Here is a 46,167-nt window from a genome sequence, read left to right as displayed (position 1 = left end):
TGGATGCTTTTTAAATTCAGAGTTCGCGGCGAAAAAGGATCTCCAGTTCCGATCTAATCCTCTTAAAACTTGCTGCGATACTTTCGCGGGTAAGGCTTTGTATTGTTCGGTCTCTTTCATCAAGGAAGCCATCTGATTATACGTCAAATACCCATGACCATAAATCCAGTTTTGACGGATGAGATAATTGGCTGAGTTGTAAAGATTTTTAGACTGCCAAGACAAGCGATTTATCGACCTCCAAAGACGATGCCCTTTTTTGATTATATGTCTTTGGGCTAGTAGCATTATTGTCCGTGAGATTTTAACTCGGCTATAATCTTATCGTACCAGACGGCAATTGATGACCGATCAAGTTTCCTTGTTTCCACCACCTCCAGGCAGTTCGATAACTGATTCCTACTTTTTTGGCATAGTCTGAGAGTTTCATGTCTATATATTACCCAACATGACTACATCTGACTATATTCTTATTGAAACTTTACAATACTTACCAATGCAGTTGACTCAAAATATATCGCAAACGGTCATAATCATCCTTGAGTAAAACACTTAAGGTTCGCCCTGCTTGAACTAACCAGTCGCGATCGCCCTTACGGATTTGATAGATTTCTCGGATCGCTGCCGCTGTTAGCGCTTCCACTGGCGCTCCAGTCACTAAGAGAAGAGTTCGTAAAAAATCCAACTGTTCACTAAAGTAAATAATCTCGTCTGGTTGACATTGATAGACAGCTTGATGAATTTGCGGCGGACGAGGAGGTAAATATTGATAGGCTCGTCCTCTAGAGGGTTGGTCACCATTATGTCCCTCACTAGGCGGTATAAACCCAACAATCGCTGCCCGAAACTCCGTTTTCAGCATGGCAAAAATTTGCGGTTGTTGCTCTCGCAATTCTGCCAGTGACAATCCCAACGCGACAGCCCGGTGAACTGAATCAATTGGGCTAGTTGTGGCATAGTAAACGACTGCCATAACCTGATTTCCCGATTCTTCATCAACGGATTTGACCCAACTGCCAAAAGGTGGCATAACAGGAAAACTCAAGTCTTCTGGCTCTAGGCATTGTGCCAGAAATTCTGTAGTTGCCGTTTCTATTACTTCCGCAATGTGATTATCAGGCCGTTCTCCAGCCGTAAACTGGGGTAAAGGAAGACGCATAGTTTAGTCCTTTGTCATTCGTCCTTTGTCCTTTGTCCTTTGTTGTGTTTTTTTGTTTTGTAGGGTGCGTTAGCGAAGCGTAACGCACCTTTTTTAACAAGCATCTATTCTTGTTCACGAATCATTGATCAAACATCACAGCTTCTTCTTACTTCTTCCCTTTAGGTTTGACCTCTTCGAGTTCCGATAAATTGAATGTGACAATTTTATCCCAGTTACCACCTTCAAACAGTACACCGGCTTTTCCATCACCAATGCGCTGGACTATCCCTTCAAATTTATAGTAAGTATCATCGCCGTTAATGACGCGCACAATTGAACCAGGAAAAATCATCGATGTTTACCCCTAAATCTCTATCTCTTAAGCTTACTATAATGTGCTGCCGGCTCATTTAGCTAATTTGTCCTCAAACCTTACCCAGCCATACCCTATATATTGGTCAAGGTGCGTTACGCTACGCTCTCCCCACGATGGCGGCGTGGCACACCTTAATTGGTGGATTAGCATTGTAGGGGCGCAAGGCTTGCGCCCGGTTTAACCCTGAGCGAAGTCGAAGGGTTAAACGTCAAATCTATTCTACAATTTTAGCTGTGTCAGTCCACTACATATAGAGCATTTGCCAAAGTCCTATCCTTACATAAGGACAAATGACCAATAACCAATGACGAATAACTAAAACTTCAATCGGTGTCGGTGATTGGCAACCGATTCCACTAATCCAATCGCTAAAAAATTTGCCAGTAATGCCGATCGCCCATAACTTAACAACGGTAGTGGAATCCCGGTAATGGGGGCTAAACCAATATTCATGCCGATGTTGATCACCGTTTGAAACACAATCATCGATAGGACACCAATTGCCAATAGTGAGCCAAAGTTATCCTTAGCATTTTGGGCAATAATCACTAACCGTAAACACAATAGCCAAAAGGTAAATAGGACGAACAAGCAGCCAATAAATCCGAGTTCTTCACCAATGGCAGAAAAGATAAAGTCGGTGTGCTGTTCCGGAATAAAGTGGAGTTGGGTTTGCGTCCCCTGATGCAGTCCTCTTCCCGTGAGTTGACCTGCGCCAATGGCAATTCGAGACTGAATCAAGTGATATCCTCCGCCTAAGGGATCTTTATCCGGATCTAAGAAAAGAAGCAATCGGTCTTTTTGATAATCTTGAAGCAATCCCCACAACAAGTTTCCTAATCCCCCCGAAATCACATTGGCAACCAATGCTCCAATCCCACCAAAGAAGGACCACGGTAAAGTCCGCCAACCAATCAGCATCATCGCTCCTACCCAGACAAACCATCCGGGCAAAAATACATTGAACATGATCGCGGAAACGATGGGAGACACGAATAAAATTAACCATCCGGGATTAGCATTTCCCCAATAGAGCATTCCCATCGTAATCGCCCCAAACACCAATGAAGTTCCCAAGTTTGGCTCTAAAAATACAAATAGCCACGGAACTGCCGCAATCGCTAAGACGCGAAATACCGCATTTAATGTTGAAGCCGGTTGCCAGTGGATAATCGCGGCGAGGGTGATAATCAAGCCAATTTTGGCAAATTCCGACGGTTGAACGTGAAAACCTAGGATATTCAGCCACCGTTGTGCGCCATTTGCCGTCGTCCCCATAATCATCACCGCAAACAACGCCATATTAGTGGCTGCATAAATCATCCAATGCCATTGGAGTAGGATTTCGTAGCGCGATCGCGCGATGAGTAGACACAGCGTTAAACCAATACCCCCAATGATCCAGTGCCACCACCAATCGGTTAGCCCCTCATTTATTTCGGCGCTGCGAATCATTACCCCACCGAGGAAGGTGAGACTTATGGTAACAAATAATAGCTGCCAGTCTAGTTCCTGCCATCGGCTCAGGAACATAAGCCAGCGCATTTGGGTACGGGACAATGACTTTTGGAACATAATCGTTGGGGAATGCGATTGACGTTTTTAGCAATTAGCGCTCTGAAGATGCCCTGTTCAGGAATTTTTCCAAACTATTTTGGATAATCCCTGATCAAATCCTAGGCTAGTTGAAAATAAGGATGGATAGGGAAGAATGCATTATATTCTAACCCTATAATTCCTTTTTCCCCTTCTTCTCTTACTGTTTCTAATCAGCATTTAATGACGGCTTAGGGCAGCAACAGACACTTTTGCCGCAATCGCCTTGGCGATCGCGATCAGCGCTTGAGCTGATGCCGATTCCGGTTCAGCCACGACAATGGGTAAGCCGCGATCGCCCCCTTGCCGCAGGTTAATTTCTAGGGGAATACATCCCAGCAAAGGTATGTCTAATTCCTGAGCGGTTTTTTCACCGCCACCCGACCCAAACAGATCATACTGGCGATCAGGCAGATCCGGTGGAATAAAATAACTCATGTTTTCAACAATGCCCAATACCGGAACCCCCAATTGCTGGAACATCTTCAAACCGCGCCGGGAATCCAAGAGAGCTACATTTTGCGGCGTTGTCACAATGATCGCCCCAGCCATAGGTACAGCTTGGGCTAAGGTCAACTGAGCATCCCCGGTTCCCGGCGGCATATCCACAATCAAATAATCCAATTCTCCCCAATTCACCTGGTACAGAAACTGGCGAATAATACCATTTAACATCGGTCCCCGCCAAATCACTGGCTGATCGGGATCAATCAGAAATGCCATCGACACCAATTTAATGCCATGGTTAAAAGCGGGTTCAAGTACCTCTCCTTGAGGACTCTGTTGCACCATCACCTTGGCATCGGCTAATCCCAGCATCGCGGCGGTATTCGGTCCATAAATATCGGCATCAATCAGACCCACCTTTGCTCCCGTCTGAGCGAGGGCAACTGCCACATTCACCGCCACGGTACTTTTGCCCACACCGCCCTTCCCACTGGAAATCGCGACTAGATTTTTCACGCCATCAATCCCTTGGCGATCGGGTAACGATTGCTGCTGCGGTGTCTCTGCTGTCACATCCACCACAACCTCTTCCACATCCGGAAGCTGCTTCACCGCCTTTTGGCAATCCTCCACAATAAACTCTCGCAACGGACAGGCAGGTGTAGTTAACACCAGCGTAAAGCTAACCGTCCCGCCGTCGATTTTCACGTTGCGGATCATATTCAATTCCACCAAACTCTTTTGGAGTTCAGGGTCTTGCACGGGGCGTAGTACGTCTAAAACTGAATGGGTATCAACCATAATCAGGACAAGTTCCTAGGGTGACAATGTGCTGGGACAAACATCTTCATCAATCTTAATAGGTTACGGCTGATTGCTCATTCGTCATTCGTCATTCGTCATTTGTTTGCTTCCCATCACTGTTAGTTAACCCCATCACCCTATCACCCCATCACTCCATCACCCCAGCTTCCTCTAAACAACCACTCCCTGTTCTGCCGCTTGAGCTAATTCAGCCGCGACACGGGCAGCATAGGGGCGAATAAACCACCATAGTAAGGGAGATAGCCATCCCCGCATTGTCACCGAAAAGGATACATACGTCCCGCACAAGCCTGACTCCACCCGATATGTCACTCGATTTTCCACCCCCGGAATTGCCAGCATCCGGACGCTAATTAATTCACCCGGCAATACCCGTTCGACAAACACTCGCACCGGAATGGGAATCAGGCGCGTTACCACCTGGTAAATCAAGCCAGGTTTCGGGATTAAGCCTCTTGGTGCATTTGTACTACAGAGCAAAGGATTCCAAGAGACATCTGCCAAATTGATTAATTTTTGCCACAGAACATCCACCGGAGCATTACTGAGGGCGCGATAAGTCCGAAAGAGGGAAAATTTGCACCAAAGCCCCTCTTGACCTGCGATTAGCTTAAAGGAAAAATTTAGAATCACAACACGCCTCCTATCGCGACGCTTCAGCATTGTTTATCTTACATTCGGCAAGACACTGTATTGCTAAGTACCTGGATATAAATTCTGTCGGCTGTCCTAAGAAATGTTAACTAGCCTCAAATCCTTGCTGTTCCCTATTGCCCGTTCCCTTTTCCCTTTTCCCCACCGCCCGACTTTAATGAAAGTCCGACTACTTAGCAATTAGTTGGCATAGTTGACACCATAAACCTTTAAAATAGACCCTGGAACCCTTAAAATGCCTAACCATAGCCTTCAGGTTTAGGTAATACTGTATTTACTATTGAAATTATGACCGCAGCTCAGACACCGACCACAAATCCTAATCGTTCCTTACCTGCCACTGACTCTAGGGATAGAGTGAAGCAGTTCATGCAACAGATCCAAGACACTATTTGTGACTCCTTGGCAGAACTTGATGGTGCGGGTCAGTTCCAGGAAGATTCTTGGCAGCGGGAAGAAGGAGGCGGGGGTCGTTCTCGTGTAATCCGGGATGGCGCTGTCTTTGAACAAGGGGGTGTTAATTTTTCTGAAGTATGGGGAACTCAACTTCCGCCCTCGATTTTAACCCAACGTCCAGAAGCCGCAGGTCATGGCTTCTATGCCACGGGTACATCTATGGTGCTACATCCGCGCAGTCCTTATATTCCCACGGTTCACTTAAATTATCGTTACTTTGAGGCGGGACCGGTTTGGTGGTTTGGTGGAGGAGCCGATTTAACGCCATACTACCCCTTTGCCGAAGATGCGGCTCATTTCCATAAAACCCTAAAAACCGCTTGTGACAATCATCACTCCGAGTACTATCCCGTATTCAAGCGCTGGTGTGATGAATATTTCTATCTCAAACACCGTCAAGAAACACGAGGCGTTGGCGGACTGTTTTTTGACTATCAAGACGGAACCGGGGAATTGTATAAAGGACCCCACCCAGAAAAAGCAGCAGCCCTCTACAGCAAGGAACTGGGGGCGGTAGAACCCCGAACCTGGGAACAACTGTTTGCCTGGGTGCAGGAGTGCGGTCATTCGTTTTTACTAGCTTATGTGCCAATTGTCGAGCGGCGGCGAGATATGAACTATGGCGATCGCGAACGCAATTTCCAGCTTTATCGCCGGGGTCGGTATGTCGAGTTTAACTTGGTGTATGACCGAGGAACGATCTTTGGCTTGCAAACGAACGGACGTACCGAATCGATTCTCATGTCTCTCCCTCCCTTAGTTCGTTGGGAATACGGCTACCAACCCGAACCGAATACACCAGAGGCTGAACTGTACGAAACGTTCCTCAAACCTCAAGATTGGACAAACTGGACTCCTTCAACCTAAGCCGAATGGTAGTGACGTACTCCTACAGTCAATCATTGATAGTCATCTTTACCAAAATTTGGCACAAAAATAGCGTTCACTTTGTCTTGACCTAACTTGGGAGTATGTACAATACAGAAGAGATTGCTAACGCAAAAACCACCATGGCAATCTTTCTAGGGTGAGTTACACCCGATGTTAAGCCTGTGGACTAGTTGACCCTTCGACTTGCCTCGACTTCGCTCGGTACAAGTCGCTCAGGTTCAACACCGAATTTCGACAGGCTCAATTGCCACGTAGCGCTCGCTGAAGTCTGAGCGCTCGCCGAACGTCCGAAGTCTGAGGTGTTGAGTGCCATCACTGCTAGGATGAAGCAGGAACCGTAGGAGCTTGGTAACCAAGCCCGTACTCCCAAGGATATCCAGTTTTGGGGAACTTTGGGTAAGTCTTCTGTAATGGATAAGTAGCGTAGGTAGCCCGATTAAGTTACTTGTTGAAACAACAATTCACCCAACGCCTAAGTAACGGAATTGATACCCAAACCCTGTATGGCTCCTCTTGTGATGTCAAGGGGAGCTACTGCTGCTCAAGGAGGTCTTTATATGATTCATATTGATCAAAAAACACACACGACGAAAGATGGTACAACAGTTATTGTTTTGGCACCAATTGGACGCCTGGACATTACCACAGCTTGGCAATTTCGCCTGAAATTACAAGAATGCATTTCCAAACTCAGCCGCCATGTGGTGGTTAATCTCAGTCAGGTTAACTTCATTGACAGTTCTGGTTTAACCTCTCTAGTCGCGGGTATGCGCGATGCGGATAAGGTCAAAGGTAGCTTTCGCATCTGTAATGTCCATCCCGAAGCCAAACTGGTGTTTGAAGTGACGATGATGGATTCCGTGTTTGAAATTTTTGAAACGGAGCAAGAAGCTTTGGAAGGTGTACCCCGAAGTATGGCAACCTGAGGCAAGGGATTCATACCCAAGTTTTGATGTAGGTCGTTCACTCCCAAACAACCTGTACAGGAGAACAGTCCCGATCAAGTCAGCAACTTGACCGATTATAGTGGCAGTTCCCTAGCGAAGTCTTGGCGTTTGGTAAATCGAAATGGACCGAGTAAGGCTCCCCAAGTGGCTTTTCCGGTACTAGGGTCGATGCCTTTATCGTAGCTGCGAAATTCATCGGCTGTTACTTCAAAGCCAAGAGAGACTTGATAGTTATTGCCCTGATAACTAAAGCGACAAGGGCGATCGCTGGCTGAAGTGGTCGTAAATTCATAATTATTCAAACCAATTTGCTGCATCTGCACGTTCAGACGGCAATCGGGTAAACCTATAATATCGTCGCGGGTAAGCTGCTGCAACAATTCGGGGTGGCAACCTGCACCGCGAACGGCGTCTGGGTTTTTGATCTGATAATACTGTACCTGTAACCCCGTCGAGGATTGGTCACTTTGACACAGCCGCAGAATCCGTTGACGGTAGGGGCGATCGAGGTTAGTAATCGGTGCTTGTTCGGCAAAGAGGGTGAGGCTATCGTCGCTAAATAAAGGAATGGGTCTTTGCCAGAGGTGTAAGTGAACATACCAGACGGGTTCAGCCAACGCCTGTTGTTGGTTGTCAAATTGACCAGCCATATAGCTTGCCAGGGTAATCAGTTCTGGCGGTAGAGTCATGAGTCGAGGATTAACATAAACAGACTAAATTGAGTTAGATCAAGCCAAGAAACATTATACTAATTGGGCTGGTGGAAATAAACTGGTAAGATGGAAGGAATGACTCGATTGAGACTCTATCCCCTAGGGTGAAACTCAAGCGAGACAATGGTAAAAAATATCCTTTATATTTTGCTCTGTGAGTAACGTTCGCACCGTCTCGGATACGAAACGAGATTTTTATAACTATCACACCCGTCCAATTAACTCGATTTACCGACGGGTGGTAGAAGAATTGATGGTCGAGATGCATTTGCTGGCGGTCAATGTGGATTTTAAGTATGATCCCATCTATGTCTTAGGTGTGGTCGCCTCCTTTAACCGCTTCATGCAAGGCTATCGACCGGAACGGGATAAAGAATCCATTTTTAACGCCCTTTGTCAGGCGGTGGGAGGTAATCCGCAACAGTATCAGGATGATGCTGAAAAACTGAAAGCCGCAGTCGGGCGTTTATCGGGGCAAGAACTGGTTGACTGGTTTAGTTCACCAACACCTTTAGAGGGTGCTGAGGATATTCATACCACGGTTGCCGCGATCGCAGATAATCCTAAGTTTAAATACTCTCGTCTGTTTGCCATTGGCTTGTATACCCTTCTGGAACAGGCAGAACCGGAGCTAGTTCAAGACGCGAAAAAGTCGATGGAAATGCTCCAGCAAATCGGTCAAACTTTGCATCTTCCCCAAGAGAAATTACAGAAAGACTTGGAGTTGTATCGCAGCAACCTGGAAAAAATGGCTCAAGCCCAGATTGTCCTTGAAGACGCGATTAAAGCCGATCGCAAAAAACGAGAACAACGGGAACAGGAGAAAAAGAATAAAGCCACGACTCCGCCCAGTGATTCCCCAGAATCGACGACAGCATCCTGAAGTTGATCAAGGGATATTGATACCAAGTTCCGCCTGGGTAGAGACGTTCCGGCGGAACGTCTCTGTGGTTGTTTAAAGTAAAGGTTTTAGTCGTTCCATAAGTTGCTTGTCGGAGACAACCCCCTCAATCCGTTCCACCGCTTTGCCATCCTTAAAGAGTATCAGGGTGGGCAGGGCTTCAATATGATGCTCAGAGGCAATCTGGGGGTATTTGTCTGTATCAATTTTGACCACTTGTAGCTTACCTTTGAGCTGAACACCAACTTGCTCTAGGGTCGGTGCTATCATCTGACATGGACCACACCAGGTCGCGTAAAAATCGACCAATACGGGTACATCCGATCCAGAGAGGAGTTCCTGAAAACTGGCAAACTGTTTTTTAACTGCCATAACAAAACATCACGGTTATTAGTTGTTTGGCTCGATTCTAGTGCAAAATGCTAAGAGCTGACTTCAGCGAATAGATAGAGGTATTGTTTATGGAAGCATCACAGACATCTACCCAACTCCGCGATCGCGTGGCGATTGTCACTGGGGCGTCACGGGGAATTGGTCGCGCTGTGGCATTGGCATTAGCCGCAGAGGGCGCGAAGGTGGTGGTTAACTACGCCAGTTCCAGTGGCGCGGCTGACGAAGTTGTCGCCAAAATTACCGAAGCCGGAGGAGATGCGATCGCACTTCAAGCAGATGTCTCGAAACTGGAAGAGGTTGAGACTCTCGTCAAGGAAACCAAAGACAAATTTGGTCGCTTAGACGTACTGGTGAATAATGCTGGGATTACCCGCGACACCCTCTTGATGCGGATGAAACCCGACGATTGGCAGGCGGTGATTGACCTGAATCTGACAGGTGTCTTTTTCTGCACGCGGGCAGCCAGTAAAATCATGCTCAAGCAAAAATCGGGTCGAATTATTAATATTGCCTCCGTTGCCGGACAAATGGGCAATCCAGGTCAGGCAAATTATAGTGCAGCCAAAGCCGGAGTGATTGGATTTACCAAAACCGTGGCGAAGGAAGTCGCGCCTCGCGGGATTACCGTGAATGCTGTGGCACCCGGATTTATTGAAACCGATATGACCAAAGATATTAAATCTGAGGATATCATCAAATATATTCCCCTAGGTCGCTATGGCAAGCCAGAGGAAATTGCAGGCATGGTGAGGTTTTTAGCTGCTGATCCAGCCGCTGCTTATATTACCGGGCAGGTGTTCAACGTCGATGGTGGTATGGTTATGGCGTGAGCGGCTATAGGTTCCTAGAAGGGCGGGTTCAGTTCAGTGATCAGTTAGTGCCAAAACATTATTGGTATAGCGCTACGCGCCAGGCAATGGGCAATAGGCAACACCTCGGCTTACCTCGGTAACACGCTCGGTGTGTAATAGGCTTTCTTTGAAGAAAAACGCTTACCTGACAAGGGATTGAGCGATTTGAATTTTTCTTTTATGTTCTAATCTTAGTGCGTAGTGCTATAAAACCCGCCCCTACAGTTTTGCTCCCCCGGTTTGGCTGATTATTTCCACCGAATGCTGGAATACTGAACGGAAACTTCTGATGATTCCCAACCCTTAAATACAGATTGATGCAATAACTTTGAGTATTCTTGTGCAATCAAATCAGGGGTAAAATTGGATTGTAAAAAACGACGACCGGCTTCACCCATACGCTTAACTAATGGTTCATCCGTAGACAAGCATCGAATAAACTCTGCCAAACCCGCTGCATCGCCGTTACTGAACGCTGCACCGCATTGCGCCTCAGTCACAATCCCTTGTAAATAAGACTGGGGTTCACAAATCGCGGCGATTGGACGCCCTGCGGCTAGGGCGGCGTAAAGTTTGCTGGGGGCGACTAAGCCTTCCATCCCTGGACTGATACTGACTAACGATAAGTCTCCTGCGGTGAGTGAATAGGGTAGGTTTTGTTTATCTTGATAGGGTAAAAAGCGGCAATTTGTTAAGCCAAGCTGATGAATTTGGGCTTCAAAGGCTTCGCGTTTAGCGCCATTGCCAATAAAAACAAATAGAATTGGATCATCTTGTAACAATTTAGCGGTTTCTAGAATAGTCTCCATATCATGACAGCGACCCATGTTTCCGGAATAAAGTACGGTAAACCGATCAACTAGATTAAAGTTTTGGGCAAACCAGTTATCCTGTTTAGCAATTGGTACAATCCAATTGGCATCTGCCCAATTATGAATAACAGTAATTTTATTCTTAAGTTGGGGACATTTGCCAACGACTCGATTCTTCATCGAAGGACTCAAAACAATAATTTGTTGGGCTTGTTTCCATATATGGCAGTTCACTGTATTCCAAAGTCGAACTAACCAGTGGCGATGGGGCACAACGTTAAGTTCGACAGCAACATCTGGATATAAATCGTAGACTAAACAAACATAGGGGAGTCCAAATAACTTTTTGGCTAAGTATCCGAGAATGGGTAAAAAAGGAGGAGCAGTAGTTAACAGCAGTATGTCTCCATGACTACTGGTTTTAAGTAAATGAAGTCCAGCCCGCAGACAAAAGAGTAGCCCATTGAGGGCTTTGCCGCGAATACGCTTCGACCAAATCCGAGTCGCTCGCGATCGCTGAATTATCAGTCGCTGGAAATACTCCCTCGCTGGTGCTGACTGGCTGTGAAATGCATAACCAGGTTGTCCAGTAAACACTCGCACCAACAAACCTTGTTTTCCCAATTCAACAGCAAGTTCTTCAATAAGCTGTCCGGTTGCGGCATAATCAGGGGGATAAAACTGAGTCACAATCGACAATCGCAGGGGTTTACTATGCCGTGGGAGAGTCTCATTATTGCTCATGTTACTGTGTTACTGACTGGGGATCTCAGACGGATATCGGACTACGCTCGAATTTACACATTCATTTGCCTATATCCGGATTTTATTGGATCTAAAGATTAAAAATTAATTCCAGGCTAATTGCTGATAATAATTAAAAGCTATTTATAATGATTTTAATTGTTATCAGCATAAATTTCAATTTTATCACTTAGCATCAATTTCGTTGAGATCAAAGTTAGTCACTAGTCGTTAATCTCAACTAGGTAATCGTGGTCATTGGAGCATAAACACATTTTGACGCAAATTGCGAGTCGTCTCGGATAGATTTCAGATATTCGTCTGCATCGGCTTCCCCATCTACCGCAGCCATAGACGAGGTGAATCAGCTAAAAGTGCCTGCACCCTGACCCTTGTAAGGATTGTCCTGATTGAGCGCACCAGCGCTGTATCTGTAAGTATTCATCATGACCAGCGTACACCAGAACATCTAAAAAAGTTATTCTCCTCCTGTCGTCAGGAGTTCTCCCTGCTTTTTTAAATTATCGTGTATCCCAACTTCCTCTGGAACAAGGGATCTAACCGCTAACTTTTAGCCTCAGTGTTAGAAACGCCAACGTTTAACTGAATTATGGGTTTAAATGGAGAGTATCAGTCGTTAGTATCCAATCGTAATGGACAACGACCATCACAATTGTCTCCTCTGCCCCTGCATGGGTTTGCTGAGACAGAAGACGACAAGCTGGACTTGCGTCAGATTCTCGCGATCGCGCGGCGGCGGGCGTTGGTTATCGCTGGAGTGGCGATCACTGTCACTTCGGCAATTGTCACGAAAGTCTTGCAGCAGACGCCCAACTACGAAGGTAAGTTTCAGTTATTGGTGGGGTCCGTTTCCGGTGAAGATCAGTTAGAGCAGATTAGTGAATCCCTGAATCAAGGGGGTGGGAGTCAAGGCAACAGTTTAGACTACGAAACCCAGATTCAGGTGCTGTGGAGTCCTCAAGTGATGGCTCCGATTGTGGAACAAATTCAGTCTCGCTATCCAGAATTGGACTATAATACGCTTCGCAGCAAACTGGCGATTTATCGGCTGCAACAAACGAAAATTTTAGAAATACGTTACCAAGATTCTGACCCGGAAAAGATCCAGTTTATTCTAGAACAAGTTGCCCAAGGGTACATGAACTACTCGCTCTCTGAACAGCAGACGAGTACGCGACAGGGGATTGAGTTTGTCGAAGAGCAACTGCCGAAACTTCAAGGGCGGGTGGATACTCTCCAGCAAAAACTACAGCGATTTCGCCAAGAGTATAATCTGGTTGATCCGGATAGTCAGGGTCAAGTATTGACCAGTCGAGTTAGCACCATTGTCCAAGAACGTCAAGATACCCAAACTAAACTGGATGAAGCCCGCACCCTGGCGGTGCAACTTCAAAGTCAGTTAGGAGAATTAGGACTATCTCCCAAACAAGCGATCGCGGCTTCCGCCCTATCAGAAGCCCCCCGTTATCAGCAGTTGTTGAATCAGTTAACGGAGATTGAAAGTCAAATTGCTAGTGAATCGGCGCGGTTTACCGAACAGAGTCCCACGATTCAGGCGCTACGAGAGAAGCAACAAAATTTACTTCCTCTGCTGAGTCAGGAAGCCGGAACTGTTTTGGGGGCAAATGCTAGTGCTGTACCGGAAAATCCGGCATCTCTGGCGTCGCCTAGTTCCCTGCGTTTGACACTGACTCAACAGCTTGTAGAGACGACAAACCAAATTAATATGCTAGAAGTGCGGGCAGGTGCGATCGCTAAAGCCGAACGGTTGATGAGTCAGCAGCTTAAGAATTTGGCAGTGGTTGCCCGTCAGTATACGGATTTACAGCGAGAGTTGAAAGTCGCCACCGAGAGTTTGAACCGATTTTTGGCAGTGCGAGAGACGCTACAAATTGAAGCTGCCCAAAAGACATTACCTTGGCAGTTAATTGCCGAACCTCAACAACCCCAAACACCAACTTCTCCCAATGTACCTCGTGGTTTAGTCTTAGGGGCAGTGGCTGGATTACTGGCAGGTGCAGGGGCGGGGTTTGTTGCCGAAAAGTTGGATAAGGTGTTTCACTCGGCTGAGGAATTGAAGGAAGGTACAGGGTTAGCGGTTTTGGGAACGATTCCCTTTCACAAACCCTTGAAGAAACAAAATAAACTGACGAAAACAGCCAATAAATCAAAAACTCCGTTGTTGGCATCTTCTATAAGTCAACCTGCTTATCGCTATCATACTTCTCCATTTTTGGAAGCATTTCGTTCGCTTCAGACTAATTTTCAGTTTATTAGTCCCGATGAACCCATTCGTTCAGTAGTAATTAGTTCAGCGGTTCCTGCTGATGGCAAATCCACTATAGCGACGTTTATGGCACAAGCCGCTGCTGCGATGGGACAACGGGTATTATTGGTGGATGCCGATTTGCGACGTCCGCAGCTCCATGTGAGGACGGATTTACCGAATGTGTGGGGATTGAGTCATGTTATTTCCAGTGACATTAATGTGAAAGATGTAATTCAGCCATCACCATTGGAGGAGAATTTGTTTGTGTTAACTGCTGGGCAAATTCCGCCTGATCCGACTCGACTCCTCTGTTCTCAAAAGATGCAGCATTTAGTTGAGTCATTTGAAGAAATGTTTGATTTAGTTATTTTTGATACACCACCGATGTTAGGTTTAGCTGATGCGCGGTTATTGGCGGCGCATACCGATGGAATTGTTATGGTGGTGGGATTAGGAAGAACGGATCGAACAGTATTTATGCAGGTGTTATCTGGATTGAAAACCTCTCATGCCCGAGTCTTGGGAGTGGTGGCGAATGGGGTTAAGAATTACACCACGAGTTCTTATGATTATTATCATCGCTATTATGAGAAGATGCCCCAAGAAACGACGGTGTAGAATAGGTTAGGATCGTCATTTGTCATTTGTAAGGTGAAATATTTCTTAGTGTGTAGGAGAGACAAGAGAAATTGTAGGAGAAATTGTAGGGGCGGGTTTAGCCACTCAGTCAGATTATCTGACCATTAGCCTCTCAACAAAACCCGCCCTTCCCCAGTGTGGCAGTACTTTTATTTAATACAAATTAAAACTCTCCTACTGGCGTGACACACCTAAAATGGTGGGATAGATTTTACCATTGAATCGGGCGCACGCCATGCGCCCCTACGGTTTCCGGGCGTAATTCTAATTCATCAAATAAGGTGTGCCATGCCACTACGAATTAATTTGATAACTTCTGTTTTTATAGGCGTAAAAAAATGTGGGCGTGGCTATCGTTCCGATAAAATCCGTAATCCTTCTGGATTTAATATCCGAATTTTTGAACCCTGAATTGAAATCAATCCTTCCTGACTTAACTTGGCAAATACCCGTGATAAAGTTTCAGGAATCGTTCCTAATAAAGAGGCTAACTGAGTCTTGGTAATATCTAATTCTACGTGATTGGGATGCTCAGACCGTGCGTTTAAATAGAGCAAATAAGCCGCCAACCGTCCGGGTACTTCTTTTAAGGATAAATCTTCAATTAACCGGGCAAAGCGGCGCAAATGCCGCGCAAAAACGGCTAACATATTAATCGCTATCTTTGGCTGTTGCTCCAACAATTCTAAGAAAGCATCGCGCCCAAAAAATAGCAATTCGGTTTTCTCTAATGCTGTAGCCGATGCGGGAAAGCATTCGCCATCAAAAGCGGGGACTTCGGCAAAATGTTCTCCCACCCCAAAAAATTCTAATATTTGTTCTTTCCCCTCTGCCGATAGCTTAAATACTTTTACTCGACCGGATTTCACGACAAAGAATCCGCTACCGTCCTCCCCTTCAACAAAAATCACCTCACCTTTATGATACGATTTAGCGATCGCAATGGTCGCGATCGCGTCTAACTGCTTATCCGGTAAACCTCGCCAGAGTTTGGTGTTGGCGAGAAAGTCACGCTGTTGAGAGGGTTGACTCACGGTGCAAAATGTGTTATGTAGCTGAAAACGGTTTACTGATAACAGTAGCCCAGATTTGCCGAACTAACATAGCCGTCTATTGGTCTTTCAATCGGCACCCAACCATTGTTTCCCTCGTTGGCGATATAAACTGTCCGATTTTTTTCTAGCGTACCAATTACTTCGCCATTCGGTTGCGATCGCACTGATAGATTTGGTGAAACCACCTGACGACAGTTATCACCGGGTACAGTGGAAACCTGCTCATTTCCGGGGGTAGTTGGCGGTGTTTGACCGGTGGGTTGGGATGGAGGTACTGCGCCCGTACAATATTCTAGATATCTCGCCGCAACATAACCATCCATCGGGGCGTCAATCTGTACCCATCCATCCTCAGGTTCCCCAATAATATTAACGGTTTGTGCATCTTCCAAAGCCCCAACAACCCGTCCATTCGGCTGTTGTCGTATATTCAGCATTGTATTAACATCAACCTCTCGGCAATCGTTCATTTGGGCAATCTTATAGTCATCAGAACGCTGTACAGATGGCGGTTGATTCGCACTAGCAACTTTTGGGAAAATGGTCAGTGCCAATGAATAGATGGTTGTAAATCCTAGGAGTTGCCACGTTTTTTTCGGATAGTTCATTAGATCTACTTTATCCTTTAATACTTCTATATACCCCCTAATTTTCTATAAACTTGAAGTAATCTCATCTATCTAAAGTAGAATATAATGATGAATGATCCGGTTGATCTTGACGAGTTCAAGCAACAAGTGGCAGAAATCGAAGCGTTAGTCACAGATAAAGGCATTTGGAACGATATCACAACGGTTTTTGTATTCGGTCTTAAGAATTCATTCAAGGGAACAGCAACAGGAAATATGATGAATTAGCCTCGTAGGGGCGCAAGGCTTGCGCCCAGAAATTCCGCCCGGTTTGCGCCCAGTTATGAAGCTGTGGCGGAAATTTGTCCAATAATATCAGCCAAGCGATCGCGTACCTGAAGCATCGCATCCGCTATTTCTTCATCAAGGAGGCTAGGATTCTCCCGGAGTGTGAGAATCTGTTGTTTAAGCTGTTGCAGTTGTTCCAACTGCTCTTGTTCCATATCCTCACTATTAATCGCGGCTTCGAGTTGAGAGAATTGCTCGTCATTTTGCATCAACGACTCAATCTGTTCCCGTTGAGCAAGCAGTTGCGCGATCGCATTGTAGTACGCTTGAATCACCCGCACCCGCGCATAAGACTGATTGGCTTCTTCTTGTTGTCCTAAAGCCGATAACACGCGAGAACGCCCATACCAAGGAATCACGTCATCTGGATGCATTTCAATGGCTTGATCACAAGCACTCAGAGATGTCTCCCCTTGGAGTTCCAGACATTCCTGCACCAAAGCATTAAATGTATCAGTTCTAGGGGAAAGGGTTTCAGCCGCCGTCACCGGGGGCATATAGAGTCCCAGCACTAATACTACTGTAATAATTACCTGCCAGAGTCTTGAAAGGTTCATGGAAATATATTCTCAATAGACTGTTCTACCCTAACGAATGTTAACGTTGACCGAGAAACTTTGTTAACCATCCGCCAAGAAGTCTTAATCTTCTCCATCTTCCCCATCTCCCCCATCTCCCTCATCTCCCTCATCTCCCCCGAAACCTCCAGTTGTTGACAAATTGTCAAATTTTGAAACCCCGATTCCCAGTATCCTTAGTTTTAGAAGACGCAAATACGATAACGTTCAGGACTGATGCATTGTCAGGGAAACAACTACTACTTCCGGGGCTTGCGGAATTTACCCCAATATGGCGCCGACTCTCCTGCAATGGCGAAAGTCTCATCTTAACCACTCACAACGATTGAAACCATTGAAACCATGATTGAAAAAATTTTGCTTGCTGTTGCTGGTCGGGGATTATGTGAAGAAATGTTTAATATGTTGACCGAAATCCCGATCATGCAACAAGCATCGGTTACGGTTCTCCATGTAGTCACCCCCCAAGTTAGTGCTGACGCCATGTCAGCCAAACTAGAAGAGGGTGGCAAGATTTTGGCAGATGCCGTCAAATCTCTCAAAATCGATCCCAACAGAATTACACCCCGACTCAAACAGGGCGATCCCAAAGACGTAGTGCTACAAGTAGCTCAGGAAGAGCAATCTGACCTGATCATTATGGGTTCCCGAGGACTCAAACGATTGGAATCAATCTTGGAAAACTCGGTCAGCCAATATGTTTTCCAATTGTCCTCTCGTCCCATGTTATTGGTGAAAGACGAGATCTACGTCAAACGGATTAAACGAGTCATGGTGTCTATGAATAAATCCGAGAGTGCCAAGCAAAGCTTGGATTTGGCACTGTCTCTGATTCGGGATGTCAAAGGCGGTCAACTGTATTTAGTTCACGTTAACCCTGACCAACAAACTCCATCGGGTGAACCGATAACCACGCCTGAAACCGATCCCGTTTTGGCATCGGCGGCGGCTGAAGCGAAAAAACAAGGCGTTGCCTATAAATGCATAAATAGTAAGGGTCAGGCTGGACGAGAGATTTGCCGCTTGGCAGATGAAATGAATGTGGACTTATTGGTTTTGGGTTCTCCGGAACGCCGTCCCACCATTGCTAAGTCTCTCCCTGATTTAGACCGATTGCTGGGTACTTCCCTGTCTGACTATGTGCGGGTGTATGCGAATTGTCCCGTGTTGTTAACTCGAACACCGGATTAACCACTTTTGTTCCTGTAGGGGAACAGATGCCAGATCCCCGACTTCTTGAAGAAGTCGGGGATCTCATGGGCGGAGGGTAGACAGCCAATGCTAAGAATTTCGATTGCTTTCTCGGCTAGCTGTCTGGATATACAGAATCAACAAAAAAACTGTGGGAACCAGCACAAACAGAAGACTGGCAACAAACCCTAACTCATTAACTTGCATTGAACTAGTGCCTCTACAATTGGTTTTAAACCGCTCTTCTTAGAATATCATTGGCTTCTGCCAATAGTGCAGGTTGACTGCAAATATTGATCAGCTACATTATTTCCTCTGCTCCCAGACGCTTCTGTCATCACGTCTGTGTATTGCTTCCCCTGTTCTCCCTGCTCCTCGCCGCTTCAGGGTTTAGTTTTCACGCTGACTGGTCCATTGACCAAGGCTTGGCAGGCTAATCGGTAACTCTCCGGTTTTTTCTTGAGTTTACGCTGTTCTACGTCAGTTCGAGGTGAGAGATTTTCCATCCCTTCGACAACCTCGACAACGCAGGTGCCACATTGACCATAGCCTCCACAGTTCATCAATTTTCCTTTCAAGGTATACAGGTCAATCTTGTTTTGCAGGGCTTTCTCCCGTAAGTTCGCCCCATCTGCTGCAATGACTTCCTGGTCTTCCTTGACAAATTTGATATTAGCCATCTAGTTCTCCGCTACGTCACTCCTGATATATCCTAGAAGAATTTGCACTCAGGATACTTGATCCTCTGATTCACATCGACTTGACCTTCTTCTAGGCTAGCGAATTATAAAGACAGTCGTGGGGTCTCTGACTTTTCACGGCATATCGTTTTGATTGTGTAGGGGCGGGTTTTACCGCATTGGTGTCAACTTAAGGTGAAAGCTCGGTTGAGCAAGGGTGTCGGGTGTCGGGTGTCGGGTGTCGGGATGGAATTTGTTGTCGGCTAAAAAACCTCACACCTACCACCATTCACCTCACCTATTCATCCACAATGTTTTTTCCAAACAGGCTTCGTTTAATACATAGCTCCCCAAAATTGCTCGCTTTCCCCCATACCCCACACCCCACACCCCATACCCCACACTCAGTATCCTGAGGAACGAAACCCGACCTAAAACGTTGATAAGCAGTCTCTCAATCGGCAATGTTATCGACGGTTCAAGGCGGCGTTGTAAATTTTTTCGTTTGCTTTCACCGACTGCATCAAGTCCACAACCGGATTAGGATAATCTACACCAAGTCTCACGCCAAACTGTTTTTGCTCTGCTGGGGTTAATGTCCAAGGTTGGTGTACTTTAGCGGCAGGTAAGGAATCCAGTTCGGGGAGCCAATGTTTGACATAGTGACCTTGGGGATCATAATCTTTCTTGACTCGTTCCTGTTCATAGTGCTGCACCTGCTCATAAATCAAACGTGGCGATAAACACCCCAAAGCTAGCCAGGGCGAAAATTTAGAGGAGTAATCTGCTCCCAACATACCATTGCGGGTTTGTTTGTAAACCTTGAGACAGTCTTTTTTCCAGAAATAGTCTTCGAGTCTGGCTAATCCGGCGCTTTCTCCCCCTTGGAATTGTAATACTGCCCGTTCGTCAAATATAGGCGGTTCTAGTCCAAAATCAGCGAGTTGGGGCAATTCACCAACATCGATAGAGGGAAGAGAGGGTAAACGTTTGGGAGTGGGAAAGGTGGGATAAATTGTGGATTTTTTCTTCACCTGTTTGCGAAAGTTGGTAAAAAGTTCGGGGATTTTTGAGAGACTGAAGGGTAAATCGTCGGGATGGTAGAGGGTGCTTCCCCAGAACGTTTGTACGGTTATGTCAATCTCAGATAAGGCGTTTTTGAGTGCAGATTCTACCGCCACTTCTTCAGCGGTAACTTCCTGGTGAAAGTAAATCGCCGTGATATCAAGTTCTTTTGCCAATGTGGGAATGACGTTCTCCGGTAAACCCCGACGCACTAGCAACTCACTTCCACGCGATCGCAAACTCTCTCGCAAATCGGCTACACTTTCCAGTAGGAATTGGGCGCGAAATGCCCCAGTTTTGGGGAATCCAAAGGATGTGGTGTTAAAGTGGCGATCGTCAAAGCAGTAGAGGGGAACGATTTGCGCCTTTGTCTGAAGCGCCTGGTGTAGGGGTTCGTGATCATGCAGGCGCAAGTCATTGCGATACCAGAGGAGAATTCGTTTTTCACTCACAGCAGTTGATGGAACCTGTCATTGTCCTTTCTCTAGATTAGTGGAAATCTAGCCAGACGCTTTTTAGTACATAAATACTATAAATGGGACTAAAGCCTTATTCAGTAAAGGTTTTAGCGATGATAAAGTAAAAGCATACAGGGTAAAATCTTCGGCTTCGATTCAAAATCCGTGAGCGCATTTTTGGATGAGGGTTGGGTAAATTGGAATAAAATGAGGATAAAAGAAATATAAATTTAAACAAGAAAATTTATGGCTATAATGATTCCTACTTCATTACCATATAAAGCCAGTAAAGGCGAAGAAAGAGTCTACAATTTACTGTGCAATAAATTAACAAATGATTTCTATGTTTGGTATGAACCGATTGTTAAAGGACGCTATCCAGACTTTATTGTTTTAGGCAAAAGATTGGGTTTGCTAGTTATTGAAGTTAAAGGGTGGTATCCAACTCAAATTATTGAAGGTAACTCTCACTTTTTTAAGATTCGGTCAAGCCAGCATAATATTGAAAGAACGGAAAATCAACAATCTCCTCTGCGTCAATGTAAAGGATATCTAGACCAAATTCTCAATCAGTTTCCACAATACAGAATACTGCAACAGCAGCAAGGTAAGTACAAAGGAAAAATAGCTTTTCCCGTTGGTTTGGGGGTAATCATGTCAAATATAACAGAAACGCAAGCCACTAATATTAACTTAAATAAATTGTTGTGTCAACCTCAAGTAGCTTACCGTGATGAGCTACTAGCTTGGGAGAATATCAGCGGTGAAAATTTAATTAGGCGGTTAGAGGAAATGTTCACAGTCCGTTTTCCATTTCCGCCTCTAACCTCTGACCAAATTAGCACCATTAAAGGTATCCTCTATCCAGAAATTGTTGTGCGATCTGAACAAGCTCGTCCCGAAAGTATACCAGGATTCTTTGCTCCATTACCTAGCGATATAGTCCTGAAAACACTTGATAGCCGACAAGAATCTTTAGCGAGAACTATTGGTGAAGGGCATCGTATTTTCTTCGGCGTATCAGGTTCGGGGAAAACGCTTTTGCTTATTGCTCGTGCTAAAATACTTGCCAACAATTTTCCAGAAGCTAGGATTCTTGTGCTTTGTTTTAACGTTAGTCTAGCATCACACTTAAGGTCAATTCTGCATCAGCATGACGAAAATTCTCAATACCAAAAAATTGAAGTTAATAACTTTCATGAATGGGCAGGTTCAATTTTGGGCAGTTTACCGAGTAGCGTTCCGGGAAACTTTGATGAATATGTAGGAGACAAAGTCCTCAAAAAACTTTCTTCCTATACTTCTGAACAAAAATGGGATGCCATTCTCGTTGATGAAGCACATACGTTTGTTCCAATTTGGTTTTGCTGCTGCGTTCAGGCTTTAAAAGATTCAGAAAAAGGCGATTTAATGATTGTTGCTGATGGAAGTCAGAGTCTTTACAAACGCTCTGACTTTAAGTGGAAAGAAGTAGGAGTCCAAGCTCAAGGTCGTACTATCAGTAAAAAATTTGACCTCGATAAAAATTATCGCAATACCCGTGAGGTACTCTCAGCCGCTTGGGGATTGCTGAGTCCACTAAACCAGCAAGACAAGATGCCAGAAGATGAGGAAGTCACTTTTCCAATGGTTCAACCTAGTCTAGCATTACGGAATGGTTCTCGCCCTCAGATTCATATACTCTCTACATCCGTTACTCAGGAACAAGCAGTTATCAATCAAATTCAACAACTTCATAAATTGGGATGTGATTTCCATGAAATTGCTATTTTATACCGACAAGCTAACAAGGTGGAGCAAAAACAATTACAAGGGATAATTAATCAACTGGAAAATTTAGGGATAGAAAGTTATTGGGTTACTAAAAACAAGAATAATAAGAAAAAGTATAGTATTAGTATTCCAGGCGTTAGACTGCTCACCAGTCTTTCCTCACTTGGACTGGAATTTAAGGCTGTTTTAATATTGTGGCTGGAGCAATTTTCTGATTGTACCCAAAATACTCAAGGTGCAATTATGGCTCGACGACAGTTATACGTTGCCATGACTCGTACTCAAGAATACCTCTATTTGTTTACATCCGACAAAAATAAGCTTCTGGAAGAATTAGAGCAAAGCCATCATTTTGACATTATCTGTATGTAGTTTGTACTTAAATACTAAGGAGATAAAAATTCTTTGATAATCTTTTATCGCCAGCCTAGATTCCCTACAATTTCACTCAAGTTTATCCAACATCCAACTCGGAGCAATATCCCTTAACTGATACCCACGAGGATAACTTTTCAACTGACTCTCCGTAAAGAAATCTGACCTTCTTCTCGGCACAAGCCAGCGCTGCAAGTATCCCCGCAACTTGAGACTATTTTCTACACTACTTACCATAACAGTTGAAGGCTTAGCAAAACCAAACGCCGCCAGCATTCGCTCATCGAACAAGCTATAAATAGCTGGTTTCAGCAGAGGATGACTCAAAGCCGGAAACCAGCTTAGGAATAAATTAATCGTTGATTCTCCCACAGCACGATTACTATCAGAATAAACAAAATTTTCTTGTTCGTACTTCTGGTTATAGTGGGCAAATTCCTCATAAGTCGAGGGGATATCGCGAATCTGCATCCTTTCCCCTACGGCTTGCCAAAAATAAAATATCGCTAGCTTTTCCTGTTCACAAAATAACCGCCAACCAAAGCGCTCATTCCAGCGAATCGGCTCATAGATAAAGGTAGAGAGAATATAGAGAAAATCGTCATTGCTAATCGGATAATGCCCATGAATCGCATTCATCCTGCGAATCGATGCTGCACCCCGTTCACTGTCGTAACCCCATTGGAGAATCTCGGCAATCAGTAAACCTGTATCATCGTAGCGCTTTTGGGTGTGCTGATGAAATTCTCCGGTGCGAGTCAGCAGTCGAGAAATACTGGGAACACAGAACGTTTTCACCATAGCTAATTCCAACGCATGGGTAACATCCCAGGGAAATTCGTAGCCAGCGACGAGGCGACAAATTAAACTATGGTCAGTAATGGGGTTGAGTTGTTGAATCTGCTGAAGACGTTGGTTGCGATTCCAAACATTCATCACCCTTTATCGCCCCCATTTAAAAATAGCTGCTCCCCAAGTTAATCCCGCACCAAATCCAGAACTAGCAATAATATCACCGGGTTGAATCTTTCCCGATCGCACGGCTTCATCTAAAATTAAGGGAATCGACGCCGCCGATGTATTCCCATACTGACTCAGATTGCTCAAAACTTTATGGCTGGGAATCTTCAACCGTTGAGCCACCGCATCCAGAATCCGTTGATTGGCTTGGTGGAGTAGCAGCCAGTCTACATCATCTGCGGTCAGATTTGCCTGAAATAGCGCCTTCTCAATCACTTCTGGCACCTTCTGCACGGCAAATCGATAGACTTCTTTACCGTTCATGGTAATGGCGGCGAAATTTCCTTTACCAACCTCAATTCCCTTGACAAGTTCTTGACTTTGTGGTTCGTAAGCTAGCTGTAAACATTTATTCTGAGTGCCATCACTGCGAATCTGGAATCCCAACAAGCGATCGCGTGAATCTGCCTGTAACATCACAGCCCCCGCACCATCCCCAAATAACACACAGGTGCCGCGATCGGACCAATCCAGCCAGCGCGACAACATATCCGCACCAATTAATAGAATATTCTGATAAACTCCAGTCCGGATAAACTGAGCCGCCGTTACTAAACCAAACACAAAGCCCGAACAAGCCGCCGTGAGGTCAAACGCCACCGCATTAGATGCGCCCAGTAACGCCTGAATTTGACTCGCCGTACCAAATAGATCATCCGGTGTAGACGTTGCCAAGATAATCAGTTGTACCTGATCCGCCTCAACTCCCGCCATCGCGATCGCCCGCTTCGCCGCTTCAGCCGCTAACCCACTCAAACTGGCTTTAGCGTCAGCTAGACACCGTTGACGAATTCCTGTGCGCGTGGTAATCCACTCATCTGATGTCTCAACGATTTGGCTGAGTTGATGATTATCCAAAACACCATCGGGTGTCGCCGAACCACTGCCAGTAATCGCAATCCCTGTGCCTAGTTGATTCAAAATGATTCTCCATCAAAGAAACCGCCAATTCACGCCCCACCCACTCTCGCCTCTGCTTGCATTCTAGTCGCGATCGCACCACGCTAACCTGTCGTATCGTCCGAAGGCTTCACCTCAGATGGCTGATTCACATCTAACGATTCACTCCCCCCACTCCGGGTTGCTGATTGTTTCGCCGCTTTGATCTCAGTAGACTGAATACGCTCCAGCACCTGATTATCAATCGCTTCTTTTGCCAAGCGAATCGCATTAAAAATAGACGGTGCCTGAGAACTACCATGGCTAATAATACAGACTCCATCCACTCCCAAGAGCAACCCACCCCCATGTTCGGCATGATCAATACGCTGCTTAATCCGCTTCAGATTCGGCTTGAGAATCGCTGTCCCTATTTGTCCATGTAAACCTTGGGGCAATTCCTCCCGCAGAATTTGCAGAACTATGTCTCCCACGGCTTCAGCAAACTTGAGTAAAACGTTACCCACAAAGCCATCACAGACAATCACATCAAACTGCCCGGAAAGGACATCTCTCCCTTCAGCATTACCCAAAAATGTGATTCGGGAATTCTTCTGAAGGAGTTGATGAGTCCGAATGGCTAAATCATTGCCCTTACAGTCTTCTTCACCAATATTGAGCAACCCAACTTTGGGTTCTGGTATTCCCAACACATACTGGCTATATACCGTCCCCATCACCGCAAATTGATCCAGATATTTGGGGCGACAATCCACATTTGCCCCCACATCTAGAATAATCACTGGCTTTCCAGCAATGAGAGTGGGGAACACAGCACCAATCGCTGGGCGATCGATGCCCTTAAGCCGTCCCAAACGCAGTAAAGCCGCCGCCATCGCCGCGCCAGAATGCCCCGCCGACACCACAGCTTGTGCCTGCTTGGTTTTCACTAAATCCATCGCCACGTTGATTGACGCCTTGGGTTTGCGTTTAATCGCCACCAAGGGTTCCTCTTCCATGGAAACTACGTCTTCCGCCGGGGCTATTTCTAGCTGGCGCGGACTGCTGTGTTCTTTCAGGGACGCTTCAATAGCTTGAGGATCGCCAACCAATATAACCTCTACGCCCAACTCTTCTTGGGCTCGGATAGCTCCAGCCACAATTTCTGAGGGAGCGTGATCCCCTCCCATCGCGTCGATTGCGATCCGTTCGCGAGATGCCATTGCTCAAAGAGATAGAAACCTTAAAGATTTTAACAGAAGCCGTTACGGAAAACCTCTACCAAACTGACCCTCACTTAGAGAACGTTGATTAAGTAATCCTGTTTTAGCTTATTTTGCAACAAACCCGACACCCGACATCCTAAACCCTACACCCTAAACCCTACACCCCACACCCCGTCTGCTCAAGAGTGCTGATCTCCCAGAAAAACCCTTGAAGAAACCTTTTCATCGGTGCCATCCAGTTCGTACAATAAAGCACCGTGGAGGAGAAACGGAATGTTACAACGAATTGGTTCTGGATTAATTGCTTCATCGATAGCCGCGTTATTGGTCAAGATTGTGGGAATGCAGGCTGCCACGTTGGATTTAGATAAGGTTGAGACTATCCAACCCTTGCCATGGCAAGAAACATCCTTATTTACTCTACCCAAGCCTGACCCGAGCGCCGAAGCCACGATTAATCAATATCTCCAAGACCTAAGAAACAAGGGTTCACTCGCAGACAATCAAGGTATCTGGATACAATCAGGGCTGAATGTGCTGGCAGAACATCAGGGTAAAATACCCCGCCCTGCTGCTTCATTGACTAAGATTGCTACCACATTAGTGACGTTAAGTCAATGGAAACCTGATTATAAGTTTGAAACCCAAGTGGGTGCCACAGGTGATATCCGCGATGGCGTATTAGAGGGAGATTTAGTGATTAAAGGCGGTGGTGATCCGCTGTTTGTATGGGAAGAAGCGATCGCGCTGGGAAATAGTCTCAACCAGCTTGGGATTCGCCGCGTCAATGGCAATTTAGTCATTGCTGGCAATTTTTCGATGAACTACGAAGAAGATCCGACGCGATCGGGTGAATTGCTAAAGACAGGATTAAATGGCAAAACCTGGTCTCGTTCCGTTATCCGTCACCATGGCAGAATGTCTCCCGGAACTCCCAAACCTGAACTGGTGATTAGCGGTCAAATCAAAACGGTAAAAATTCCGCCTGATGATACCAGAATACTATTACGCCACCAATCCCTACCCTTGACGGAAATCCTCAGAGAAATGAACATCTATAGTAACAATGGCATGGCTCAGATTTTAGCCGATGCCGTTGGTGGGGCTGAGGTAGTTGCCAAAGAAGCTGCCAAGTTAGCCAATGTCCCGGAAGCGGAAATTCAACTGATTAATGGATCAGGATTAGGAACAGAAAACCAAATCTCTCCCCGTGCAGCTACTGCGATGCTAATCGCCCTGGAAAAATTATTAATCCCTCATAACTTAGGTGTAATTGATGTATTCCCCCTAGCTGGGCGAGATAAAAATGGGACAATTTATGCTCGCAACCTGCCAGAGGGAACCGCGATGAAAACCGGAACCCTACGCCAGGTAAGTGCTTTAGCCGGAGTCATGCCAACGCAAGAGCGCGATCGGGTTTGGTTTGCGATTATTAATGGGGGCACTAACGTCTGGGAATTTCGCCAACAGCAAGACCAACTGTTGGACAAGCTTACCCAAAACTGGGGCAATCAACCCAGCCTAAATCCGAAAACCGCTCTATCCCGTTCCCAACTTGGTGATCCCAAGCGCAATAAGGTTGTTGCCAATTAAGTGAAAATTTGCATTGTTGGAACGCCGAAACCCTTCATATCCCGTAGGGTGGGCAATGCCCACCAGCCCTTAAATCAGCGAGATCATTATTCATCATTCAAATAACTTTATGTCAACTAATGCACCCACCATTCTCGCCCTCGACTTTGATGGCGTTATCTGTGATGGACTTCTGGAATATTTCCAAACGGCTTGGCGTACCTACTGCAAAATTTGGCAACCTGAAAATACAACACCCCCGCCAGACTTAGCTGATAAATTTTACCGCTTGCGCCCTGTGATTGAATCCGGGTGGGAAATGCCTGTTTTACTACGAGTGTTACTTTTAGGCGTTTCAGAAACCCAGATTTTACAAGATTGGTCAACCGTTTTACACCAATGTATTGACTCCGACAACTTGCAGCCAAGCGACTTGGGTCAACAAGTCGATAAAATTCGCGATGAATGGATTACTAATGACTTAGAAGGCTGGTTAGCACTGCACCGCTTTTATCCTGGGGTAATTGAGCGCCTACAGCAAATATTAGAAACGCCAACACAGGTCTTTATTGTTACCACGAAAGAAGGGCGCTTTGCCAAGCAGTTATTACAACAACAAGGTATCGAATTATCAGAGGATAGAATTATCGGCAAAGAAATCAAACGTCCCAAATATCAAACTCTACGACAACTGATACAAGACTTTACAGATGAATCGGCAAGTCTCTGGTTTGTAGAAGATCGGTTAAATACCTTACTATCAGTGGAACAGCAATCAGACTTGGCTCAGGTGAGACTCTATTTAGCAGATTGGGGCTATAATACAGCCGCGCACCGAGACGAGGTTCGCAATCATCCAAAGATTCAGTTATTGTCTCTATCGGAGTTTGCTCAGGATTTCTCAGCTTGGTAAAAGTAGAGTTTAGATAATGTATATATGCACGATTACACTGGGTTGTATGGATTTGAAATTATTCCATATCATCACCAAACTTCCTATGGCTATTTAATGTAGCTCTTACCTTTATATAGCGCTACGCACTAAGGTTAGGACAAATAAAAACGTCTATCGCCATAAATTTAAGTTTTTTTTTATTTAACTTAATATTTGGCGATTTAATCTGATTATTTATGTCTGAAGGAAATCGCAAACTGTAAAAATGGTTACAATGACTCACCCAAAAATCGGAGGTTTACCTTGTTTAAGCAATAGTTCTAATTATTATTACTAAAATCATTAAATAAAGATAAGATAATTATACATATCCTGCATCGGGTACTATAATTAAATGCTCGATCTCACGAAACTCGCGAAACAAATCCCTGGAATTAGCCAGCATCTGAAAGGGGAGGCGCTAGCCAGTCGCCAACGCTGGGAACTGGCGCAAAAGCTGCTGCTGGAGACTAATACCCGACAGGATGAGTTGATTCAATCCCACCAGCAATGGCGCGATCGCTTAACCTTTACGGCGGCTGTTCCTGTCGAATCCCTGGATACTCGCCTTGATCTGGACTCCCCTCCCGCCAGCCACACGGTTTTCGCTACCGATGGGTCTCAAATTTCTCCCTCCCATCACGAAATCGCCTATTGTTATTTAATTAATGTCGGTCGGGTGATGCTGCACTATGGACAAAGTTTACACCCACTCTTGGATAACCTACCCGAAGTCTTTTACCGACCCGAAGATTTATACATATCTCGCCAATGGGGGATTCGTACCGAAGAATGGATGGGGTATCGTCGCACTGTATCTGAGGTGTCGATATTGGCAGATATGGCGTGTCGCTGGGTCAATCCGCCCGGTTCCCATTTTGATATTCCTAATCTGGCGATGGTGGATGGATCACTGATTTACTGGTTTCTGGAGTCCTTACCCACAGAAGCCCGCGATCGCATCCTACCCCCGATTTTAGCCGCTTGGGATCAGTTGCGATCAGTAAATGTACCACTGATGGGCTATTTGAGCGCGTCTCGCAGCAACGAAGCCCTGCATTTTCTCCGTTTACAAGCCTGTCCTTATGACACCCCAAACTGTATCAACCATTGCGCCTCTGTTACCGATAAATTGCCTTGTCAGGTGGTGGAACCCTTACGTGATACGATGCTCTGGTCGAGTTTACTGCAACCCGGACAACGTAGTCCTTTATTTCGCAGTTCGGTACGAATTTTAGATCTATACGATCATCACCGGATTTACTTCTGCTATGTTCACGTTGGTACAGAAATTGCCCGCGTCGAGGTTCCAGAATGGGTAGCCCAAGATACTATGTTATTCAATCAAGCCCTAAGTTTAATGCTGGCACAGGTTTACAAAGGCTATGGCTATCCCATTGCTATAGCAGAAGCCCATAATCAGGCTGTGGTTCGAGGCGGCGATCGCGCCCGCTTTTTTACCCTATTAGAACAGCAAATGATTCGCGCTGGGTTACGAAATGTGGGAACATCCTACAAAGAAGCCCGTAAGCGTGGCAGTATTTCTTAAAAAGGGAGGGAGAGAATAGTTTTGACCCTTCGCTTTGCTCAAGGAAACCTGGCGCGTGTGTGGGGGCGGGTTTCACTATTATCTTTTGAAATGGTGCGTTACGCTACCCTTCGGGAACGCTTCGCGAACGCTAACGCACCCTACACCCGCCCCGATCAAGTGTGAAGAGCAAGAATAATTCTACAAATGACAAATGACAAATGACAAATGACAAATGACAAATGACCAATAACAATTAAAGGAACTATCAAACTATGATTAGCTTAGTCCGAATGTTGTCTACCCAAGATACAATTCTTAAACAAGAACCTATTCAATCCAGTTTACTGCCAAGCTATAAACTTCAGCCGATTCCGGCTAGCACATTATTAGTTCTACAATCCTACACGCCCCCAGATTTAACCCGACATATTCGGATCAGTTTCCAGGATATTGGATTTCAGGGTAGAAGTTTAAATTGGTATGCGTTTATTGATCATGTTCAAATCACCAAAGAACCCCTGAGACCAACTGAAACAGTGGCACAGATGCTCTCGAAGCAAATAGAAAAAGATGTTGTAAAAATGATGGTTTACCGACAAAGTTTGCCACCTGAAGGGGGATTACTCAAAATTGTATTTAACGTGGATACTGTAATTAAGCGTGCCCCTGTTCAATCGATGTATCTCAGTCCAAATGCTATGCAACCGATTCCCGCAGGTACTGAACTGGTGCTACTAACCAATAAACCTGATGCCTATAATATGGTATCGTTGCCAATTGAAGATTCTCACATAAAATTTACCCTAAAGGACGTTGAATTTAAAGGTTTCAATCAAGATTGGTATGCCTTTGTCAAACATGCTGGGTTGCAATTAGTGGGTTAATCACCAATAACGTTCAGGAGAAAACCCCAAACTTAACTCGCGAGAGTCCTTACTGAGGAATGGAACTCTTTGGCATAAGACCAATGAACCATGACGACTAAGCCTGACTACTTTCAATCGCCCAACGCGCTAATTCGGTACGGTTATGTAATCCGGTTTTGCCTAGCATATTAGACACATGGCTTTCAATCGTGCGCTGGCTAACATTAAGTTCCTGGGCAATTTCCCGATTTGCCAACCCGCGTGCGACAAACTGTACTACCTTCAGTTCCGTTGGTGTCAATTCCACATTGGCGGGAACCTGAATGTTAGATGGCGGCTCTCCTCCAGGTGTTTGAGGGCGAGTCGTTAAGCGGCTAGCCTGTCTCAGGGATGATTCAACTTGAGCGACTAATTCTTCTGGCTCAAAGGGTTTGACCATGTAAACATCAGCACCGGTGTTGAGTCCCTTAACCCGATCATTGCTTTGTCCTTTGGCAGAGAGAAATAGGACAGGAACCCAGTTCATGCTCGGATCTTGCCGAACATACTCAACTAGAGCATAGCCATCCATCTCTGGCATCATTACATCACAAATGATCATGTCCGGAATGTCTTGAGCGAGAACGTCCAACGCCTCTCGACCATTTTCCGCTGTGATCACGTCATACCCGCGAAACTCGAGGTAGTCCTTAACGAGCAAAATCAGATTAGGGTCATCGTCAATCAGCAGCAGTCGCTTGTTAGTTCTGACACCGTTGTCTTTCATACGTTGATACTGGTCATTCGGAAGTTTAGGTGGATAGTTAAAAATTTCGTTGTTCTGGTTCCACGCCTGCTAACCGGACGTTATTGAGCAGCTAACCCTGAGCTGGTGTAAGGATACTGGCTGAGTCCAAGGATTAGCTGTCAATGTTATAGCCTGTGTTTGTTGACGCGAGCGATCGCGCTATGTCCGTCAAGGATTTTGAAGTATAGATTGATCAAGTCCTATGTTAGTCTATCTAACCGGAAACCTAAATAGGCAAGAACTCATACACTGTTTCGATTACTGGACTGATGTTCTAGTGCAAGAAGGCAGAAATAACGAATCGGCGAATATCTCCCTGGCTCTCCTGCTCCCCCGCCTGAGAACGAGCTGCTCACGTATTTGCGTCATGCTGCGCTAGTCTTTCCAGAAGCGCTGGACAATCTTGCTCCAAAGGTTTTTCGGTTGATCTACACTGGCAACTTTTTCAGGAGTTATCGGCGGTTGGGATTGACTGTCGGCTTTTTTAACTCCTGCTGCGTCGGAAATAGGAGATTGATCGGTTTCTGGGAGAGGATGAACCAGAAAAGCATAGTCTTCCACAATCTTGTTGCCAATGAGATGCTCTTGAATAATGCGTTCGATCACCTCTGGCGTCGCGTTACGATACCAAACACCATCCGGGTAAACCACCAGAATTGGACCACTCGCACAGACGCGCAGACAGTTAGCTTTGGTACGGAAGATGCAGCTTGGTCGCTCCTGAGTGGGTTGATCCAGCTTAAGCTGTTTCAGACGAGTTTTTAAGTAGTCCCAGGAATCCAGACCCGCTTGTTTAGAGCAGCACTTCGGTTTAGTCTGGTCAGCGCATAGCAAAACATGGCGTTGAATTTGATTCAGTCCGAGGCTATTTACATTTTTGGCTAACAGTGTTTTGTCTGAGGCTCTATTCCCTTTCATCGTCTTACCCGCTAAACATTCCCACTATCCTGTAGGGTAGCGTTTCACTACACGTCTAGGGAACAGGGAACAGGGAACGGGGAACAGTAAGGATTTGCTGCTTGTTAACATTTCTGAGTGCAGCGGACAGAATTTATGTCTAGGTACTTATACGGAGTTGCATTCAAACAGATAACTTTCTCTCCCCCTGCTCCCCCTGCTCCCCCGACACCCGACACACGACACCCGACACCCGACACCCGACACCCCGACACCCCACACCCCACACCCCAAATCCCAAACCCCCATCCTTTAGTTCGGGAACCCGTACCCGGAAATTGATTGCAGTTTCATGCCTAAGTTGAGTAAATTAGCACTCAGAAGCAGAGAGTGCTAATCACTCGACAGCAGAAAGTGCAAAGTGAGACTAAACTACGCTAATTAGGAGGGAATTCAATGGCAGCCGTATCTCTGAGTGTTTCTACAGTCAAGCCATTAGGCGATCGCGTTTTTGTCAAGGTCAGTGCCGCTGAAGAAAAAACGGCAGGTGGCATTTTGTTACCTGACAACGCCAAAGAGAAGCCTCAAATTGGGGAAATTGTCGCCACCGGTCCTGGCAAGCGCAACGATGATGGCTCTCGCTCGGAACTGGAAGTCAAAATTGGTGACAAGGTTCTCTACTCCAAGTATGCCGGTACTGATATCAAGCTAGGCAACGAAGAGTATGTTCTGCTTTCAGAGAAAGACATCCTCGCTGTCGTTTCCTAGTCGTGATCGCTAAACGTTCAGGAGTATACAAGCCAGTTCTCTGGCAACTCTCCTGAATGATGAACTCATAACAACTAGTAACAATCCACAATTCAACTCTAAGACTCAACATCACTGAAATCTATGGCTAAGCGCATCATTTACAACGAAAATGCTCGTCGCGCCCTGGAAAAGGGTATGGATATTCTGGCAGAATCCGTTGCCGTTACTCTCGGTCCAAAAGGTCGCAACGTGGTTCTGGAGAAAAAGTTTGGCGCTCCTCAAATTGTTAATGACGGGGTGACCATTGCTAAAGAAATCGAATTAGAAGACCACGTTGAAAACACGGGTGTCGCCCTGATTCGTCAAGCTGCGTCTAAGACTAATGATGCAGCGGGTGACGGTACTACAACCGCTACCGTGTTGGCTCATGCCATGGTTAAAGAAGGCTTGCGGAACGTGGCGGCTGGTGCGAATGCGATCGCCCTGAAGCGGGGGATTGACAAAGCCATTGCTTTCTTGGTGGACAAGATTGCCGAAAATGCCCGTCCTGTTGAAGATTCTAAAGCCATTGCTCAAGTTGGTTCCATCTCTGCCGGTAATGACGAAGAAGTCGGTCAGATGATTGCCCAAGCTATGGATAAGGTGGGCAAAGAAGGCGTGATTTCCTTGGAAGAAGGGAAATCCATGACCACCGAATTAGAAATCACCGAAGGGATGCGCTTTGACAAGGGCTATATTTCGCCCTACTTCGCTACCGACATGGAGCGGATGGAAGCGATTCTGGAAGAACCCTTCATCCTGATCACCGACAAGAAAATCACCCTGGTTCAGGACATAGTACCTGTACTCGAGCAAGTTGCCCGTTCCAGTCGCCCTCTGCTGATTCTGGCTGAAGACATTGAAAAAGAAGCCCTAGCGACTCTGGTGGTCAACCGCCTGCGCGGTGTGCTGAATGTCGCTGCGGTTAAAGCACCGGGTTTTGGCGATCGCCGTAAAGCCATGCTGGAAGATATCGCCGTATTGACCGGTGGTCAACTCATCACCGAAGACGCGGGTCTGAAGCTGGAAAACACCAAGCTAGAGATGCTGGGTAAGGCACGTCGCATTACCATCACCAAAGACAACACCACGATTGTGGCGGAAGGCAACGAAGCGGGCGTTAAAGCTCGTTGTGAACAAATCCGTCGTCAGATTGAAGAATCCGATTCCTCCTACGACCAAGAGAAACTGCAAGAACGTTTGGCGAAGTTGTCCGGTGGCGTTGCTGTGGTCAAAGTCGGGGCGGCTACCGAAACCGAAATGAAAGACCGCAAGCTGCGCTTAGAAGACGCGATTAACGCGACTAAAGCGGCGGTAGAAGAAGGGATTGTTCCCGGTGGTGGTACGACTCTGGCTCACCTCACCCCGACACTGGAATCATGGGCAAATGAAAACCTGAGCGGTGAAGGTTTGATTGGGGCGATGATTGTGTCCCGTGCGCTTCCAGCACCCCTAAAGCGGATTGCTGAGAATGCGGGTCAAAATGGTGCGGTTATCGCTGAGCGGGTGAAAGAGAAAGATTTCAACGTTGGCTACAACGCCGCGACGAATGAGTTTGTTGATATGTTTGAAGCTGGTATCGTTGACCCCGCCAAGGTGACTCGTTCCGCTCTGCAAAATGCCGCCTCAATCGCGGGTATGGTATTGACTACTGAATGTATCGTAGTTGACAAGCCTGAACCCAAGGAAGGTGCTGGTGCTGGCGCTGGTATGGGCGATTTCGATTACTAATCGCTGATGGTGTGGGGGCGATTGTTTCAACAACCCCACGCTACTAACGTGGAGCGTGGGGATTGCCAGGGACAGGACTGGCGATGCAAGAGTTGAATAGCGCCAATGAGGGGTTAGACCCCTAGTCAGGTAAAGAGCATAGACCGATAACCCTAAAACACATACTCCACTTCAACAATTTCTGTATATTCAAACTCATTCGGACTCGGTTTGACTAAATCATAGCCAACGCCTCCAAGTTCCATGCGATCGCGATCGCACTCGGGTTTCGGTGAATTGTAAACCAGAACGTATTCTCGACCAATATAGGGTTCCATCTCTTGCGCCACCTCTCCTCGCCATTGAGTCTTAGTGACTAACACGACTAACTGATTAGCTAACGTGGGCAGGGTTTGGGCAATTTGGCGGCGATAAATTTCATCCAAACTGCCAAAGGGTGAATCCATGACAATAGGAAAGGTACTACTATCAGGTCCCATCATCGCCTGTTCTTGAATCCAATCCCGCACCCGATCAATAATTCCGCCAATAAATGACAGGCTGAGAATTTGGTTTTCTCCCGTAGACGCCGCCACGAGTTCTTCGTTTCCAGAGGTTTTTTCCACTAAGGTTAATTCATAGTTCTGATTCACTTTAGGGAGATAGGGGGTAAACGAAATCCCGGTAAAAATCTCCTGAACTCGCTTTTCTAAAGACGTGCGAAACTGATTATCCAGTCGGGTTCTAACTTCAATCAATCGTTCAACCGCGTCCTGAGTTGCCGCAATCCGCCGTTGCGCCAAGGCTTGCTTTGCCTCATTCATTTGATGTTTAGAAATTTGCTTGACGATGGCTTGGATATCAGTGGCTAACTGTTCAATTTGCTGCTGATTTGCTCCATTTTCTAAGGTTAAATCGCGAAGGGTGACATCAATTTCATCTAGGCGCTTTTGTAGTTGGCTAATATCCTCATCTGGAAACGTGAGCAGCTTTTTTCTAATATCATCCAATTGAGTTTCAATGCGAGAAAGCTCCGCTCGTTCTTGAGCTAGAATTATCTGTTGCTGATCCACATCTGCCCAAAAATCGGGGATTTGCCGTTCAATTTCACTAACCTGTACCCCTAAGCGAATCGCGGTTTCTTCCACATCGGCTAATCCGGCTTTATCCATCCAAGCGGCAACCTGTTGATAGGCTGGGGTTCCTTCCTGTAGTTGAGTGCCACAAATACAATGCTGACTGTGCAATAAATCTTGGACAAATTGCTGTTTAATGCCAACCGGAAGTTCGCCGCGCGATCGCAAGTCTTCGACAATGGACTGAAACTCGCCGATCACCGGAGAGAGTAACACCGTATAACTGCGGGTAGATAGGGCACGTTTCAGGTTATCTTTTGCCTGTTTAAGCTGGTCTCGATGTAATGTTTGTTGCGCTTCCAGTTCATCCCGTAGCTGTTGCAACTCTTGAGCGCCACCGAGTTCTAATAAGCGACTACTCAAGGTTTGCTTTAATTCATCGTGGTGGGCTAATTCCTGCTCAATTTCGACTTGCCGATTTGCCAGATTGTGACTTTTTTGTTCCAGTTGCTTTTGTTCTTTGAGCAGTTTTTTGGTTTCCGAATCGCCGATTAACGATAACTCAGATTCTAAGCTTTTTCTGGCTTCCTTGAGATGTTTAATTGAGCGATTTAATACCTCAACACCGAGTAACGTCTTCGTCGCTTCCGCAATATCGGCTTTTTTATCAGATCGGGCAATTTTCTCGATGCGTTCCCCATCAAAGAAGAAGTATTGATGTAAGCTTGCAGGTAAGATACGCCCAATGATATCTTCTGGAAGTTGTTGCGGTAGCAGCCAGCGACCATCATCATCAGCAATTTGTAGATATAATTCACTTTTCCCCTGTTCCACGCCCGCTTCTGTCTTGTAAGCGCGGCAGAGTCGCTTTGCCTGATAGCGTTTATTCTGATGCTCAAACCCAATTTCGACCCAGCATTCTACGGATTCTTTCAGAGCCGCTTCACTAATTGCCCGTTTGTTCACCAATTGTTCTTGAGACGCAAACGCCGCCGTGAATTTCTCGTACAGCACCCAGGTAAAGCCATTTAATAGCGTCGTCTTTCCAGCACCATTGTTACCATGAATCACCGTTGTATTGCGATCGCCAGTTGCCAGAGTTATTTCGGGTGTCTTCCCGTAAAACTGGCGAAAGTTGCACAGCCGGATTGACCTCAGCTTCATTGAACTTCTTCCTTGACAATTCTCAAGATGTCATCATTGATATGGCGGGGGGTCTTCATATAAAGTTTATCTTTTTCCGCTTGTAACACTCTCTCTATAATCCGACGTACCTCTGGCGACGCACTGGTAATAGGTTCTTGTACATCAAAGAGTGCCGCATTTCGATTATAGGGGGAACGCTTTTCCGATAAAATTCTGGAGATCGCTTGCGTGGCTATGTCTGGATATTTAAAAGTCATCACATCGGGGGTTGACTAAAAATGAAATTGTTATTATGATTTAAGACTTTACGTTAATTGTCGAAGTTTTGTTGTTGGTGTTGTCTTTACAACTCTCGTAAGTTAATGTAATATTAATGTGTACTTTTATTAAGCAGGGTGTGTGTTAGTAAAGAATTATGCATTTATCTAAATGATCGCCTCTACATTTGCATTTAGGGAGTAAAGTTAAAAACTGACTTGAGACTCTTACTCATATTCAGTAATTTGTGCAGAGTCACAGACACAAGATTTTTACTACAACAGGGTGATGATTAAGCTTGATCATCCTTGTACCGTGTATAGATATCACTCTCTACTATAACAATCCCAGACCTCATGGTGGGTAGGCTGGGTGGGTTATAACCGCATCAAGATTCATCAAAATCATCTGAATACAAACCAATTGAGGCACAGACAATCCCTGGGTTTCCCAAGGAGTCTATGCCACACTCTCATTGTCCAAATTAGAAACAACGGTCAAGACCTCTCATGAAAAAACCAATTATCGCCCTCGGATTCACTGTCTTTTCGTTCATGTTGCCCACAGAGACTTTAGCGGCTACATTCAGCAAAATGTATGTCTTTGGCGATAGTCTCTCTGATCCGGGTAACATATTCAATGCCACAACCGCCGCCAATAACCTACTACCTGAACAAAATGAAATACCGATTGAACCTCCTGTTCCCCCCTACGATGAGGACGGACGTTTTTCTAATGGTCTAGTCTGGAGCGATTATTTGGCAGAGGAGTTGGGAATAAACCTGATCCCCTCTACGGAATTATCCGTGCTGTTTCCAGGTTCTAATATACCTTCCCCGATCGCATTTTCTGAGGACGGTCAACCTCAAGTTAGCCCCTTCTTTAATGGTGCGACGGCTACCAACAGCGTGAACTTCGCCTTCGGTGGGGCTCAAACTGGAACTCAAGGGGTTGGTGAGTTGGGTGAACTGATACCGGGAATGTTAACTCAAGTTGAGTGGTTTGAAGATGATCTAGCCGTAGCAGGTCAACAAGCTGATGAGGATGCACTCTATATTGTATGGGGAGGTCCTAACGATTACCAGCTTGTATCTGACCCTGACCCGATGGAAACAGTCGGGAATTTAGCCGAAGCGGTACAAACACTTTATGATTTAGGAGCGCGTAATTTCCTCGTCCCCAATTTGCCAAATTTGGGTAAAACCCCTCGCGCACTTAGCATGGGTGATGATATATCCATGAGCCTGACCACATTATCTCAAACCCATAACACTCTATTAGACACAAGTCTGGCTAACTTGAGCCAATTGGATAACATCAATATTGCACAGCTTGATGCTTTTTCGCTCCTGAATCAAACCATTGCCAATCCCGAAGAATTTGGCTTTACGAATGTCACCGACTCTTGCATTCATCCCCTCAAGGATGACGGTAAATTAGATGGAACACAAGAGTTTGAAGTCTGTGACAACCCAGATGAGTATTTGTTCTGGGATGGTATTCACCCAACCACAGTCGCCCATGCACAACTCGCCGACGATGCACTAGAAGCCCTAGATTCAGAACCCCAGTCGGTTCCTGAACCGGGTTCGTCTGCCGCTTTTGGATTGTTGGGACTCGGTTGGTTCGCTCATAAGCAATTCAAGAAATCTCAGGCAAACTCGAAAACCAAAAAGGAGAGCAAGTAATCATGTAGAGACGTTGGCTGCAACGTCTCTATATTTCAGATAATAAAGGCATCTGCTTGGGTTTTGGTTCTTGGCAATCTGGCTGGAACGTGTGATAAACTTTGCGAGCGTAAATAACTTGAGTTAAGAGTTGCCAACCTTTCCCAGAAAACAGAGCGGGGAATAAGAGGGGAAATGCCTGATCAAATTTCCCTTGCTTGAAGCCGACTAAACTCCAGTACAAGCTTAAAAAATCCTGAATATCTTGCAACGAGGGTAGAGAATCACGATACTTGGGATGGACAAATTTATAAATTTTTTCTTTAATCGAGATATGCTTTTGTAGGCGCTGTTGCAGGGAAAACTTGAGATGATTCCCTTGATGCCATAACGTCCGGTAGGCTAAATGCTGATTTACTAAGATGGCATCTCCATATTGGGCAATTTTCACCCATGAGTCAATATCATCGTAGTTCACTTCAAAGCTGGAATCCCAACCTCCTGATTTGACAAAGGCATCTTTGCGAAAGGCAACTTGTACAGGTGTCCCAAAGGGCAGTTGCTCTAAAAGCATCCGATAATGGATCTCAGACTGAGGCACATAGTTAATCGGAGCATTGTTAATTGGTTGGGTACGTGATACTTCTCTACCATTCTCGTTGACTTGTATCGCCTGAGTTGAACAGAGAACCGCTTGAGGATATCTGGCGATCGCCTTAGTTAATTCCTCAATACAATTAGAGGCAAGATAGTCATCATCGTCAATGGGTTTAATCCAATCCCCTTGCGCTAGCTTAACGGCGGCGTTCATTGTGGCACAATGCCCCACGTTAACTGGATTGCGGTGATAAACCACGCGATCGCCTAAACTATGGATGTATGCCTCTGTACCATCTGAGGAACCATCGTCAGCAACAATCACTTCACAGGGTAACGTTTGTGCCAATGCTGATTCAACGGCTCGTTTCAGCAGAGACAAGCGGTTGTAGGTGGTGATGACAATCGTAAATTTAAACACAATGCAAGATCCGCCTCGACTTATAGACCATTATCTAACAGGTTTTCTTAAATTCCCATAAAGCCAGGATAAAGATTTAGGTATTTTCCACAATACCTATTGATACCCATACTTAAGTGCATTTATCTATCTACGGGAAATTACTGATATTTCAACCATTAAATAATAAACCTATCCTTTTTTGACTCAAGTGGCATCCGCCATTTTACGGAAAAAATCAGAACGAAGACTTAATTGACCTCCTGTTCTTCATGCAATTGCGATCCTGAGTACCAGGGAAGAGGGAACACCTCGGACTTCGGCGTGAGCGCGGCAACTGAGCCTGTCGAAGTTCAGTCGAACGCTCACCTAGACTTACTTCGGCTTGCCTGGACTTCGCTCGGCAACACGCTCAGTAACACGCTCGGTAACACGCTCGGTGTGTCACAGGGAACCGTAAGAATTTGACACGGCTTAACATTTCTTAGTACATCGGACAGATATTGTCCAGGGTGCTTATCGAACTGGATATAACCACCCAGCCGCTTGAAGTCCGTGAAAACCCTTATTGGATAAGCTTTTCCGCCTGCATCTGCTTGGACGAATCATGGAGACTGGCTAAGAGCCATGCGATCGCGTGGCACATAACCCATGGATTGAGGAAAAAAAGTAACGAATTTAACCTAAAATACAATAAAGGGGGTTTTGATCATGCGCTCTATCCCTGATTACTCCCGTCTGGCACGTCCAGAGCAACAACCTGCCAGGGATGCAAAAATCTTGTCGGCTCTCTTCGGAAAATCTCGGAGACTCAATCATGAAAGTATTCACACCGATTGACATGACTGCTACGAGTTCTTTAAGACTTGAAGCAATTCAACATTATATTTTAGAAAACATTAATAAATTCATAATGACTCCTCTAATACAATTCTGGCGCTTCAGCAGTTATTATGGAGCGTTTATTACCCAAACAAATTCTCCAGAGAAATAATAATATAAGTAAATTAACCCTAACAACATCTTAATTGGCAGGGCAAGTATTTTTGGTTCGACCCTTCCCGATCCCACCTGGCTCTGGTTCACTAATTTCGATCCAACCGTTTTCTTCGTTTCCCGTTACCGTTAATTGAGTATCTTTTTGCAAAACAGTTCCCGTTTTCTGGCGTCCAGATAACGAGCGTAAATTAGTGGGTGTGGTAACAATGACGTAACTCTGGGCGGGTTCAGGTTCAGGTGGATGGGTTGTAGGTTCAGGTTGAAGTTGATTCTGGGTGAGTTCTACGGTGTTTTGTGGCGTCATTGGCGAGGTTAATCCTTGAAATCGCGATCGCGCCTAGAGTAAACACACCGACACCGATTAGTATGGATAAGGTGCAAAGCGAGTGAGTAATCGGATTCGGGTGAGATGAGGAACTGACTGGCGATCGCGAACGATTCACCGGAGCAACCGTTACCGTCTAACCTTGGTCTAGTAATGCGCCTATCATTATAATATTGATCGCTGCCCGGGCGTAAACGTTTAGCTGAATCAGTTTTTCACCGCAGAAGCTGTGAGATCCGGATCGTGGGGGTTTTATCTCATTCGATCCGAAGGGGGGGTGTTCCTAAATCAATGCACTAAGATTAATCTACGGGATTAGGATTATCGAAAAACGTTTTTCGCCCCATATTCGCTTCCAGGACGTATCTTAAGTATGGCTGAACTCAAACTGCGCCTGCACCAAGGAAAAACCGAAAAAACGGTGACAGTCAATCAGGATGTATTTACTATTGGTCGCTTACCGGAGTGTGACCTAACCTTACCCTACGAGGGAGTATCCCGATATCATGCCCGCCTGTTGAAAACGGCAACCGACAACTGGATGATTAAGGATATGGGGAGCAAAAACGGGACGCTACTGAACGAACGTCAGATTACCTCGCCGCAACTGGTGAAAAACGGGGATGTGATTTGGTTAGGGGATGTTAGCCTTGTGGTTGTTTTAGCGGCTCCGTCTCGACGAAGCAACACCGTCCCACCAGTCGAACAGATACCCGCAGAAGCCACTATCCTTCGCAGTGTTAAAGAATTGCAACAGCAATGGATACAAGCGAAAGATAAAGGGGATGAACTGAGCGTCAAGGAAACAACCATTGCTCGGCTTAAGGACTTGGTTGAGATAGCCAAGGGTTTAAGTGGGGCTGAATCCATCGAAGCCATTTTCTCACGGGTCAAGGATGTGGTCTTTCGCTATCTTGAAAGCATCGAACGGATTGCTTTATTAGTGGATGTAACGGGTACAAGGCAACTCGAATTACTCAATGCGGCATCCAGAAACATCAATCAGCAGCAAAGTTTAGCCGAGTCCAGCCATTGGATTAGTCGGAGTATCTGTCAAAAAGTCTTTACCGAAAAAGTCGCGATTCAAACCGCCGATGCTCAAGCCGACCAACGCTTTGAGGGAGAAGTCAGTATCCTGTACAAAGGAATTCGCAGTGCGATCGCGGTTCCCCTTTGGGATGAAAATAAAGTAGTTGGGGTATTATATGCCGATGCCCATCACTCGTCAACCCATTGGACGCAAGAAGGCGAAGAAGACCTCAGCTTTTTTTCCACTTTAGCCAACCTCGTGGCATCGAGTGTACAACGCTGGCTCTTAACCCAGAAACTCACCAGCGAAGAAATGATTCGCCAACGGCTAGAACGCTATCACTCCCCCGCCGTGGTTCAGCAACTGATTGCCTATCGCACATTACCCGATGGTCGTTTACCCGCCGCTGAAAGCGAAATCAGTATCCTATTTGCCGATATTGTCGGCTTTACAGCGCTCTCAGAACGCTTAAGTCCAGTCCAGATTGCTCAATTGCTCAATAGTTTATTTGAGGAGATGCTGCAAGAACTCTTTGCCTTTAATGGCACCCTCGATAAATATATTGGCGATTGCATTATGGCATTTTTTGGCGCTCCCGAATCTCAACCGGATCATGCTGACCGCGCCTTGGCGACTGCGAAGGGAATGCTGAATCGTTTAGATAGACTGAATGCCGATGAGGTATTACCGGAACCCTTACAATTACGGATTGCCGTGAATAGTGGCAAAGCCGTAGTGGGAGATGTGGGCAGTTCTCAACGGGTAGAATATACCGCCTTAGGCGCAACCATTAACCTGGCGGCGCGAATGGAAGCGATTTGCCCACCTGGGGAATGTGTGATCAGTGAAGATACCTATGCCTTACTGACGCACAAGCAAGGCTTGAAATTAATGGACGAGTATCGCTTCAAAGGGATTGATCGACCTGTACAAGTTTATCAAACCCAGCGATAGCCTGGAATAGACGTGCAAGGGTAGGGTGGGTTAGGCGGTATTTTCACAGCAGCGATAGCCCTTCAATGAACTATTCGCCGTAACCCACCGATGTTAACTCGAAGGTGTGTTAATTCAATGGGTCAGGGCGGGTTTTGTACAAAGGTGATCATCAATCGCGAAACGCAAGTCCCTAAACCCGCCCCTACAGCAATCACACCATGACCGCCCCACTGCTAGCTGGACTCGCCGCCATCGCCCCGGAATAAACTAAACCGCGCTGGGTATCCAGGGTGATAATCGCCCCATCTCGAATCCGCTGAGTCGCATTTTTCACGCCGACAATCACCGGAACCCCCAAGCGCATTCCAATCACCGCTGCGTGACTGGTTAAACTATCTTCCTCCGTCACTACCCCTGATGCTTTACGCATGGTATCAACAAAATCCGCACTGGTTGACGGAACCACCAAGATTTCGCCCGGATTAAAGTTATTCACCTCTGCCGCACTATACGCCACCCGCGCTAAACCACTCACTGATCCTTTACCAATACCAATACCTTGACCCAGGACAGCCGTGACCACTTCCACTTTAATTAAATCCGTGGAACCCGGAACCCCTTGCAATGTCCCAGCCGTCATCACCACCAAATCACCCTCGGCGACAAGCTGTTTTTCCTGGGCGACATTAATCGCGGCTTGGAATGTCTGACCCGTTGACGGTAAATCCAACACCAATAAGGGGCGAATTCCCCAAACCAGTTGCAGTTGTCGGGCTACATCGACATGGGGTGTCACCGCCAGAATTGGAGTCGAGGGGCGAAACTTGGAGACATTTCGAGCCGTAGACCCTGTTTTGGTTAGGGTCATAATCGCACAGGCTTGTAACTGTTCGGCAATTTGACCCACCGCCTGGGATATCGCGTTGGGAATTGAGCGGCGAGTATCTTCCATGTTCCGCACAATTTCCTCTTGTTCGATACGAGTGGCAATTTTTGCCATCGTGGATACCGCTTCTACGGGATAGTTTCCCACGGCGGTTTCATTGGACAGCATTACGGCGTCAGTCCCATCTAAAATGGCATTCGCTACATCGGAAATCTCTGCACGGGTAGCCCGTGGAGAGTTGACCATGCTATCCAGCATCTGGGTGGCGGTAATTACCGGAATTCCCAGACGATTGGCGGTGGTAATCAGCCGCTTTTGTAAGATAGGTACATCCTCAGCGGGTAATTCTACCCCTAAGTCACCCCTCGCCACCATCACTCCATCGGCGAGGGAGAGGATAGCATCCATTTGTTCTATGGCTTCGTGCTTTTCAATTTTGACAATAACGGGGACATCTTTTCCGGCGCTGGTAATCAGTTCTTTGATCTCCAGCACATCTTGAGGATTGCGAACAAAGCTAAGGGCGACCCAATCAACTCCTTGGTCTAAGCCAAACATCAAATCCCGGCGGTCTTTATCCGTGAGGGCGCGAATGGAGAGGTAGACCCCTGGAAAGTTAACACCTTTGTTATTGGAGAGCGTCCCGCCGACAATTACCCGACAATGTAAGGCGCGTTTCTCTCGATTAATCTCTTCCACCTGCATCTCCACTCTGCCATCATCCAAGAGAATCGTCGCACCATCGGGGACTTCATCAGCGAGGGGTTGATAGGTGACAGAACTGATTTCCTGAGTGCCGATTAGGGGTTCACTGGTTAAGATGAAGCGATCGCCTCGTTTTAGTGTAATCGAACCGTTCTCAAATTTGCCTAGGCGAATTTTGGGTCCTTGTAAGTCTTGCAGGATACCTACGGGTTGATTGAGTTCAAAGGCGATTTGGCGAATCAGGCGAATGCTACGCTGATGGTCATCATGAGTGCCATGGGAAAAGTTGAGCCGTAACGTTGTCGCACCTGCTTTAATCAGGTCTCTGAGTATCTCTGGATGACTGGTAGCAGGACCAATCGTGGCTACAATCTTGGTTCGACGCCGGGATGTGTACAGTTGCATAAGCAGAAAACGGGATGAGTCAGTAGGTGGGAGTAACGTTAACGGCGAGAATTGTCATTTGTCATTTGTCATTCGTTATAGCGAGAAGCAAGCGATGTCCTTTGTCTTAAATGGAATGTCACTGACTTAAGCTGGGTTCGTAGTAGGCACGAAGCGTGCCAGAAGCGCTAAAGCGCTACAAACTTCTAAAGTCACTGGCATTCGTCTTAAATGGGTTAGCGACAGTCGAGATACATGATTGTATCGCTGTCCTTTGTCATTTGTCATTGGTCTTACGGGTAAGGATTAGTGTAGAGAGGTTCCCTGGCATCTGTCTATAGGGTTGATTGGGGAGACTGGAGGGTGACAGGTGTTTGGCAATCAACCGGGGGTGAGGGTTGGCTGAAGGATATCGCTAATGCCATACCAGACAGAATTAAGAACGTGAGCCAGGATTTGCGGCGTTGGCGTTCATCGGATTGCGTCTCTTCATCCATTAGCCAATTCCACAGTAAGCTGTCATGCATTTAAACTGTGATAAGAGCATTACCCTTATTTTTCAGTTTGCGCCCCCAGTTAATAACTAGCTTGTCTTCATTTAAAAGTTGATGCAACAAAGATTCTAACTCTTCAATGGGTTCAAAAAGCCGATTAGCAATATATTCTTTTGCTGAATGCCAGACTAATTCAATTAAGTTATAATCTGGACTATACTCGGGTAAATATTCAAGATGAATATTGGGCATTTCAGTTTCAATTTTATTAACATACTCTTCTTT

Annotated in this window: 43 protein-coding genes and 2 pseudogenes; 16 read left to right on the top strand and 29 right to left on the bottom strand. The window is 45.9% G+C overall.

Annotated features, from left to right (window positions below):
• The 7 genes and pseudogenes from RIG66_RS00225 to RIG66_RS00195 form a co-directional block, all read right to left on the bottom strand.
• Positions 1-225: pseudogene (locus RIG66_RS00225) on the bottom strand (transposase); the annotation flags it as partial.
• Positions 226-322: 97 nt separating this feature from the next.
• Positions 323-430, bottom strand: a pseudogene (locus RIG66_RS00220) (IS607 family transposase); the annotation flags it as partial.
• A 60-nt stretch (positions 431-490) separates the two neighbouring features.
• The gene (locus tag RIG66_RS00215) at positions 491-1,159 is read right to left on the bottom strand and encodes an HAS-barrel domain-containing protein (protein WP_446374085.1); all 669 of its coding nucleotides are present in this window, start codon (positions 1,157-1,159) and stop codon (positions 491-493) included.
• 148 nt (positions 1,160-1,307) lie between these two features.
• The gene (locus tag RIG66_RS00210; protein WP_446374083.1) at positions 1,308-1,493 is read right to left on the bottom strand and encodes an NAD(P)H dehydrogenase subunit NdhS; all 186 of its coding nucleotides are present in this window, start codon (positions 1,491-1,493) and stop codon (positions 1,308-1,310) included.
• A gap of 339 nt (positions 1,494-1,832) precedes the next feature.
• On the bottom strand, positions 1,833-3,092 hold the full coding sequence (gene rodA, locus RIG66_RS00205; RefSeq protein ID WP_446374081.1) for a rod shape-determining protein RodA: 1,260 nt from the start codon (positions 3,090-3,092) through the stop codon (positions 1,833-1,835).
• Positions 3,093-3,293: 201 nt separating this feature from the next.
• On the bottom strand, positions 3,294-4,361 hold the full coding sequence (locus RIG66_RS00200; protein WP_446374079.1) for an Mrp/NBP35 family ATP-binding protein: 1,068 nt from the start codon (positions 4,359-4,361) through the stop codon (positions 3,294-3,296).
• A gap of 174 nt (positions 4,362-4,535) precedes the next feature.
• Positions 4,536-5,018: an SRPBCC family protein gene (locus RIG66_RS00195; RefSeq protein ID WP_446349601.1), complete on the bottom strand. Its 483-nt coding sequence runs from the start codon at positions 5,016-5,018 to the stop codon at positions 4,536-4,538.
• Positions 5,019-5,327: 309 nt separating this feature from the next.
• Here RIG66_RS00195 and hemF point away from each other — a divergent pair, with 309 nt between their 5' ends.
• Both hemF and RIG66_RS00185 read left to right on the top strand, forming a co-directional pair.
• Complete coding sequence (gene hemF / locus RIG66_RS00190) at positions 5,328-6,362, top strand: oxygen-dependent coproporphyrinogen oxidase (protein ID WP_446374077.1); 1,035 nt, start codon at positions 5,328-5,330, stop codon at positions 6,360-6,362.
• 581 nt (positions 6,363-6,943) lie between these two features.
• A complete protein-coding gene (locus tag RIG66_RS00185) occupies positions 6,944-7,312 on the top strand; it encodes an STAS domain-containing protein (RefSeq protein WP_006101536.1) in 369 nt (122 codons plus the stop codon).
• Positions 7,313-7,407: 95 nt separating this feature from the next.
• Here the strand turns inward: RIG66_RS00185 and RIG66_RS00180 are convergent, their stop codons facing one another.
• Positions 7,408-8,022 carry a CpcT/CpeT family chromophore lyase gene (locus RIG66_RS00180; protein ID WP_446374075.1) on the bottom strand — a complete coding sequence of 205 codons (615 nt, stop codon included), beginning with the start codon at positions 8,020-8,022 and terminating at the stop codon, positions 7,408-7,410.
• 178 nt (positions 8,023-8,200) lie between these two features.
• Here RIG66_RS00180 and psb29 point away from each other — a divergent pair, with 178 nt between their 5' ends.
• A complete protein-coding gene (gene psb29 / locus RIG66_RS00175; RefSeq protein WP_446374073.1) occupies positions 8,201-8,929 on the top strand; it encodes a photosystem II biogenesis protein Psp29 in 729 nt (242 codons plus the stop codon).
• Positions 8,930-9,001: 72 nt separating this feature from the next.
• On the opposite strand, the gene trxA is transcribed toward psb29, so the two are convergent.
• Entirely contained in the window at positions 9,002-9,319 is a 318-nt protein-coding gene (trxA, locus tag RIG66_RS00170; RefSeq protein WP_446374071.1) for a thioredoxin, read from the bottom strand.
• Positions 9,320-9,408: 89 nt separating this feature from the next.
• Here trxA and fabG point away from each other — a divergent pair, with 89 nt between their 5' ends.
• Positions 9,409-10,170, top strand: a complete 762-nt coding sequence (gene fabG, locus RIG66_RS00165; RefSeq protein WP_446374069.1) for a 3-oxoacyl-[acyl-carrier-protein] reductase — start codon at positions 9,409-9,411, stop codon at positions 10,168-10,170.
• A gap of 269 nt (positions 10,171-10,439) precedes the next feature.
• On the opposite strand, the gene RIG66_RS00160 is transcribed toward fabG, so the two are convergent.
• On the bottom strand, positions 10,440-11,747 hold the full coding sequence (locus RIG66_RS00160; protein WP_446374067.1) for a glycosyltransferase family 4 protein: 1,308 nt from the start codon (positions 11,745-11,747) through the stop codon (positions 10,440-10,442).
• Positions 11,748-12,357: 610 nt separating this feature from the next.
• On the opposite strand from RIG66_RS00160, the gene RIG66_RS00155 reads away from it, so the two are divergent.
• On the top strand, positions 12,358-14,655 hold the full coding sequence (locus tag RIG66_RS00155) for a GumC family protein (protein ID WP_446374065.1): 2,298 nt from the start codon (positions 12,358-12,360) through the stop codon (positions 14,653-14,655).
• A gap of 371 nt (positions 14,656-15,026) precedes the next feature.
• Here RIG66_RS00155 and RIG66_RS00150 read toward each other — a convergent pair whose 3' ends face one another.
• Positions 15,027-15,710: a Crp/Fnr family transcriptional regulator gene (locus RIG66_RS00150; RefSeq protein ID WP_446374063.1), complete on the bottom strand. Its 684-nt coding sequence runs from the start codon at positions 15,708-15,710 to the stop codon at positions 15,027-15,029.
• Between the two features lie 32 nt (positions 15,711-15,742).
• Complete coding sequence (locus RIG66_RS00145; protein WP_446374061.1) at positions 15,743-16,339, bottom strand: SH3 domain-containing protein; 597 nt, start codon at positions 16,337-16,339, stop codon at positions 15,743-15,745.
• Positions 16,340-16,426: 87 nt separating this feature from the next.
• Between RIG66_RS00145 and RIG66_RS00140 the strand changes: the two genes are divergently transcribed.
• Positions 16,427-16,588 carry a hypothetical protein gene (locus RIG66_RS00140; RefSeq protein ID WP_446374059.1) on the top strand — a complete coding sequence of 54 codons (162 nt, stop codon included), beginning with the start codon at positions 16,427-16,429 and terminating at the stop codon, positions 16,586-16,588.
• Between the two features lie 53 nt (positions 16,589-16,641).
• Here the strand turns inward: RIG66_RS00140 and RIG66_RS00135 are convergent, their stop codons facing one another.
• On the bottom strand, positions 16,642-17,205 hold the full coding sequence (locus RIG66_RS00135; protein ID WP_446374057.1) for a tetratricopeptide repeat protein: 564 nt from the start codon (positions 17,203-17,205) through the stop codon (positions 16,642-16,644).
• Positions 17,206-17,568: 363 nt separating this feature from the next.
• On the opposite strand from RIG66_RS00135, the gene RIG66_RS00130 reads away from it, so the two are divergent.
• Complete coding sequence (locus RIG66_RS00130) at positions 17,569-18,417, top strand: universal stress protein (RefSeq protein ID WP_446374055.1); 849 nt, start codon at positions 17,569-17,571, stop codon at positions 18,415-18,417.
• A 90-nt stretch (positions 18,418-18,507) separates the two neighbouring features.
• Here RIG66_RS00130 and psbM read toward each other — a convergent pair whose 3' ends face one another.
• The 3 genes from psbM to RIG66_RS00115 form a co-directional block, all read right to left on the bottom strand.
• The gene (psbM, locus tag RIG66_RS00125; protein ID WP_446374053.1) at positions 18,508-18,624 is read right to left on the bottom strand and encodes a photosystem II reaction center protein PsbM; all 117 of its coding nucleotides are present in this window, start codon (positions 18,622-18,624) and stop codon (positions 18,508-18,510) included.
• Between the two features lie 176 nt (positions 18,625-18,800).
• Entirely contained in the window at positions 18,801-19,097 is a 297-nt protein-coding gene (locus RIG66_RS00120; protein WP_446374051.1) for a 2Fe-2S iron-sulfur cluster-binding protein, read from the bottom strand.
• A 467-nt stretch (positions 19,098-19,564) separates the two neighbouring features.
• Entirely contained in the window at positions 19,565-20,614 is a 1,050-nt protein-coding gene (locus RIG66_RS00115) for a DASH family cryptochrome (protein WP_446374049.1), read from the bottom strand.
• 252 nt (positions 20,615-20,866) lie between these two features.
• On the opposite strand from RIG66_RS00115, the gene RIG66_RS00110 reads away from it, so the two are divergent.
• Complete coding sequence (locus RIG66_RS00110; protein ID WP_446374047.1) at positions 20,867-22,765, top strand: NERD domain-containing protein; 1,899 nt, start codon at positions 20,867-20,869, stop codon at positions 22,763-22,765.
• Positions 22,766-22,837: 72 nt separating this feature from the next.
• Here the strand turns inward: RIG66_RS00110 and RIG66_RS00105 are convergent, their stop codons facing one another.
• From RIG66_RS00105 to plsX, 3 genes are all read right to left on the bottom strand, one after another.
• Positions 22,838-23,704, bottom strand: coding sequence for an oxygenase MpaB family protein (locus tag RIG66_RS00105; RefSeq protein WP_446374045.1), 867 nt, complete (start codon positions 23,702-23,704; stop codon positions 22,838-22,840).
• 6 nt (positions 23,705-23,710) lie between these two features.
• Complete coding sequence (locus RIG66_RS00100; RefSeq protein WP_446374043.1) at positions 23,711-24,709, bottom strand: beta-ketoacyl-ACP synthase 3; 999 nt, start codon at positions 24,707-24,709, stop codon at positions 23,711-23,713.
• A gap of 83 nt (positions 24,710-24,792) precedes the next feature.
• On the bottom strand, positions 24,793-25,890 hold the full coding sequence (gene plsX, locus RIG66_RS00095; RefSeq protein WP_446374041.1) for a phosphate acyltransferase PlsX: 1,098 nt from the start codon (positions 25,888-25,890) through the stop codon (positions 24,793-24,795).
• Positions 25,891-26,166: 276 nt separating this feature from the next.
• Here plsX and RIG66_RS00090 point away from each other — a divergent pair, with 276 nt between their 5' ends.
• From RIG66_RS00090 to RIG66_RS00075, 4 genes are all read left to right on the top strand, one after another.
• Complete coding sequence (locus tag RIG66_RS00090; protein WP_446374039.1) at positions 26,167-27,486, top strand: D-alanyl-D-alanine carboxypeptidase; 1,320 nt, start codon at positions 26,167-26,169, stop codon at positions 27,484-27,486.
• 109 nt (positions 27,487-27,595) lie between these two features.
• On the top strand, positions 27,596-28,378 hold the full coding sequence (locus RIG66_RS00085; RefSeq protein ID WP_446374037.1) for an HAD family hydrolase: 783 nt from the start codon (positions 27,596-27,598) through the stop codon (positions 28,376-28,378).
• A 376-nt stretch (positions 28,379-28,754) separates the two neighbouring features.
• The gene (locus RIG66_RS00080; protein ID WP_446374035.1) at positions 28,755-29,948 is read left to right on the top strand and encodes a DNA double-strand break repair nuclease NurA; all 1,194 of its coding nucleotides are present in this window, start codon (positions 28,755-28,757) and stop codon (positions 29,946-29,948) included.
• 254 nt (positions 29,949-30,202) lie between these two features.
• Positions 30,203-30,814, top strand: coding sequence for a hypothetical protein (locus RIG66_RS00075; protein WP_446374033.1), 612 nt, complete (start codon positions 30,203-30,205; stop codon positions 30,812-30,814).
• A 97-nt stretch (positions 30,815-30,911) separates the two neighbouring features.
• Here the strand turns inward: RIG66_RS00075 and RIG66_RS00070 are convergent, their stop codons facing one another.
• Positions 30,912-31,562 carry a response regulator transcription factor gene (locus RIG66_RS00070; protein ID WP_006101395.1) on the bottom strand — a complete coding sequence of 217 codons (651 nt, stop codon included), beginning with the start codon at positions 31,560-31,562 and terminating at the stop codon, positions 30,912-30,914.
• Positions 31,563-31,958: 396 nt separating this feature from the next.
• Positions 31,959-32,501 (bottom strand): (2Fe-2S) ferredoxin domain-containing protein, encoded by a 543-nt coding sequence (locus RIG66_RS00065; RefSeq protein WP_446374030.1) that lies wholly within the window; start codon positions 32,499-32,501, stop codon positions 31,959-31,961.
• Between the two features lie 435 nt (positions 32,502-32,936).
• On the opposite strand from RIG66_RS00065, the gene groES reads away from it, so the two are divergent.
• Positions 32,937-33,248: a co-chaperone GroES gene (gene groES / locus RIG66_RS00060; protein ID WP_446339129.1), complete on the top strand. Its 312-nt coding sequence runs from the start codon at positions 32,937-32,939 to the stop codon at positions 33,246-33,248.
• A 123-nt stretch (positions 33,249-33,371) separates the two neighbouring features.
• Positions 33,372-35,000: a chaperonin GroEL gene (gene groL, locus RIG66_RS00055; protein WP_446374028.1), complete on the top strand. Its 1,629-nt coding sequence runs from the start codon at positions 33,372-33,374 to the stop codon at positions 34,998-35,000.
• Between the two features lie 152 nt (positions 35,001-35,152).
• Here the strand turns inward: groL and RIG66_RS00050 are convergent, their stop codons facing one another.
• Both RIG66_RS00050 and RIG66_RS00045 read right to left on the bottom strand, forming a co-directional pair.
• On the bottom strand, positions 35,153-37,219 hold the full coding sequence (locus RIG66_RS00050; protein ID WP_446374026.1) for an AAA family ATPase: 2,067 nt from the start codon (positions 37,217-37,219) through the stop codon (positions 35,153-35,155).
• Positions 37,216-37,458, bottom strand: coding sequence for a hypothetical protein (locus tag RIG66_RS00045; RefSeq protein ID WP_446374024.1), 243 nt, complete (start codon positions 37,456-37,458; stop codon positions 37,216-37,218). Before RIG66_RS00045 ends, RIG66_RS00050 begins: the two co-directional genes overlap by 4 nt.
• A 510-nt stretch (positions 37,459-37,968) precedes the next feature.
• On the opposite strand from RIG66_RS00045, the gene RIG66_RS00040 reads away from it, so the two are divergent.
• Complete coding sequence (locus tag RIG66_RS00040) at positions 37,969-39,147, top strand: SGNH/GDSL hydrolase family protein (RefSeq protein ID WP_446374022.1); 1,179 nt, start codon at positions 37,969-37,971, stop codon at positions 39,145-39,147.
• A gap of 28 nt (positions 39,148-39,175) precedes the next feature.
• Here the strand turns inward: RIG66_RS00040 and RIG66_RS00035 are convergent, their stop codons facing one another.
• The 3 genes from RIG66_RS00035 to RIG66_RS00025 all read right to left on the bottom strand — a co-directional run bounded on the left by RIG66_RS00035 (position 39,176) and on the right by RIG66_RS00025 (position 41,565).
• Complete coding sequence (locus RIG66_RS00035; protein ID WP_446374020.1) at positions 39,176-40,144, bottom strand: glycosyltransferase family 2 protein; 969 nt, start codon at positions 40,142-40,144, stop codon at positions 39,176-39,178.
• A 1,003-nt stretch (positions 40,145-41,147) separates the two neighbouring features.
• Entirely contained in the window at positions 41,148-41,426 is a 279-nt protein-coding gene (locus tag RIG66_RS00030; protein WP_446374018.1) for a hypothetical protein, read from the bottom strand.
• Positions 41,377-41,565, bottom strand: a complete 189-nt coding sequence (locus tag RIG66_RS00025; protein WP_446374016.1) for a hypothetical protein — start codon at positions 41,563-41,565, stop codon at positions 41,377-41,379. Before RIG66_RS00025 ends, RIG66_RS00030 begins: the two co-directional genes overlap by 50 nt.
• A 255-nt stretch (positions 41,566-41,820) precedes the next feature.
• Between RIG66_RS00025 and RIG66_RS00020 the strand changes: the two genes are divergently transcribed.
• On the top strand, positions 41,821-43,431 hold the full coding sequence (locus RIG66_RS00020; RefSeq protein WP_446374014.1) for an adenylate/guanylate cyclase domain-containing protein: 1,611 nt from the start codon (positions 41,821-41,823) through the stop codon (positions 43,429-43,431).
• A gap of 193 nt (positions 43,432-43,624) precedes the next feature.
• Here RIG66_RS00020 and pyk read toward each other — a convergent pair whose 3' ends face one another.
• The 3 genes from pyk to RIG66_RS00005 form a co-directional block, all read right to left on the bottom strand.
• Positions 43,625-45,409: a pyruvate kinase gene (gene pyk / locus RIG66_RS00015; protein ID WP_446374012.1), complete on the bottom strand. Its 1,785-nt coding sequence runs from the start codon at positions 45,407-45,409 to the stop codon at positions 43,625-43,627.
• A 314-nt stretch (positions 45,410-45,723) separates the two neighbouring features.
• Positions 45,724-45,915, bottom strand: a complete 192-nt coding sequence (locus RIG66_RS00010; protein WP_446374010.1) for a hypothetical protein — start codon at positions 45,913-45,915, stop codon at positions 45,724-45,726.
• A partial coding sequence (locus tag RIG66_RS00005) for a transposase (RefSeq protein ID WP_446374008.1) occupies positions 45,916-46,167 on the bottom strand: 252 nt, incomplete at its 5' end. It lies immediately after the preceding gene.

The sequence above is a fragment of the Coleofasciculus sp. E2-BRE-01 genome, from assembly GCF_040221695.1.
GTDB lineage: Bacteria > Cyanobacteriota > Cyanobacteriia > Cyanobacteriales > Coleofasciculaceae > Coleofasciculus.
This window is presented reverse-complemented; position numbering and strand designations above follow the sequence as displayed.

What these genes read in the sequence shown, in the direction of transcription:
- RIG66_RS00215 (WP_446374085.1), bottom strand. Translation starts at nt 1,159, where the DNA reads ATGCGTCTTCCTTTACCCCAGTTTACGGCTGGAGAACGGCCTGATAAT.
- RIG66_RS00210 (WP_446374083.1), bottom strand. Translation starts at nt 1,493, where the DNA reads ATGATTTTTCCTGGTTCAATTGTGCGCGTCATTAACGGCGATGATACT.
- rodA (WP_446374081.1), bottom strand. Translation starts at nt 3,092, where the DNA reads ATGTTCCAAAAGTCATTGTCCCGTACCCAAATGCGCTGGCTTATGTTC.
- RIG66_RS00200 (WP_446374079.1), bottom strand. Translation starts at nt 4,361, where the DNA reads ATGGTTGATACCCATTCAGTTTTAGACGTACTACGCCCCGTGCAAGAC.
- hemF (WP_446374077.1), top strand. Translation starts at nt 5,328, where the DNA reads ATGACCGCAGCTCAGACACCGACCACAAATCCTAATCGTTCCTTACCT.
- RIG66_RS00185 (WP_006101536.1), top strand. Translation starts at nt 6,944, where the DNA reads ATGATTCATATTGATCAAAAAACACACACGACGAAAGATGGTACAACA.
- RIG66_RS00180 (WP_446374075.1), bottom strand. Translation starts at nt 8,022, where the DNA reads ATGACTCTACCGCCAGAACTGATTACCCTGGCAAGCTATATGGCTGGT.
- trxA (WP_446374071.1), bottom strand. Translation starts at nt 9,319, where the DNA reads ATGGCAGTTAAAAAACAGTTTGCCAGTTTTCAGGAACTCCTCTCTGGA.
- fabG (WP_446374069.1), top strand. Translation starts at nt 9,409, where the DNA reads ATGGAAGCATCACAGACATCTACCCAACTCCGCGATCGCGTGGCGATT.
- RIG66_RS00160 (WP_446374067.1), bottom strand. Translation starts at nt 11,747, where the DNA reads ATGAGCAATAATGAGACTCTCCCACGGCATAGTAAACCCCTGCGATTG.
- RIG66_RS00155 (WP_446374065.1), top strand. Translation starts at nt 12,358, where the DNA reads ATGGGTTTAAATGGAGAGTATCAGTCGTTAGTATCCAATCGTAATGGA.
- RIG66_RS00145 (WP_446374061.1), bottom strand. Translation starts at nt 16,339, where the DNA reads ATGAACTATCCGAAAAAAACGTGGCAACTCCTAGGATTTACAACCATC.
- RIG66_RS00140 (WP_446374059.1), top strand. Translation starts at nt 16,427, where the DNA reads ATGATGAATGATCCGGTTGATCTTGACGAGTTCAAGCAACAAGTGGCA.
- RIG66_RS00135 (WP_446374057.1), bottom strand. Translation starts at nt 17,205, where the DNA reads ATGAACCTTTCAAGACTCTGGCAGGTAATTATTACAGTAGTATTAGTG.
- RIG66_RS00130 (WP_446374055.1), top strand. Translation starts at nt 17,569, where the DNA reads ATGATTGAAAAAATTTTGCTTGCTGTTGCTGGTCGGGGATTATGTGAA.
- psbM (WP_446374053.1), bottom strand. Translation starts at nt 18,624, where the DNA reads ATGCAAGTTAATGAGTTAGGGTTTGTTGCCAGTCTTCTGTTTGTGCTG.
- RIG66_RS00120 (WP_446374051.1), bottom strand. Translation starts at nt 19,097, where the DNA reads ATGGCTAATATCAAATTTGTCAAGGAAGACCAGGAAGTCATTGCAGCA.
- RIG66_RS00110 (WP_446374047.1), top strand. Translation starts at nt 20,867, where the DNA reads ATGGCTATAATGATTCCTACTTCATTACCATATAAAGCCAGTAAAGGC.
- RIG66_RS00105 (WP_446374045.1), bottom strand. Translation starts at nt 23,704, where the DNA reads ATGAATGTTTGGAATCGCAACCAACGTCTTCAGCAGATTCAACAACTC.
- plsX (WP_446374041.1), bottom strand. Translation starts at nt 25,890, where the DNA reads ATGGCATCTCGCGAACGGATCGCAATCGACGCGATGGGAGGGGATCAC.
- RIG66_RS00090 (WP_446374039.1), top strand. Translation starts at nt 26,167, where the DNA reads ATGTTACAACGAATTGGTTCTGGATTAATTGCTTCATCGATAGCCGCG.
- RIG66_RS00085 (WP_446374037.1), top strand. Translation starts at nt 27,596, where the DNA reads ATGTCAACTAATGCACCCACCATTCTCGCCCTCGACTTTGATGGCGTT.
- RIG66_RS00080 (WP_446374035.1), top strand. Translation starts at nt 28,755, where the DNA reads ATGCTCGATCTCACGAAACTCGCGAAACAAATCCCTGGAATTAGCCAG.
- RIG66_RS00075 (WP_446374033.1), top strand. Translation starts at nt 30,203, where the DNA reads ATGATTAGCTTAGTCCGAATGTTGTCTACCCAAGATACAATTCTTAAA.
- RIG66_RS00070 (WP_006101395.1), bottom strand. Translation starts at nt 31,562, where the DNA reads ATGAAAGACAACGGTGTCAGAACTAACAAGCGACTGCTGCTGATTGAC.
- RIG66_RS00065 (WP_446374030.1), bottom strand. Translation starts at nt 32,501, where the DNA reads ATGAAAGGGAATAGAGCCTCAGACAAAACACTGTTAGCCAAAAATGTA.
- groES (WP_446339129.1), top strand. Translation starts at nt 32,937, where the DNA reads ATGGCAGCCGTATCTCTGAGTGTTTCTACAGTCAAGCCATTAGGCGAT.
- groL (WP_446374028.1), top strand. Translation starts at nt 33,372, where the DNA reads ATGGCTAAGCGCATCATTTACAACGAAAATGCTCGTCGCGCCCTGGAA.
- RIG66_RS00050 (WP_446374026.1), bottom strand. Translation starts at nt 37,219, where the DNA reads ATGAAGCTGAGGTCAATCCGGCTGTGCAACTTTCGCCAGTTTTACGGG.
- RIG66_RS00045 (WP_446374024.1), bottom strand. Translation starts at nt 37,458, where the DNA reads ATGACTTTTAAATATCCAGACATAGCCACGCAAGCGATCTCCAGAATT.
- RIG66_RS00040 (WP_446374022.1), top strand. Translation starts at nt 37,969, where the DNA reads ATGAAAAAACCAATTATCGCCCTCGGATTCACTGTCTTTTCGTTCATG.
- RIG66_RS00030 (WP_446374018.1), bottom strand. Translation starts at nt 41,426, where the DNA reads ATGACGCCACAAAACACCGTAGAACTCACCCAGAATCAACTTCAACCT.
- RIG66_RS00020 (WP_446374014.1), top strand. Translation starts at nt 41,821, where the DNA reads ATGGCTGAACTCAAACTGCGCCTGCACCAAGGAAAAACCGAAAAAACG.
- pyk (WP_446374012.1), bottom strand. Translation starts at nt 45,409, where the DNA reads ATGCAACTGTACACATCCCGGCGTCGAACCAAGATTGTAGCCACGATT.
- RIG66_RS00010 (WP_446374010.1), bottom strand. Translation starts at nt 45,915, where the DNA reads ATGCATGACAGCTTACTGTGGAATTGGCTAATGGATGAAGAGACGCAA.